Origin of the sequence: Streptomyces sp. AF1A (assembly GCF_047340315.1) — a bacterium.
Taxonomy (GTDB): Bacteria; Actinomycetota; Actinomycetes; order Streptomycetales; family Streptomycetaceae; genus Streptomyces.
In genome coordinates, this window is the sequence record NZ_JBLEBI010000010.1 from 54,473 (window position 1) to 96,875 (window position 42,403).

General features: G+C 70.6%; 43 protein-coding genes. 25 read left to right on the forward strand and 18 right to left on the reverse strand.

Going from position 1 to position 42,403, the window contains the following annotated elements:
* The first annotated feature begins 148 nt into the window (after positions 1 to 148).
* On the forward strand, positions 149 to 631 hold the full coding sequence (locus ACLU3S_RS05490; RefSeq protein WP_413950582.1) for a DUF5994 family protein: 483 nt from the start codon (positions 149 to 151) through the stop codon (positions 629 to 631).
* Positions 632 to 722: 91 nt separating this feature from the next.
* On the opposite strand, the gene ACLU3S_RS05495 is transcribed toward ACLU3S_RS05490, so the two are convergent.
* The 8 genes from ACLU3S_RS05495 to ACLU3S_RS05530 all read right to left on the reverse strand — a co-directional run bounded on the left by ACLU3S_RS05495 (position 723) and on the right by ACLU3S_RS05530 (position 8,736).
* On the reverse strand, positions 723 to 1,070 hold the full coding sequence (locus ACLU3S_RS05495; protein WP_190018954.1) for an STAS domain-containing protein: 348 nt from the start codon (positions 1,068 to 1,070) through the stop codon (positions 723 to 725).
* 307 nt (positions 1,071 to 1,377) lie between these two features.
* Complete coding sequence (locus ACLU3S_RS05500; RefSeq protein WP_413950583.1) at positions 1,378 to 2,082, reverse strand: DUF5994 family protein; 705 nt, start codon at positions 2,080 to 2,082, stop codon at positions 1,378 to 1,380.
* A gap of 94 nt (positions 2,083 to 2,176) precedes the next feature.
* Positions 2,177 to 3,370 (reverse strand): PP2C family protein-serine/threonine phosphatase, encoded by a 1,194-nt coding sequence (locus tag ACLU3S_RS05505; RefSeq protein WP_413950584.1) that lies wholly within the window; start codon positions 3,368 to 3,370, stop codon positions 2,177 to 2,179.
* Positions 3,371 to 3,504: 134 nt separating this feature from the next.
* A complete protein-coding gene (locus tag ACLU3S_RS05510) occupies positions 3,505 to 4,017 on the reverse strand; it encodes a DUF5994 family protein (RefSeq protein WP_413950585.1) in 513 nt (170 codons plus the stop codon).
* A gap of 159 nt (positions 4,018 to 4,176) precedes the next feature.
* Positions 4,177 to 5,151 carry an STAS domain-containing protein gene (locus ACLU3S_RS05515; protein WP_413950586.1) on the reverse strand — a complete coding sequence of 325 codons (975 nt, stop codon included), beginning with the start codon at positions 5,149 to 5,151 and terminating at the stop codon, positions 4,177 to 4,179.
* Positions 5,152 to 5,684: 533 nt separating this feature from the next.
* Positions 5,685 to 6,728 (reverse strand): serine hydrolase domain-containing protein, encoded by a 1,044-nt coding sequence (locus ACLU3S_RS05520; protein WP_413950616.1) that lies wholly within the window; start codon positions 6,726 to 6,728, stop codon positions 5,685 to 5,687.
* A 117-nt stretch (positions 6,729 to 6,845) separates the two neighbouring features.
* Positions 6,846 to 7,379 (reverse strand): NUDIX domain-containing protein, encoded by a 534-nt coding sequence (locus ACLU3S_RS05525; RefSeq protein WP_413950587.1) that lies wholly within the window; start codon positions 7,377 to 7,379, stop codon positions 6,846 to 6,848.
* Position 7,380: 1 nt separating this feature from the next.
* Positions 7,381 to 8,736, reverse strand: a complete 1,356-nt coding sequence (locus ACLU3S_RS05530) for a tetratricopeptide repeat protein (RefSeq protein ID WP_413950588.1) — start codon at positions 8,734 to 8,736, stop codon at positions 7,381 to 7,383.
* Positions 8,737 to 8,958: 222 nt separating this feature from the next.
* Here ACLU3S_RS05530 and ACLU3S_RS05535 point away from each other — a divergent pair, with 222 nt between their 5' ends.
* The 4 genes from ACLU3S_RS05535 (at position 8,959) to ACLU3S_RS05550 (ending at position 11,995) form a co-directional block, all read left to right on the forward strand.
* Entirely contained in the window at positions 8,959 to 9,708 is a 750-nt protein-coding gene (locus ACLU3S_RS05535; protein ID WP_365169380.1) for a hypothetical protein, read from the forward strand.
* Between the two features lie 77 nt (positions 9,709 to 9,785).
* A complete protein-coding gene (locus tag ACLU3S_RS05540) occupies positions 9,786 to 10,697 on the forward strand; it encodes a phosphotransferase family protein (RefSeq protein WP_413950589.1) in 912 nt (303 codons plus the stop codon).
* The gene (locus tag ACLU3S_RS05545; RefSeq protein ID WP_413950590.1) at positions 10,698 to 11,390 is read left to right on the forward strand and encodes a class I SAM-dependent methyltransferase; all 693 of its coding nucleotides are present in this window, start codon (positions 10,698 to 10,700) and stop codon (positions 11,388 to 11,390) included.
* A gap of 29 nt (positions 11,391 to 11,419) precedes the next feature.
* Complete coding sequence (locus ACLU3S_RS05550) at positions 11,420 to 11,995, forward strand: hypothetical protein (protein ID WP_413950591.1); 576 nt, start codon at positions 11,420 to 11,422, stop codon at positions 11,993 to 11,995.
* A gap of 75 nt (positions 11,996 to 12,070) precedes the next feature.
* Here ACLU3S_RS05550 and ACLU3S_RS05555 read toward each other — a convergent pair whose 3' ends face one another.
* The 5 genes from ACLU3S_RS05555 to ACLU3S_RS05575 all read right to left on the reverse strand — a co-directional run bounded on the left by ACLU3S_RS05555 (position 12,071) and on the right by ACLU3S_RS05575 (position 17,022).
* Positions 12,071 to 13,741: a relaxase/mobilization nuclease domain-containing protein gene (locus ACLU3S_RS05555; protein ID WP_413950592.1), complete on the reverse strand. Its 1,671-nt coding sequence runs from the start codon at positions 13,739 to 13,741 to the stop codon at positions 12,071 to 12,073.
* Positions 13,741 to 14,379, reverse strand: a complete 639-nt coding sequence (gene mobC, locus ACLU3S_RS05560) for a plasmid mobilization relaxosome protein MobC (protein ID WP_413950593.1) — start codon at positions 14,377 to 14,379, stop codon at positions 13,741 to 13,743. Before mobC ends, ACLU3S_RS05555 begins: the two co-directional genes overlap by 1 nt.
* Before the next feature lie 58 nt (positions 14,380 to 14,437).
* Entirely contained in the window at positions 14,438 to 15,274 is an 837-nt protein-coding gene (locus ACLU3S_RS05565; protein ID WP_413950594.1) for a DUF2637 domain-containing protein, read from the reverse strand.
* A 213-nt stretch (positions 15,275 to 15,487) separates the two neighbouring features.
* Positions 15,488 to 16,693: a DUF3631 domain-containing protein gene (locus ACLU3S_RS05570; protein ID WP_190018968.1), complete on the reverse strand. Its 1,206-nt coding sequence runs from the start codon at positions 16,691 to 16,693 to the stop codon at positions 15,488 to 15,490.
* A gap of 86 nt (positions 16,694 to 16,779) precedes the next feature.
* Positions 16,780 to 17,022 carry a helix-turn-helix transcriptional regulator gene (locus ACLU3S_RS05575; RefSeq protein WP_079173374.1) on the reverse strand — a complete coding sequence of 81 codons (243 nt, stop codon included), beginning with the start codon at positions 17,020 to 17,022 and terminating at the stop codon, positions 16,780 to 16,782.
* Positions 17,023 to 17,502: 480 nt separating this feature from the next.
* On the opposite strand from ACLU3S_RS05575, the gene ACLU3S_RS05580 reads away from it, so the two are divergent.
* Both ACLU3S_RS05580 and ACLU3S_RS05585 read left to right on the forward strand, forming a co-directional pair.
* On the forward strand, positions 17,503 to 17,799 hold the full coding sequence (locus tag ACLU3S_RS05580) for a helix-turn-helix domain-containing protein (RefSeq protein WP_190018969.1): 297 nt from the start codon (positions 17,503 to 17,505) through the stop codon (positions 17,797 to 17,799).
* A gap of 1 nt (position 17,800) precedes the next feature.
* Positions 17,801 to 19,114 carry a tyrosine-type recombinase/integrase gene (locus ACLU3S_RS05585; protein WP_413950617.1) on the forward strand — a complete coding sequence of 438 codons (1,314 nt, stop codon included), beginning with the start codon at positions 17,801 to 17,803 and terminating at the stop codon, positions 19,112 to 19,114.
* 67 nt (positions 19,115 to 19,181) lie between these two features.
* Here the strand turns inward: ACLU3S_RS05585 and ACLU3S_RS05590 are convergent, their stop codons facing one another.
* The gene (locus ACLU3S_RS05590; RefSeq protein ID WP_413950595.1) at positions 19,182 to 19,832 is read right to left on the reverse strand and encodes a hypothetical protein; all 651 of its coding nucleotides are present in this window, start codon (positions 19,830 to 19,832) and stop codon (positions 19,182 to 19,184) included.
* Positions 19,833 to 20,139: 307 nt separating this feature from the next.
* Between ACLU3S_RS05590 and hemL the strand changes: the two genes are divergently transcribed.
* The 8 genes from hemL (at position 20,140) to ACLU3S_RS05630 (ending at position 28,335) form a co-directional block, all read left to right on the forward strand.
* On the forward strand, positions 20,140 to 21,456 hold the full coding sequence (gene hemL / locus ACLU3S_RS05595) for a glutamate-1-semialdehyde 2,1-aminomutase (protein ID WP_413950618.1): 1,317 nt from the start codon (positions 20,140 to 20,142) through the stop codon (positions 21,454 to 21,456).
* A gap of 35 nt (positions 21,457 to 21,491) precedes the next feature.
* Complete coding sequence (locus ACLU3S_RS05600; RefSeq protein ID WP_413950619.1) at positions 21,492 to 22,151, forward strand: histidine phosphatase family protein; 660 nt, start codon at positions 21,492 to 21,494, stop codon at positions 22,149 to 22,151.
* Positions 22,152 to 22,310: 159 nt separating this feature from the next.
* Entirely contained in the window at positions 22,311 to 23,576 is a 1,266-nt protein-coding gene (locus ACLU3S_RS05605) for a polysaccharide deacetylase family protein (protein ID WP_413950620.1), read from the forward strand.
* Positions 23,577 to 23,696: 120 nt separating this feature from the next.
* Positions 23,697 to 24,287: a TlpA family protein disulfide reductase gene (locus tag ACLU3S_RS05610; protein WP_413950596.1), complete on the forward strand. Its 591-nt coding sequence runs from the start codon at positions 23,697 to 23,699 to the stop codon at positions 24,285 to 24,287.
* A gap of 1 nt (position 24,288) precedes the next feature.
* Entirely contained in the window at positions 24,289 to 25,059 is a 771-nt protein-coding gene (locus ACLU3S_RS05615; RefSeq protein ID WP_413950597.1) for a cytochrome c biogenesis CcdA family protein, read from the forward strand.
* A 3-nt stretch (positions 25,060 to 25,062) separates the two neighbouring features.
* The gene (locus tag ACLU3S_RS05620) at positions 25,063 to 26,763 is read left to right on the forward strand and encodes a cytochrome c biogenesis protein ResB (RefSeq protein ID WP_413950598.1); all 1,701 of its coding nucleotides are present in this window, start codon (positions 25,063 to 25,065) and stop codon (positions 26,761 to 26,763) included.
* Complete coding sequence (ccsB, locus tag ACLU3S_RS05625) at positions 26,760 to 27,842, forward strand: c-type cytochrome biogenesis protein CcsB (RefSeq protein WP_413950599.1); 1,083 nt, start codon at positions 26,760 to 26,762, stop codon at positions 27,840 to 27,842. The genes ACLU3S_RS05620 and ccsB overlap by 4 nt, the downstream gene beginning before the upstream one ends.
* A gap of 25 nt (positions 27,843 to 27,867) precedes the next feature.
* Positions 27,868 to 28,335 (forward strand): SRPBCC family protein, encoded by a 468-nt coding sequence (locus ACLU3S_RS05630; protein WP_413950600.1) that lies wholly within the window; start codon positions 27,868 to 27,870, stop codon positions 28,333 to 28,335.
* A gap of 37 nt (positions 28,336 to 28,372) precedes the next feature.
* Here ACLU3S_RS05630 and ACLU3S_RS05635 read toward each other — a convergent pair whose 3' ends face one another.
* Both ACLU3S_RS05635 and ACLU3S_RS05640 read right to left on the reverse strand, forming a co-directional pair.
* Positions 28,373 to 29,350 carry an isopenicillin N synthase family dioxygenase gene (locus ACLU3S_RS05635; RefSeq protein WP_413950601.1) on the reverse strand — a complete coding sequence of 326 codons (978 nt, stop codon included), beginning with the start codon at positions 29,348 to 29,350 and terminating at the stop codon, positions 28,373 to 28,375.
* A 165-nt stretch (positions 29,351 to 29,515) separates the two neighbouring features.
* On the reverse strand, positions 29,516 to 29,824 hold the full coding sequence (locus ACLU3S_RS05640) for a PLD nuclease N-terminal domain-containing protein (protein ID WP_413950602.1): 309 nt from the start codon (positions 29,822 to 29,824) through the stop codon (positions 29,516 to 29,518).
* A gap of 76 nt (positions 29,825 to 29,900) precedes the next feature.
* Between ACLU3S_RS05640 and ACLU3S_RS05645 the strand changes: the two genes are divergently transcribed.
* From ACLU3S_RS05645 to ACLU3S_RS05680, 8 genes are all read left to right on the forward strand, one after another.
* Positions 29,901 to 31,352, forward strand: a complete 1,452-nt coding sequence (locus ACLU3S_RS05645) for a menaquinone biosynthesis decarboxylase (RefSeq protein ID WP_413950603.1) — start codon at positions 29,901 to 29,903, stop codon at positions 31,350 to 31,352.
* Positions 31,349 to 32,251, forward strand: coding sequence for a menaquinone biosynthesis prenyltransferase MqnP (gene mqnP / locus ACLU3S_RS05650; protein WP_413950604.1), 903 nt, complete (start codon positions 31,349 to 31,351; stop codon positions 32,249 to 32,251). The genes ACLU3S_RS05645 and mqnP overlap by 4 nt, the downstream gene beginning before the upstream one ends.
* Before the next feature lie 140 nt (positions 32,252 to 32,391).
* Positions 32,392 to 33,066, forward strand: a complete 675-nt coding sequence (locus tag ACLU3S_RS05655) for a UbiX family flavin prenyltransferase (protein WP_413950605.1) — start codon at positions 32,392 to 32,394, stop codon at positions 33,064 to 33,066.
* Between the two features lie 63 nt (positions 33,067 to 33,129).
* Positions 33,130 to 33,585: an Lrp/AsnC family transcriptional regulator gene (locus tag ACLU3S_RS05660; RefSeq protein ID WP_413950606.1), complete on the forward strand. Its 456-nt coding sequence runs from the start codon at positions 33,130 to 33,132 to the stop codon at positions 33,583 to 33,585.
* A 38-nt stretch (positions 33,586 to 33,623) separates the two neighbouring features.
* The gene (gene mqnE / locus ACLU3S_RS05665; protein ID WP_413950607.1) at positions 33,624 to 34,787 is read left to right on the forward strand and encodes an aminofutalosine synthase MqnE; all 1,164 of its coding nucleotides are present in this window, start codon (positions 33,624 to 33,626) and stop codon (positions 34,785 to 34,787) included.
* A 225-nt stretch (positions 34,788 to 35,012) separates the two neighbouring features.
* The gene (locus ACLU3S_RS05670; RefSeq protein ID WP_413950608.1) at positions 35,013 to 35,537 is read left to right on the forward strand and encodes an N-acetyltransferase family protein; all 525 of its coding nucleotides are present in this window, start codon (positions 35,013 to 35,015) and stop codon (positions 35,535 to 35,537) included.
* Positions 35,538 to 35,612: 75 nt separating this feature from the next.
* A complete protein-coding gene (locus ACLU3S_RS05675) occupies positions 35,613 to 35,912 on the forward strand; it encodes a DUF4229 domain-containing protein (protein ID WP_413950609.1) in 300 nt (99 codons plus the stop codon).
* 26 nt (positions 35,913 to 35,938) lie between these two features.
* A complete protein-coding gene (locus ACLU3S_RS05680; RefSeq protein ID WP_413950610.1) occupies positions 35,939 to 36,589 on the forward strand; it encodes a TetR/AcrR family transcriptional regulator in 651 nt (216 codons plus the stop codon).
* Between the two features lie 31 nt (positions 36,590 to 36,620).
* On the opposite strand, the gene ACLU3S_RS05685 is transcribed toward ACLU3S_RS05680, so the two are convergent.
* Positions 36,621 to 37,466, reverse strand: a complete 846-nt coding sequence (locus tag ACLU3S_RS05685) for a MaoC family dehydratase (protein WP_413950611.1) — start codon at positions 37,464 to 37,466, stop codon at positions 36,621 to 36,623.
* The gene (locus tag ACLU3S_RS05690; protein ID WP_413950612.1) at positions 37,466 to 38,767 is read right to left on the reverse strand and encodes a 3-oxoacyl-ACP reductase; all 1,302 of its coding nucleotides are present in this window, start codon (positions 38,765 to 38,767) and stop codon (positions 37,466 to 37,468) included. The genes ACLU3S_RS05685 and ACLU3S_RS05690 overlap by 1 nt, the downstream gene beginning before the upstream one ends.
* Before the next feature lie 91 nt (positions 38,768 to 38,858).
* On the opposite strand from ACLU3S_RS05690, the gene ACLU3S_RS05695 reads away from it, so the two are divergent.
* Positions 38,859 to 40,145, forward strand: coding sequence for an acetyl-CoA C-acetyltransferase (locus ACLU3S_RS05695; protein ID WP_413950613.1), 1,287 nt, complete (start codon positions 38,859 to 38,861; stop codon positions 40,143 to 40,145).
* Positions 40,146 to 40,456: 311 nt separating this feature from the next.
* Positions 40,457 to 42,319: an AMP-dependent synthetase/ligase gene (locus ACLU3S_RS05700; RefSeq protein WP_413950621.1), complete on the forward strand. Its 1,863-nt coding sequence runs from the start codon at positions 40,457 to 40,459 to the stop codon at positions 42,317 to 42,319.
* Positions 42,320 to 42,403 lie beyond the last annotated feature (84 nt).

Below are 42,403 nucleotides of genomic sequence, written 5' to 3' on the forward strand. Positions count from 1 at the left end.
TGCGGCGGACCTTCTGTGTGCTGCATCCGTTCCCTCCAGGGCCGGACGGGGGGCTTGGGAGATGCCGTCGCGCGTGACACCAGGAGTAGCGTGGGACCTGCGGAACGGAGTCCCGTCGTCGCACCGGCCCTACAGACGGGTGGTCATCATGACCAGCTCGGACACACCACCTGTTCCCCGGCGTCTGCCCAGTGGCGTCCACGAGGCCGTGCGACCGGGATCTGCGCTTCTCCGGCTGGAGACGACCGAATCACGCAAGGGCGTCCTCGACGGCGCGTGGTGGCCGCGCTCGCGCGACATCGGCGCCGAGCTGCCCGCCCTGTTGAGTGCCCTCGTCGCCCACCTCGGCCCCGTGTCCCGTGTGGGGCTGGATGCCACCGCCTGGGCGGGTCTCCCGACGCGTATCGTCGTGGACGACCACGTGGTGCACATCGACTCCTTCCCGGTCGGTGACAACACGGTCCTGATCACCCGGGGCGACCGGGACATCTTCTCGCTGCTGGTCGTCCCGCCCGACGCGGCACCGGATGCCGCCCGTGCCGCGATGGCCCAGGCGGTCCGGGTGGACAACGTCAGCGACGCGGAACAGATCCTCATCGACACCGGGAGCGGGCGTGGTCCTGTGGGCTGACGGGGCGGCGCGTGGCGCGACCGGCACGACTTGACCGGCGCACCGGCGCTCTCCGTCAGGCGGCCCGTTCCCTGGGGCGCTTCTGCCGACGTCAGGTCCGCTGAGGGCGCGCCCCTCCCGGCCTCATCGGGTAGAGCAGACCGTCGGAGCCCGTGTCCAGGAGCAGTCGTTCGGTCTGCGGGGAGGGGTGGTGCAGCAGCAGGAACGCCTGGGCCTCGGCGGCATGCTCCGACACGTCGAGGAAGACGCGCAGGCCGCTGTCGTCACAGCGGTCGACGGTGGTCAGATCGACGTCGATGAGGGTGATCCCGTCCCGCAGACACTGCTCCAGAGCGGCGCGCACCCGGGGCGCGGTGACGGGGTCGATCACACCGGCCAGAGTGACCAGGGCCCGCGCGCCCCGGTCGTGCCGGTAGATGTTCAGCCGTGGAAGAGTCATGACGCCTCGGTTCGGATGCTCGGAACCTCGGGTGCTCCAGAGCCTGCGTCCACGCCCCGGGCTCGCGTCGCCACGGGCCGGGTGGGCGGTGGGGCCGGGCGGCCGGTCGGACTCCCGGATGCCGACCCATGGTGCGGGGTGCGGCTGGGGCGCGCCACGGCCACGGCGACCGGGCCGGGGAGTGCTGTACCGGTACGCCGCGATCCTGTCGGCGTGCTGGAGCCCGGGCCGGTGGATCACGTACGCCGCCACTGCGACGAGGACCAGGAAAGCGATGGCCGTCAGGAAGGCGTTCATGGCGGCCGCCTCACATACCGATGATCAGCCGGCTGGCCGGCCCTGGCGGACCGGTCTGTCCGGTGATGGCCGCGGACACCGCCGAGGCACCGCCCTCGTACTCCCATGCCTTGTCCTGGCCCAGGGTCTGGTCGGTGGGGGAGACAGCGTGCCGGGCCGCTTCCGCGGCGATGAGCGCGCTCGCGGTCAGGAGCGGGCCGTCGTGGTCGGATACGGCTGCCATCAGACGGGCCGCCGACTGCGCCCCGGTCTCGGGCGGAACGACAAGGAGATCCCAGCGGCTGGTGCCGTATGAGAGCAGCAGCAGCTTGTGCGGGTCGATCTCCGACGTGAACCAGCCGACCTTGACGATGTGCCCGCTCACGGGGATCTTGCGGGGGATGACCGGCCAGTGTTCCGGGTTGACGGCGATACGGGTGATGCGGTCCCACAGTGGGTCCAACAGGTCGGTGAGCGCCGGCAGTTCACTCAGCAGGTCCCGGGACCGCGGCCACCAGGCTCCGTCCAGCAGCCCGCGGGATGCGCCGTCGGTCTTCAGCGCGAGACGCGCGGCCGGGGCTGCGACGGGCTCGCGGTGCGGCAGGGTGGGGTACAAGGTCGCCGACATGGTGCGGACCTGTCTCCGGGCCACCTGCGCCGCGGCCCGGGTGTCATCCTTCGCCGGGGACGACCCGGCGTGGAAGCCGGTGTGCGAGATGCCCTCGGTACTGCCCACACTACTCCGCGTTCACCGGCGGCGAGGAGCGGTGGGCGTACGGATGTGCGGTACCTGCCGCCGTGCAACGGTGACGGACGGCGGGGACAGGAGGTCAGCCGCGCCACTCCACCATGAGCAGCGTCGCGTCGTCGCTGGTCTGTCCGCCGCGCGCCTGCTTGAGCGTGTGGGACAGGGAGCGCGTCACCGCCCTGATGCCGCGGCCGGTCCTCTCCAGCTGGTTCACACAGTCGATCAGCTGGTCCTCGCCGAACTCCTCCCCGCCGCTCTTGTGTTCCTCGACCACTCCGTCGGTGAAGCAGAGGACTCGGTCCCCGGGCACCAGCCCCAGTTCGCTCACCCGAGGCTCCGAACCGCCCAGGCCGACGGGAAGGGTCGTCGGGGCGACCAGACGCTGCGCGACGCGGTGGTCGCGGACGAGGATCGGCGGCGGGTGCCCGGCGTTGACCCACTGCACCCGCCCCGTGGTGGTGTCCAGCTGCAGCATCTGCGCGGTGACGAAGTGCTCGGGACCGAACTGCTCGGCCACGGCGCGGTCCATGAACTCGTAGATCTCCGACAGTCCGATGCCGGAGCGGCGGGCGTGGCGGTAGGCGCCGATGGCCACGGTGGCCATCGTGGCCGCGTCCAGTCCGTGGCCCATCGCGTCGATCATGACCACGTGGAGGACATCACCGTTCAGCGCGTAGTCGAAGCTGTCGCCGGCCACGTGGTAGGCGGGTTCCAGGATCCCGGCCACGGCGACCCGGGGCATGATCATGGCCAGCGGTGGCAGCAGCGACCACTGGATCTCCGCGGCAACGCTCATCCCCTCATCGCGTCGGACGCCGAAGAACAGGTCGGAGTAGCCGTGCTTGGTCACCAGAAGGTCGGCCACCAGGCCGGAGATTCTGAGCAGCAGGCGGCGGTCGTCATCGTCGACACTGTCCAGCGTCACCGCCATGACTCCCACCTGGTCACCGCCGTCCAGCAGGGGTAGATGGACCCGGACGCCGTCTTCCTGAGGCACCTCCACGGGAACGGCGTCGAGAAAGCAGCGGCCCGCCTCGGAGCCGTCGATCACCTGCGGTTCCCCGCCGGTGAGGCCCTCCCCGGGCAGCGGTACGAGCACCAACTGGCCGTAGTCCTGCAACAGCACCTGCGGACGGCGGCCACCGAGCCGCTCCATCACGTCGGCGACCAGGGGCCCGATGAGATGGGGTGGGAGTTCGTGCGCGCTGTCCAGGATCTTCCCGAGGAGCGCTTCCCCGAAGCTCTCGGACCGGTCCGGGCGCCGTCCTGCTGTCATCCCCTCACCTTTCGCGGTCACGCTTCGGGCGGGGGCGGGCCCGGATGACAAAGGATGTGTCGGTGCCATGGCTCCATCATGCGGTCGTGGACGCCCGGCCCGCCGGTCACGGGGAGTCGGTCGGGTCGTGCTGCTCATCTCGGTCCGGCTCCGCCTTCCGACTCCCAAGTGTCCTGTCCGTCGAGGCCGCTCTCGGCGAGTGCCAGCAGGCGCGGAGCCGACAGTGGGTTCGCGGGGTCGGCAGCAGCGGTCAGCAGCCGGGCGGCCACTCGGGCCGGCTCGTCCGGGGGGATCACCAGCAGTTCCCAGCTCCCTACGGTGCCGCAGTCCACGGTGATGGCATGCGCCTCGGCGGCGGAATCGGTCAGCACCACCTCGATCACGTGGCCGGGCGCCATCACCTCCTGCGGGGCATCGGGCCAGGCGGCCGTTTCCACGGTCACGCGGGTGACGGTGCCGATGCCCGGATCCAAGGAGCCGACCAGCGCGGGCAGCTCCAGTTCCAGTGCGTCGCAGCGCGGCCACCATGCGCCGTCCAGCGGGCCATGGCTGACATCTGGCATGAGGCGCAGCCGGGGCATGGGCATCCGGTAGGAGTGTCCGTCACCTGGCACCGCACCTTCGGCGGGCTCTGTGGTGATGTTCATCGTGCGATTCCGTTCCGGGCCGTGCGGTTTCCGGCTGCCCGTGTCTGTCGCTCGCCGGGAACGGCGCCGCCGTCATCGTGCGCCCGGAAGTTCTCGGTATGTCTCAGATTACTCCCGGCTCTGGCAGGCGGCGTGGCGGGCGGCCATCGCACTGCCACATCATCGGCGTGCCCAGGGCTGTCCTTCGGCGTACAAGGTCAGCACGCAGGGGGCGACGGGCCCGGGCAGGCCGACGACCTCACCCATGATCTGCCAGCCCCAGGACGAGAAGGCGGCTCGTGCTCCCCGGTCGGCAGGATGAAGCAGGGTGACCCCGAGGGAGGAGTGCAGGTCTGTGAGGAGACGCTGTTGCAGGCGGTGGGCGATGTCACGGTGCTGTGCGTGCGGATGGGCCACGACCTGGGTCAGGACGACGAACCGCGCGCAGGAGGTGAGCCGCTGGATGATCTCCTGGAGCGTTCCGCCGCCCTGCCGGCCGTCGGAGCCGTCGGAGCCCACCGGAAAACCGAAGGCGCAACCGACCAGCACCGTCGTCTCGGCGACCAGCAGGGCGAAGCCGCGGCGGTGGGCGGTGACCGCCAAGCGGTGCAGGAAGTCTCCGCGGTCGTGGTACGCCTCTCCGACGGTGCCCGCGACGGACTCCGCAGCCAGGTCGGCGATGTCCTCGCGCATGTCTTCTGCCTGCCGGCGGGTCAGCCGGCGAAGGCGGATACCGTCCCTGAGGACCGGCTGGTCCGGCCGACGAGCGCGGTCCTCGGGCCCCCGCGTCGCGGTACTCATGTGGTCGCTGGATGCGGTGGGCGGCACGGGACTCACGGGGGCCGTAAGGAGCAGCGAAGTCGATCCGGTGGCGTCGAGGAGCCGGGCGATCTGAGCGCACGGATGGTGCAGCCGCAGGCGGGCGTGGACCCGGCCGGCGCGCCATGCTGCCGACAGGAGGACGTCCAAGCCCCGGGCGTCGCAGGAGCCGACCGTGGTCAGGTCGATGTCGATCTCGGTGACGCCGTCCAGCAGACACTGCTCCACCGCGGCCCGCAGCAGCGGCGTCGTGGCCGGCCCGATGTCGCCGGCCAGCGTGACGAGCGTTCGCTCTCCTCGGTTCCGCCGATGGATGTCCAGCCGGGAAAGGGCCATCACGTCTCTCCTCGGCGGGATTGCGGACCTGCGCGGGCGCTCGGCGCGGTTCCTGCCGTGACGAGCTTGCGCTGAGTTGCTTCGACCGCGGCGGACATGGTGCCGACCCGTCTCCGCGCCGACCACGGGGGCGGCCCGGATTCACTCGTCTCTCGCCGAGGACGACCCGGCGTGGGGCCGGAGTACGTGATGCCCTCGGTACTTCAACCGTACGTCGGCCGCAACCGGAAGCGGCTGCGTCGAAGGACGCGCACCTCACAGCCGAGGGCCGGCGGGGTAAGGGCGGGGCGCCAGCCCGCCCCTGCCCTGTCGCGGCAGGTGCGCAGGATGCGCCCCGGCTCTGGACCAGAACCGGGCGCCGCGCAGCCCCCTGAACACAGCACAGCGCTGCCGCCCGTGATCAAAACCGGACGGCAGTGCGGGCGGACGAATTGAATGCCAGCTCACTTCCGAACCCGCACGCGACGCGACCTCCGTCCACCGGGTCTCCGAACCAATCCGAGCGAAACGTCCCACGCCAGGGGGACCGGTTCCTAGGTGAAAGCCAGCTTTCGGAAGGCGTTGCGGACACCGTTCAGCAGTTCGCGGTCGCGGGAGTAGTACAGCTTGTTGGTCAAAAGCACCGCCCACCGGCCGTCGATGGGGGAGATCCACATGCCTGTGCCGGTGAAGCCGTAGTGGACCCAGACCTCCTCCTCGGCAGTGGTGCCGGGAGCCGGATGCCAGAACAGGCCGCGAGCCGGCTGGAGATCACCCGTCTGCTTGGTCAGGGAGCAGGTGGCCCACTTGCTACCGAAACCGGCCCGCCAAGAGGACGTGGCAGGGGCGAGCATGTAGCGGAGGAAGGCGGCGAGGTCATCGACGACGGTGAAGACCCCGGCGATGCCGCACACGCCGCCGAGGAGGCGGGCCGAGAAGTCGTGGGCGACTCCCTTGAGGTGGGTGTCGGTGTCCTGGTCGAGTTCGGTCGGTGCGCAGCGGGCGGCGAGGTCGGCGGGCAGGGGGCCGAAGCGGGTGGAGGCCATGCCCAGTGGGTGCCAGGCGCGGGTGGTGGCCAGTTGGTCCAGGGGCTGGCCGGAGAGGTGTTCGGCGAGGTAGCCCAGGATGAGGGCGGCCCGGTCGGTGTACTCGACAGCTTCTCCGGGTGCCCGATGGAGTTGTTCTCGGAGGACGCCTCGGCGGATATCCTCGGGCTTGGTGCCATAGAGGTTCTTCAGCTGTGCCCGCAGGGGAACGCCGGCGGTGTGCGTCAGCAACTGCTGGGCGGTTACGGCGGCGAGTGGATGGCCGGCGACCTCGGACCAGAACGCGCCAAGCGGCTGATCGAGGTCGAGGGTTCCGTCTTCCCACAGGGCGCCGATGGAGGACCAGACGGCGAGGATCTTTGTGAGGCTCGCGGCGTCGAAGACGGTGTCGGTGCGCATCGGCACGTCCGGCTCGTCGGGGTCGAGGACGCCGGTGGCGCCCTGGGCGAGGACGCCGGTGGCGTCGCCGACGGCCCAGACGGCGCCCGGGTACACCTTGTCGCGGACTCCCTCGTCGAGTAGGGCTTCGATGCGCTCGCGGTCGTACGTCATGGTCTCCCTCTTCGCCGACGTGTCCTGCCGGGCGTTCACCGAGGAAACTTGGGAACGCTGAACGCGGTCACTCATCCCGCCGTGGGGCGAGACTTCATCCCCAGAAGAGGCGCTCAGTTATTTCCAGCCGTCCAGCGACACCTGGGGCCCGCCGCTGAGGTAGCGGTGGAGGGCACTGGCGGTGGTCTCGACGAATTCGTCGGGGATGGCGTTGGCGTCGACCCAGCGGACTTGGGCGTGCTTGCGAGGTTCGCGGTTTTCGGGCTCGCCGGACCATTCGTGGGCGACGAAGACGACGGTGAGGAAGCCGTTGGGGGCTTCCACGCCCCACGCGCCGTGGATGATGTGGGCGACCTTGAGCGCTTCTGGCCTGACGGTCAGACCGGTCTCCTCGTGCAGCTCGCGGACTGCCGTCGCGGTGATCGGCTCGCCGGGCTCGCTCTTGCCGACCGGAAGGTCCCACATGCCCTTGGCGAATTTGGCCTGGTCGCCGCGCTGGAGGAGGACCACGCGGTTGGTGGCCTTGTCGTGGACGATGACGGCGGCGACCAGCAGGGTCATGGATTCCACGGCGGGCTTGAGCGCTTGGGGCTGGTCATCGGTTGTCGGCTGAGCCACGGGGGTCCCTTCGTCGGCCGGGTTGGTGAGCATGTTAGGCGAGCGCCTCTCGGGCGCGACGGGCGAGTTCGGCGGCGCCGGGGACTTTGCGCCGCTGGTAGACCGCCAGCGTCGAGCGAATGGAGGTGATCGCCTTGCGGGTGCGGTCGGAGGTCATGCCGTCCATCAGCGTGAGGGCCTGGTTCCAGGCGGCGACCGCCTCATCGGCGCGGGCCTGGGCGGCGAGGCTGTCGCCGAGGTCCGCGTAGGTGAGGGCGTGGACGCGCTTGTACTTCTCAGGATCCCAGCGGACGAGCGCGTCGCGGTGCTGTTGCTCGGTTCCGACGTGATCGGCGAGGTCGGTGAGGGTGCGGGCCGTGTGGCTGGCGACGGTGCCGGCGGCGGGGCCGCTGACGAGGGAGAAGCTGGCCTGGGGGCCGTCGTCGCGGAGCAGAGCGTCTTCGGCGGCGAGCAGGGCGCGGGCCGCTGCGGGTTTTTCGTGGACTGCGGCGAAGGCGCGGGCGTGGGTGATGTGGAGTAGTGCCTCGGTCTGGCCGTCCACGTGGCCGAGTCCACGGCTGAGGGCGCCTTCGACGAGGTCGACGCAATGGTGGGGCTCTTTGAGGCTGAGGGCCTGGTGGGCGAGGGCGCGCATCATCCATGCGGCGTGACCGTGCGGGTCGGCTTCGCAGGCGAGCTGGTAGCCGACTTGGTAGTAGCGCTGGGCGGCGCCCTCCTGACCGAGGTCGTGGTGTTTCCAGCCCGCGAGGTAGGCCAGCTCGGCGACGGCGCCGAAGGCGGCCCGGCGCAAGGCTTCTGAGGCGAAGCGGGCGCGGAGCATCGGGGCGGCGGTATCGGCAAGGTAGGCGGTGACGGTGGTCAGCCCGTGGCCGCCGCCCAGGCGTTCGTCAGCTGCGCTGAACGCGGCAGTGATCTGGCGGATCACGTCGACGTCCTCGGCTCCTACCAGGGTCCGGCCCGTGCGTGCGCGGAGCATGCGGGACGCAGCCTCATGGTCGTAGGCCAGGGGCATGACCACGCCTGCGGTGGTGAAGGCGGCCACAGCCAGGAAGCGGCGTCGTTCGACGTCGGCGCGGCCCAGGTCGGTGGCTGTGACGACGGGATCGGGGTCGTCAGGAAGGGGCGCCTCGGGGTCGCGCAGGCCAATCTCGGTCAGGGTGACGGTGCGACCGGCCCTGCGGGAGAGAGCTTCCGCGAGGTAGTGGCCGGTCTGCCCTGTCGGTTGCCGAGTGCCGTTGACCCAGTGGGAGATCGCCGACTTGTTGGTGCTGATGATCTCGCCGTTCTCCGCGGCGATCCGGCGCACGTCCCTGGCCAGCGCGTCGTACGTGCAGCCGATCGCGTCGATGGCCTCGCGTAAACGTATGTTGGGCCTGTTGGGTGCCGCCATGACCTCCTCCGTCCTGGGGCTGTAAACCGCGTATACCGCTTGGCCTTGCCCACTCCGTACCCACTGTGCGTGACGGACTGTTCACTTAATCACAGCCGCCCGGAACTGCCCGACCGCAGTCCTGGCTCCCCCCTTCGGCCGGGCGGCCCTCGAAGTTCCGTACACCCTCTCCGGGTTCGGGCACTCCTGTGCCCGAACCCGCCGATCAGAGACGGAGACACGGTGACCACCATCGACACCAAGGCCATCACGGTCGAACTGCCGCAGGCGTTCGACGAGCGCTGGAGCCGCCTGCCGGGCATCCAGGTCGACGGCCGGCGCATCACGATCGACCCGGCCGAGTACTTCTTCCGCTTCGAGTCCAACACCTGGCTCGTCGCCGACTGGGAGCTGGTCAAGTCCCAGCTCCTGGACGTGCAGGAGACCACTGAGAGCGCGGTGGAGCAGCTCGCGCTGGACTTCATCAAGGCCCATGGCGAGTCCACCTCGGACGCCGCCCGGGTGCTGTCCACCGCCTACGAGGTGTACGCCTACCTGTTCCGCGACGAACACCTCGACGGGCTCGGACTGCCGCAGATCACCGCCGACCACCTGCGGATGCTGCGCGAGGCGGCCACGCTCATGGCACTCAACAAGGTCGAGCTCGACGGGCACATCTCCAACGTCGGCCCGTGCTGGTTCTTCCCCGCCGCCACCTCGGTCGTCTTCGACCTGGACGACGAGATGGGCGGGATGCTCGACGAGGTCTACCACGGCGGCTGGTTCAACGAGCACCGCCGCATCGAGTCCATCAAGGCCCACGCCGCCCTCGGCGGACGTCTGGTGCACGGCTGCCAGTCCGTGCCGGACCAGTCCGGCGGCGTCGTCGCGCCCTACGGTGCCTCGATGGCCAACTTCCGCGATGACCTGGCCGCCTTCAAGACCGGCTGGATCGAGCAGGTCTACGCCCACCGCGTGACTCCCGCCGCGTAACACCCAGCAGCAAGGCTCCGGGGCGGGCAGGTCCGCTCGCCCGCCCCGGATGCCGCCACGACCGTAATGGAGCCCCCGTGAACGACAACCTCACCACCGATCTCCTCGCCAACCTGTGCATCGTCGCGAACCAGACCGCCGCCAAGCGCGAGGAGGTGAGGGTGTGGTCGATGTCCGGCGTCGAACGCGTGACCTTCCCCGACGGCTGCACGCGGATCTTCAAGTACGCCAAGAGGCCCTTCGACAGCGAGGACCAGGCCCTACGGCTGGCCGGAACCCTCGGCATCCCGGCCCCGAAGGTCTATCACTCGGTCCGGATCGAGGGCTGGCTCGGCATGCTCCTGGAGGACCTCGGCACCCCCGTCCGGGAAGCGGACGACCTCGACGGTGCCGCAGCAGCCGTGGTCCTCCACCGCACGCGCACCGCTGGCGCGCTGCCCGTACTGCACGAGGAAAGGCTGCGGGCTCTGCCCAGCCGCGCCCTGGACCACCTCGACCGGCTCCGCAAGGCCGACCGCTGGCCGGACACCGGCGACATCGAGGAGGCCCTCGACCAGATCGCCCGGGCCGCCGACGCCCGCGCGCAGGGAACCACCCTGGCTCCCTTCGGCTGGGTGCACTCCGAGTTCCACCCCACCAGCCTCCACATCGGCCGACGCGGCTGGCGCCTGCTCGACTTCGCTCGCGCCTTCACCGGACCCGGACTGCTCGACCTCGCCAGCTGGCACGGCACCCTCGACGACCCCGACCCCGTGCGCCTCCGCGTCTTCCTGGAGTCCTACGTCACCGAAGGCGGCACCCCGGACGTACTCGCCGAGCGGGGCGGCCTGCCCGCGGAGAAGTGGGCGCTGGGCTGGCACCGCATGTGGGCCGTCGAGTGGTTCATGGAGCAGTCCATCCGCTGGATCAACGACCCCGCCACCGATCCCACCTACATCAAGGTCGTCCGCAGGCACCTCTCCGACGTCCTCCAGCTCCTGGAGGTGTAGGTGCTCGCGCAAGCCTCCCCCTGGTACGCCCACGCCCTCCAGCGCACGGCCGCCGGCCCGGCCGAACCACTCGCCCCACCCGCCCGGATGGAGTGGACTACACGGCCAGGCATCGGACCCGGCGCCGAGATCCTCGGCCCTGACCTGCGCCGGAAGCGTGTGGTCGAACTTGGCTGCGGACCCGGCCACAACGCAGCATGCCTCGCCACCCGGCACGCGGCCCACGTCACCGGCGTCGACCTGGTCGGCCTGCAAGTCCGCAGGGCCCGCTCACATTACGGACGGCTGAACAACCTCACCTTCGTCGCCGGACACGCCCTGCACTACCTGCAGGCCGCCGACGAGCAGTTCGACGCGGTCTACTCCATCTTCGGCGCCATCGGCCTCGTCGCCCCCGAACTCCTGCTCCCCGCCATCGCCAACCGCCTCAAGCCCGGCTGCAGCCTGGCCTTCTCCGTCCCCCACCCACAGCGCGGCGGCCGGGTCCCCGCTGTCGACGACCGACCCCGCCGCGACTACGTCACGCTGCCGGACCGCAGCCGCCTGCCCGTCGCTCGCTGGGACTTCGATGCCTGCCGCTGGGAGAAACACCTCGACCGCGCGGGCCTGTGGCTCGCCTCCGCCCAGGACTTCCACGACCCCCGAATGGGCCGCTGGCCCGCCACCCTGCTGATCACCGCACGCAAGCTCTGACACCCGCCCCGGCTTCCGCGGAGGAACCGATGCGTCCCTACCTGCTCATCGACATCGACGGCGTCCTCATACCCTTTCCCGACGCGGACGGCACCACCCCCGTCACCCATGCCCGCCACGAGGTCGTACCCACAGGCCGCAGTGCCGACGACCCGGTCACCATCTGGCTCAACCCCGCACACGGTCCCGCGCTCATGGACCTGATCCGTACCGGCCTCCTCACACCCGTCTGGTGCACCAGTTGGCGCCAGGACGCGACGACCCTGATCGGCCCCCTTCTCGGCCTCCCGCCACTACCGCACGTCGACTTGCCACGCCCCGACATCACCACCAGCCACCCCCACGGCTACCTGTGGAAGCGCGACCACGTCGACGCCTGGCTGGGCGACGCGCCCGCTGTGTGGATCGACGACGACTTCACCAGCCTCGACCACGAATGGTCTGCGGAGCGTGTCGCCCGCGGGTTGCCGACTCTCCTGATCCAACCCAATCCCCGAGAGGGTGTTCGACCGGAGCACTTTGCGGAGGTCTCGGCATGGGCTACGGGGGTGTCCACGCTCCGGGGAAGCGAGTCCTCGCCTCTGCGTGAGGCTGAAGCTGCATAGGCAGAGGCCGCTGCAGCGGATCTACGCTTCCTGCTGGTATCGCCATGAGGGATGTGTCGTGGGCCAGCGCCGGAATCACCGGTGTCGAGCGGATGCCGTCAGACCAGGCCGGGCTGCAACGCTCGTGCTGGTTTGGGCGGCTCGTGCTTGGTCGCTATGGAGCTGCCGGGCGGCGAGGCGTTGGATTCGCCAGGTGAGGGTCCTGGCGGTGGAGCGGGCGTCGTCCAGGGTGCGCAGCCGTGCGGCGTGCTGGAGAAGCTGCTCGGGGTCGTGACCCGCGTTCTCCGCTTCGGTCAGGGCGGCGGCCAGTGCCGGCCAGGCGGGGTCGTCGAGGACCTGTTGGGCGTGGTCGGGCAGGATCACGAGGATCCGCTGGGCGTGCCGTTCCATGCTGCGGCCCGGTGGCTGACGCTGGGCCAGGGCGGTCAGCGGTCCGGCGGCGGCTTGATGGTAGGCGGCCTGCAGGTGGACCAGAGCTTGGTGAGCTGCGGCGACTTGCTGGTCGTGCCGGTGGACCTGGTGCCAGCGGGCCGCGGCGAGGACGACGAGGACGGCGATGTCGAGGAACATCGCCAGCCCGGACCCGTCACCGGTGACCGGCGCGGTGCGCAGGGCTCGTATGGCGCCCCGGAGGGCGCGGGCGTGGTCCTGCTGGGCGCGGATGCGGGAGCGGGTGGCACGTTCGAACGCTGTGGCGGCCTTCTGCAGCTGTGGCCTCAGGTGGCTGGGGACGAGCAGCGGAAGGACGTCGATGGCCTCACCGAGAGCCGCGATGTGGGCCTGGGCGACTTCGTCGTCGCCGTGGTCGAGGTGGTGGGGGATGCGCTCGGCCGCGGCGGTGGCCTGGTGCCAGGGGTTGGGTCTGCGTCGACTGCCCGGCTCGGTGGCCGGCGCGGTGTCGATGGCGGTGAGGCGCTCCGCGATCTTGGGAAAGGACAGGTCGGGGGCGAGTTTGGCGCCGGAGAACCAGATCGGCTCGTCGGCGGCGTTGGTGTCGCCTTCCAGGGCGACCTTGTAGCCGCGCACGTCGCCGGAGGGGAAGTGCTGGACGTCGATGAGCACGCCCTCAACGCCGTCGAGCAGATGAAGGAAGTCCTCGGGGCTGGTGGCGATGGACACCAGCTGCCGGATGGTGGTGCGCAGGTGCTCGCGGGAGGTCTTGGCCTTGCCGGCGCGGCGGGCCTTCTCCTGCTCGGCGCGGGTGGGGCGCTTGGCGGCGGTGCGGTCTCCGCGCACGACCTGGTGAAGGCCGTACTCCTTCTCGATCTTGGCGAGTTCGCGGTCGGCGGTGAGGTAGTCGTTCCAGTGGCGTGCGGTACTCAGGTCGCCTCGGACCTTGGTGGCGGCGATGTGGATGTGGTCGTGCGCGTGGCGGACGGCGACCCAGCGGCAGCCGTCCGGGTCGTCTTGTGGCGCGATGCCGGTGGCCGCCACAACGCGGCGGGCGATGTGGGCCCACTCCTCGTCGCTGAGGTGGCGGTCGGTTGTGGCGGCTCGGATGGAGCAGTGCCAGACATGCTGTTCTGGAGCACGTCCCAGTCGGCGGGCTTGCTTGACGCGCAGGTCGAGGTCGGCCACCAGGAGCTTCTTTGTGGCGGCGAAGTCGTCGCTTCGGCCGGGGTCGGGGGCAAAACCGTCCCAGGAGGCGACGAGGTGAGGGTCGGTGTGGTCCGTGGCCCTCTTGGTGTCGAAGAGGTAGCGGATCAGGCCGGCTGTGTCCTTGCCGCTGCTGATCTTGGCGATCATCAGGCCGCCTTCTTGCTGACGGCCTGGTTAGCGGCTGCAGCGATCTCAACGACGGCGGCACGGACCGCCGTAAGGGTGCGCTCGGCATGGGTCAGAGCAGCGTTGTCCTCAGGGTGTGGATGGCCGCCCGCGTTGAGCTTCCGGGCGATCTGGTTGACGTTGTTGCCGATCTTGGCGACCTGCTCGCGCAGGGCGGTCAGCTCGTCGATGTAGTCGTCGAGCGGGGTGCGCTGGCCGGGCAGGGCGAGGTCGCCATGGATGTGCGCCATGACGACAGCGCCGACGTAGTGGGCTCCGGCGATGTTCAGTGACCGGGCTTTGCGGAGGATCGCGGCCTTCTCCTCGATGCTGTAGCGCACGTCGACGCGTTCCTTGCGCTGGGTGTCCTTGCGCTTGCGGCGACGGGCGATGCGGTGCAGGGCGGCTGCTTCAGCGGCGCGCGGGAGCACGCCGTTCCCTGCGTCGGCGTGTTCCTCCTCCTCGGGCGCCCCCTGGTGCCCGATGGCCTTCGCCACCCCTGGGGCGGAGGCATCCCTGTTGGAACGGCCCTTGGACGGTCCAACGGCATACCTTGCTGGCTGGTTGGCGCTGGTGGTCATCTCGGGCTGCCGAGCCGGGAGTTCATGGTCGTCATGCATCGGGCGGTTTCTCCAAGCACCGTTGCGGGTGTTGTGGGGACGGAAGCGTCCGTGGCCGTCAGAGGACACCGGCGGGTTCCTTGCCGGGCTCGGCATGACGGGCTGACTCGTCGAGTTCGGCCTGCACCCGGTCCTTGATCTGCGTCAGACGGTCCTTGCCGATGCGGTGCCTGGCGGCTCGAATGGCCGTCTCGATGTTGCGGCGTGAGGCGCGACCTCCGCGTCCCAACGGTGCGGTGCGCGCGACGACGAGCAGTTCTTCGAAGGTTGTGTCGTGCTCGTGGGCATCCGTGTTGGCGTGTGCCTTCTGCGGCACATCGACCGCTTCCTCTGCCGTGTTCGGGGGTTCGGCCACATCGGGCAACCTTTCGGCCTGCGCCGGCAGACCGGCGTCGTCCTCCGCAGGGGCGGGCGGTTCGATGGTGTTGTGGCCGGGGTCGGGGACGTTGTGGCTCTTTGTGGCGGCGGCTTCGTCGGCCTGGGGTGCGGGGTGGCGGCGGATCACAAGGTCGAGGTGGACGGCGCCGGCGAGCGCGAGTGGGGCGATGGCGGACAGGGCGCCAACGGTGACGTTGTCGAGGTGGAGTCCGGCGGTGTGTGCCTGCTGGTTGAGACGGACGGCGTGGAGGGCGTTCGCCCATATGCTGGTGACGGTCGCGAGGCCGACGAGTGCCCAGACGTACAGACGAGAACGCCATGGTGCGGCACGAAGGATGAGCAGGGCGGCGACGCCGATGGCGATGAACCCGTCGATCACGAGCGGGAAGGCGTAGGTCAGCACTCCGCGGATGTGGATGGCGACGGCCATCTGCCGCAGGGCGTCGTAGGAGAGGGCGAAGCCGATCGTGCCGACCAGGGCGACCCCGAGGCGGATCGCGGCGGTCAAGACCGGCACGGGGGACGTGGTGGTGCGTGAAGGCAAGCGGCGTACTCCAGGCGGTGGCGGGTGCCATGGGCACAAGGGGCTGGCGGGAAGGGCAGTGACTCGTCGCACCCGTCGCATGCCTGGTCAGGCAGGTACGGATGGCCGCCGTGGTACGGGTGGACTCGTCACAGCGAGGACACCCGTCGCGGGGCTGACCTGCGATGCGACGAGTGCGACGAGTCTTTACGGGTGCGGGCTCGGGACGTGGGCGTCGTTCTCGTCGCCGCTGTCGGCCGTCGGCTCTTCGGGGCAGTAGCGGGCCCACGCGTCGATGAAGCGGAGGCGGGCGAAGCCCTTGGCCTGCCGTCCGCCTTCGAAGCGGTGGGTGGCGGCCTTGATGTCGAAGTCCTTCAGGAGGATCCCCAGGTGGCGCGGGCTCAGGCCGGCGGTGCCGTACTCAGCCCAAGGCGCCTCCTGATCCTTGAGGAGTTCGTCCAGGAGGTCACGGGTGCGCATGATGTCGGGATCTCCGCAGCGTGCGAAGGCACGGCGGATGTCCTGCAGCAGGCGCGTCTTCAGGTTGGACTCGTCGTCTTTGCCCGCCTCGGCCGCGCACATGGCCGCACACGCGATACGGGCCTGCTCGGGCCAGGTGCCGCCGGCGAGTTCGGCGACGATCACCAGTGGCTCCCAGGTGTCCGCCGCACGGTCCTGCACCGGCATCGGCGGTACCAGATCCGCTGCGGTGTCCATCAGGGGCCGGAGCCAGGCGGTCAGCCGGTCGCGCAGACCGTGGAGGGCAGGGATGTCACGGCGGGAGCGGAACTGATCCACCCGCTCACCGTCCTTGCGGCGCTGCATGCGGATCACCACTGCCCGGTCCATGACCGTGTCCGGCAGGTCCCCAATGCCGGCGAGTGCGGCCATCGCGAAGGTGGGGAACGCCTGCGGCTTGTGCTCCGGGCCGGAGATGCGCAGGGCGGGTCGGTTGCGCTGGTGGCCGGCGTTGAGCAGGCCGCGCAGCTCCTCGTTCTTCTCGGCGGCCTTGATGCTGCCGAAGATGGTGTCGGCCTCGTCCACCAACAGGGTGGGCGGGTCGTCGCCGATGGCGCGGAAGACGACCGCCGGACTGGTGTTGACCGTGATCAGCGGTTCGCGCACGGTCTCCGTGATCACGTCCAGCAGGCGGGACTTGCCGCACCGCTTCGCCGGCCCGACCACCGCGAGACGGGGCGCGTGCTGGAGCGCGGGCTGGATGTGGGTGGCGGCCACCCACAGCGTCACAGTGGTCAGCGCCTCGCCGCTCGGCAGGATCACGTACCGCGCGATGGCTGCCCGCAACTCGTCCAGTAGCAGGGCCCCTTCATCGGGTCGCGCCGGCTCCTCGTCGGTGGCTGAGGTCGGGGGAGCGGGGGCGGTGGCGGAAGACGTAGGTTCGTCCACAGGCATTCCTCCCTGGTGGGCCGGACGGGCAAGGCCCGGCCCACCGGTTCGATCGTTCAAGGGCGACGGAGCAGGGGCTTGGACCGGCGGCTTCAGGACGCGAGGTCGTACGCGGACTGGCTGGTCACCCAGGCGTCCACCTCGTGCCAGCGGTAGCGCAGGTGGCGGCCGACCTTGTGCACGTTGGGGCCGATGGCCCGGTACTTCCACTGGTAGAGGGTCTTCACCGGCACGCCGAGGTAGGCAGCGACTTCCGCCGGGGTGGCCAGCGGACCACGCCTGGCAGCGTCGGCGGTGGAAGAGGCGTTGGCGTTGCGGGCAGCGGTATTCGGCATACGGCTCCTTTTCGGTCATGGACAGCGTGCCTGGACAACACAGCCACACCGCGAGCGAAGAAGTCCAGCGTTGGTTCTAAAACTCTCCACTAATTCCCTCGGCGTGGCTGGGAGGGGGAATAACCGTAGAGGCGGATCGGCCGTTGACCAAAAAGTCGGCGGCTACGTCCTCGTCCTTGAGCCCACGGGGGGTCCCCCTCAGGGTCGGTGCCGGCCGTTGTCGCAGGCCAAAGGGTGACTAGGTAGGTGCGCAAATGAGCTGGAGCGGGCGGTGAGCACATCGGTAGATACCTGCTCAAAACACCCAAACTTTCCGCGCGACGGCAAGTTAGCACAGCGACCTGCGGGAATTGCCCGTCCGCGCCTCGTGAATAGGAGAGATAAACGCCACGCCGCCCACGGTCACCTGGCGGCGAGTTCTGTAGAGTTTTAGAGCCAACTCTTGCCATAAAGGTCAGCTGCAAGTTACAGCTACCTGTCATGGCAACTCGACCCGTCGAAATAGGCCCCGCCGGCCTCCACGTCGCCCGCGCCATAGAGCGAATACGCATCGCGCGCGGCCTGACGCAGCACCAGTTGGCTGTTCGATGCACCACGCTGGGACGCCCGATGTCCAACACCGCCCTCAGCCGCACCGAGCGTGCCCACCGCCGCTGCGACGTCGACGACCTCATCGCGATCGCTGCCGCCCTCGGCGTTTCGCCTGCAGCCCTGCTGCCTCTGGAGACCTCTCCGATCCAGACCTGGGAGCGCATTGAGGGGGTCCTTCTTGGCTGACGTGTACGACCGCTGGCACAAGTCCCACCCCAAGCCCACCGAGGCCGAGTGTGGTGAACACAAGAGCCGTACGCGGCAGATGGTCCCCACCGTCGATCACGGCGTCGGCAAGCGTTGGCAGGTCCGCTACCGCGATTTGGACGGCCGTCAGCGCAAGGAGAACTTCGACACGAAGGCCGAGGCGGACAACCGGGCCGCTGAGGTCGACGTCGAGATCAGGCGCGGCTCCTACGTCGTACCAGCCGAGACGAAGCAGACGCTCGGCGTCTACGCGCAGAAGTGGCTGGACGCGAACTCCGTCGGTCCGACGACAGCCCTCCGCTATGAGGCGACGGTCCGCAACCACATCGTCGAGCACCTCGGGCGACGCGAGCTGCGTTCCCTCAACCAGCCCTCGGTCATCCAGGGCTGGATCCGCACTCTTCAGGACGCCGGCCTGGAGGTGTCGACGATCGAGGGCATCTTCGACATCCTCTCCAGCATCCTCGGCGCGGCCGTGGAGGACGGGCTGCTGCCGAAGAACCCCTGCAAGGCGAAGTCCGTCAAGCTGCCGACCGCGACCAAGAAGAAGATCATCCCTTGGCCGCTGGAGCGCGTCCGCGCAGTCATCGCCGGCCTGCCCAAGCGGTTCCAGGCCGGAGGCAAGCTCGCCTTCGGCTGCGGCCTGCGCCAAGGCGAGGTCTTCGGCTTCGCCGTCGAGGACATCGACTTCAAGACCGGTTGGATCCACGTCAACCGCCAGGTGCGGCTCGTCGGCACGAAGCCCGTCTTCGCGCTGCCCAAGGGGAACAAGATCCGGTCCGTGCCTCTACCGGCCCAGCTTGCCGCTGTCCTCAAGGCGCACATGAAGGAGTTCCCGCCGGTCGAGGTCACCCTGCCCTGGGCCAAGCCGGACGGCGAGCCGAAGACCTTCCGCCTTCTCTTCGTCGACCAGAAGGGGCGGGCGTACAACCGCAGCGTCTTCAACATGGGCGACTGGAAGCGCGCCCTGGCCGCCGCCGGCGTGATCCCTCCCCGCGAGCGCGGTGCGAGGTACCTCCAGGCGGCCCGGGAGGACGGGATGCACGCCCTCCGGCACGCCTACGCCTCCGTGCTCCTGGATGCGGGGGAGAGCATCAAGGCGCTCTCCGAGTACCTCGGCCACTCGGACCCGGGCTTCACGCTGCGGACGTACACGCATCTGCTGCCGTCCAGCGAGACGCGGACCCGCAAGGCCATCGACGACGCCTTCACGGAGCAGCCGGCACGAGAAGCCCAGGGCACATCAGTGCCCCCGGCGAAACCAATGTGCCCTCAATGTGCCCTGGCCGCCTGAAGGCCCCTTCCGGCACATGACGAGGGCGGGGTCCGAAAACCCCGCCCGCTACCCGAGAAACCCCAGCTCAGGGCCAGACGAGGCAGTACGGCTGATGCCCCGCGTCATGCAGCCGCTTCGAGAAGTCCTGCCACTCGTGGAGCAGCTGGTACACGTTGAAGGCGTCGCGCGGGCCGCCCCGGTCCGGGACCGTGGACCAGATGAAGGCCGCCGCGCCGACCGCTTCCTCGCCGATGCCGCGCAGGGGGTCGACGACCGTCATGGGGAGCTTGACCACCGCGTAGTCGGGGTGCAGGACGACCAGTTCCAGGGGCGGGACCTTGTGCAGGGGGACGCCCTCGATGCCGGTCAGCACCATGGCGGCCATGGTCTCCGGCTTGATCTTGGTGAACATCCCGTTCATGCCCAGCTCGTCGCCGCCGAGTTCCTCGGGACGCATCGAGATGGGGACGCGGGCCGCGGTCGCGCCGTCCGGCGCGCCGAAGTACTTGTACGTCACCCCCACTCGACCACCATTCCTGCTCCCCGCCCTCAGGCGGTCCACCCGGTGGTCGAACCGGCGGTCCAGCTGCCGGTCGTACCGCTCGGGCTCACTCGGTACACCCTGTGTCTGTCGTGCTTCGGTCGCTTCCTCCGCCTCGCGCCGGTGCCTTCCCCGCCGGGCACGCCGAGGACCCAGGTCATCGGTCCCCTCGCCCAGTCCGCCACCGCGATGCATATCTCCACCCGACTGCTTTTCTAGGACGCGTGGCCCCCGCCACGCAACCCGATCATCGTGTCAGTGACCTCCCCCACGCCCGCCCGCCGAAACGTGCGGCGGAACAACAGTCCAGGGGATCTCTTCCCGACCTCTGATCATTACGTGCGTACGAGCTGTGTGTATCAGTTGTCAGTCTCGCAGATGCCGGATGGCGGTGGCGCGGACCGGAGGCGAGCCGCTGTGCGGCCCGGCGGCGGCCTACCCTGAGGAGGTCACCCCGCAACCGGAGCCCGAGAAGCCGGAGAAGCCGCACGTCATGAGCGCCCTGAGCGAAACGCCCTATCCGTACGAAGCGCCCGCCTCGCAGGCGCTCTTCGACCGCGCCGGCGTCGTCACGCCCGGTGGTGTGAACTCCCCGGTGCGCGCCTTCCGTGCCGTCGGTGGCACGCCCCGGTTCATGGTGTCGGGGAAGGGGGCCTACCTCACCGACGCCGACGGGCGCGAGTACGTCGACCTGGTGTGTTCCTGGGGGCCCATGATCCTCGGGCACGCGCACCCCGAGGTTCTCGCCGCCGTCCAGGAGGCGGTCGCCCACGGTACGTCCTTCGGCACGCCCGGTGAGGGCGAGGTCGCGCTCGCCGAGGAGATCGTCGCCCGGGTCGCCCCCGTGGAGCAGGTCCGGCTGGTCAGCAGCGGGACCGAGGCGACCATGTCCGCCATCCGGCTCGCGCGGGGCTTCACCCAGCGGTCCAAGGTGATCAAGTTCGCCGGCTGCTACCACGGCCACGTGGACTCGCTGCTCGCCGCGGCCGGCAGCGGCGTCGCCACCTTCGCGCTGCCCGACACGCCCGGCGTCACCGGTGCGCAGGCCGGGGACACGATCGTGCTGCCGTACAACGACCTGGAGGCCGTGCAGGAGGCCTTCCACCGGCACCCGGGCGAGATCGCCTGTGTGATCACGGAGGCCTCGCCCGGCAACATGGGCGTCGTGCCGCCGGACCCCGGGTTCAACGAGGGGCTCCGCGACGCCTGCCACAAGAACGGCGCGCTCTACATCTCCGACGAGGTCATGACCGGTTTCCGCACCAGCCGCGCCGGCTGGTACGGCGTCGACGGGGTCGAGCCGGACCTGATGACGTTCGGGAAGGTGATGGGCGGCGGCTTCCCCGCCGCCGCGTTCGGCGGGCGGGCCGACGTCATGGCGCACCTCGCGCCGGCCGGCCCCGTCTACCAGGCGGGCACGCTCTCCGGCAACCCGGTCGCCACCGCGGCCGGACTCGCCCAGCTGCGGCTCCTGGACGACGCGGCCTACGAGAAGGTGAACGCCGTCTCGGCGCAGATCCAGGCCCTTGTCACCGAGGCGCTGAGCAAGGAGGGCGTCGCGCACCGGGTGCAGACCGCGTCCAACATGTTCTCGGTGTTCTTCACCGACCGGCAGGTGCGCACCTACGAGGACGCCAAGCGGCAGGAGTCGTACCGCTTCACCGCGTTCTTCCACTCGCTGCTGTCGAACGGCGTCTACCTGCCGCCGTCGTCCTTCGAGTCCTGGTTCGTGTCCACGGCCCACGACGAGCGGGCCATCCAGAAGATCGCCGACGCCCTTCCGGCGGCGGCCCGGGCGGCTGCGGAGGCCACCGCGTGAGCGACAACAGCAAAGACGTCACCGTCGTCCATCTGATGCGGCACGGGGAGGTCGACAACCCGGACGGGATCCTCTACGGGCGGCTGCCCGGCTACCACCTGTCGGAGCTGGGCCGGCGGATGGCCGACCGGGTCGCCGAGCACCTCGCCCCACGCGACGTCACCTACGTCTGCGCCTCGCCGCTGGAGCGGGCGCAGGAGACGGCCACGCCGATCGCCAAGGCGCACGGTCTCGACCTGGACACGGACGAGCGGCTGATCGAGGCCGAGAACGTCTTCCAGGGCAAGACCTTCGGCGTGGGCGACGGCGCGCTGCAGCGGCCGGAGAACTGGAAGTACCTGGTCAACCCGTTCCGGCCGTCCTGGGGCGAGCCCTACGTCGACCAGGTCGTGCGCATGATGGGCGCGCTGAACGCGGCCAAGGACCGGGCGCGCGGGCACGAGGCGGTGCTGGTCAGCCATCAGCTGCCGATCTGGATCGTGCGGTCGTACGTCGAGCGGCGGCGGCTGTGGCACGACCCGCGCAAGCGGCAGTGCACCCTCGCGTCCCTGACGACTTTCACATATCTCGGCGACAGGATCGTCTCCGTCGGCTACAGCGAGCCCGCCATCGATCTCGTCCCCGCCCATCTGCGGGCCGGAGCCAAGCCGCAGAAGGGCAAGGGCACGGCCCAGGGGAAGGCCTTCGGGGCCTGAACCCCCTCCGCGGGACCGTCGTCTGACGTAGCGTCAGGCCGAACTTAGGGCACTTTTGCCGGGATTATTGCGAAAAACATAAGAATTAGCGGAACCTCCCCGACCGTCGCGCCCTCTCACTGGGTGACCACCAGCAGGCGCGACGAATCGGGGATCTTCATGCGCACCGTCTCCAGGACCTTCTCCCGCAGGGGAATACTCGGCCTCGGCGCGGGTGCGGCGGCCGCCGCCTCGCTCGCCGGCTGCGGCACCCTCACGTCGTCGGACGGCGGCGGGCACCAGGACGGTTCCGGCACGGGGAAGTCCGGCCGGGGCGCCGGGGACGGGGCGCACCCGGCCCGGCTCATCGGCGACGGCTCGACGTCCTTCACCGGCAAGCAGCCGCACCAGCCGCCGGCGCCCGAGCCGCTGGAGCCGGGGCAGACCCCTCCGCAGTTCGTCGTCTTCTCCTGGGACGGCGCCGGCGAGGTCGGCAACGGCCTCTTCCCGCGCTTCCTGGACCTCGCCAAGGAGCACGGCGCGAGCATGACCTTCTTCCTCTCGGGCCTGTATCTGCTGCCCGAGTCGAAGAAGCGGATGTACGAGCCCCCGAACAACCCGCGCGGCGCCTCCGCCATCGGCTACCTCACCGACGACCACATCAAGTCGACGCTTCAGAACGTCCGCCGGGCCTGGCTGGAGGGCCACGAGATAGGCACCCACTTCAACGGGCACTTCTGCGGCGAGACCCACAACTCGGTCAAGTGGTGGACGCCACAGCAGTGGCGCAGCGAGATCGACCAGGCCAAGTCGTTCGTGAAGAACTGGAAGACCAACACCGGCCTGCACGACCTGCCCGCGCTGCCCTTCGACTACGACAAGGAGCTGGTCGGCGGCCGCACGCCCTGCCTGCTCGGCCAGGACAACCTGCTGCCCACCGCCCGGAAGCTGGGCTGGCGCTACGACGCCTCCTCGCCCGGCGGCCTGCAGGTGTGGCCGAGGAAGAAGCAGGGGCTGTGGGACCTGCCGCTGCAGGAAGTGCCCTTCCCGGGGCGGTCGTTCCAGGTCCTCTCGATGGACTACAACATGATGTACAACCAGTCGCAGAACTCCACCAAGGCGCCCTCCTCCCACTACCCCGCCTGGCGCGAGCAGGCCGCGGGTGCCTACATAGCGGGCTTCAAGCGGGCATACGAGACAAACCGGGCGCCGTTCTTCATAGGCAACCACTTCGAGCAGTGGAACGGCGGCATCTACATGGACGCCGTCGAGCAGGCCTTCAAGCACATCGCCCGCGAGAAGGAGAAGGGTGCCGACGTCCGACTGGTCTCCTTCCGGCAGTTCGTGGACTGGGTCGACGCGCAGAAGCCCGAAGTGCTCGCCAAGCTGCGCACGCTGGCGCCCGGGCAGGCCCCGGCCGGCGGCTGGAAGAGCTTCCTCGCCTGAGCCGCGCGGTCGGCTGACCCCCTGTCTGAAATGTCCCGTGTAAATACGCCCTGAAATGCGGTTTTCCGCCCGGCAGGGGGGTGCCACAGATCGCCCGGACGGACATGCGAAACTTTTCACATGAGTACCCGAAGCCGCGCCGTCCTGCTCAGCGCCGTGGCCGCCGTCGCGGCCCTGACCCTGTCCGCGTGCGGTAAGGGCGGCACCTCCGGCGGGGGTGGCAACACCAACTTCGTCACCGGCAACAACGGCATCGACACCGTCCCGGAGGGCAAGCGCACCGCGGCCCCGGACCTGTCCGGCACCACCATCGACGGCAAGCACCTGAACGTCGCCGACTACAAGGGCCAGGTCGTCGTCCTCAACGTCTGGGGCTCATGGTGCAGTCCGTGCCGGGAGGAGGCGCAGTACTTCGCCAAGGTGTCCAAGAGCTACGCCGGCAAGGGCGTGCAGTTCGTCGGCATCAACACCCGGGACACCAGCACCACCCCCGCGGTCGCCTTCGAGAAGGAGCACGGGATCACCTACCCGAGCCTGTACGACCCGACGGGCAAGCTGATGCTCCGCTTCAAGAAGGGCACCCTCAACCCGCAGCTGATCCCCTCCACGCTCGTCATCGACCGGCACGGAAAGGTCGCCGCGCGGGCCCTGGAGGCGCTCGACGACGCGACCCTGCTGAAGATGCTCAAGCCGGTCGTCGCGGAGAAGTGACGTGAGCGCGACTGTGACGCTCGCCGTGGTGGGCCAGAACCAGACCGTGCTCAACGGCGCTCTGCTGGTCGCCCTGCCGGTGGCCCTGCTCGGCGGCCTGGTCTCCTTCTTCTCGCCGTGCGTGCTGCCGCTCGTGCCCGGCTACCTCTCCTATGTCACCGGCGTCGCCGGCACCGACCTGGCCGAGGCCAGGCGGGGGCGGATGGTCGCCGGTGCCTCCCTGTTCGTGCTCGGCTTCAGCGCCGTGTTCGTCTCCGGCGGGGCGCTCTTCGGCTACTTCGGCTCGACCCTGCAGGGATACAAGGACACCCTGTCCACGGTGCTCGGCGTGCTCATGATCCTCATGGGCGTGTTCTTCATGGGGCTGATGCCCTGGCTCACCCAGCGCGAGTTCCGCGTCCACCGGCGGCCGACGACCGGCCTGGTGGGCGCGCCGATACTCGGCGCCCTGTTCGGCGTCGGCTGGACGCCGTGCATCGGCCCGACGCTGGCGTCGGTGAACCTCCTCGCGGCGCGCGAGTCGAGCGCCGGACGCGGCGTCGTACTGATGATCGCCTACTGCGTCGGCCTCGGCGTCCCCTTCGTCCTCACCGCGATCGCCTTCCGCAAGGCGCTCGGCGCCTTCGGCTGGGTCAAGCGCCACTATGTGTGGGTGCTGCGGATCGGCGGCACGATGATGATCGTGACCGGTGTACTGCTGCTGACCGGCGCATGGGACCGTCTGGTGCAGCAGATGCAGACCTGGTCCAACGGCTTCAGTGTGGGGATCTGATCGATGAGCAAGACCGAAACCGACAAGAGCCAGGACCAGGAGGACCTCGGGGCCGCCGGCTCCCAGCTGTCCACCGCCCCGCGCGAGGAAGCCTCCGGGATGCCCGCCTTCGGCGTCCTCGGCTGGGTCCGCTGGTTCTGGCGGCAGCTGACCTCCATGCGGGTCGCGCTGCTGCTGCTCCTGCTCCTCTCGCTCGGCGCGATCCCCGGCTCGCTCATCCCGCAGACCGGCGCCGACCTGAACAAGGTCGACGACTTCCGCAAGGCGCACAGGACGCTCGCGCCCGTCTACGACAAGCTCGGCCTGTTCCACGTCTACAGCTCGGTGTGGTTCTCCGCGATCTACATCCTGCTGTTCGTCTCCCTCATCGGCTGCATCGTCCCGCGCACCTGGCAGTTCGTCGGCCAGCTGCGCGGCCGCCCGCCGGGCGCGCCCAAGCGGCTGACCCGGCTGCCCGCGTACACGACGTGGCGCACCGACGCGGACCCCGAGCAGGTCCGCGAGGCCGCGCTCGCGCTGCTGAAGAGGCGCCGCTTCCGCGCCCACCTCGCCGGCGACGCCGTCGCCGCCGAGAAGGGCTATCTGCGCGAGGTCGGCAACCTGGTCTTCCACATCGCCCTGATCGTGCTGCTGGTCGCCTTCGCCTGGGGCCAGATGTACAAGTCCGACGGAACCAAGCTGATGGTCGAGGGCGACGGCTTCTCCAACGCGCTGCCCATGTACGACGACTTCAAGTCCGGCAGCCTGTTCCAGCCCGACGACCTGGTGCCGTTCAGCTTCGACCTGAAGAACTTCACGGGCACTTACGAGGTCACCGGCCCCAACAAGGGCACCCCCCGCACCTACCAGGCGACGATCGACTACAGCCAGGGCGCGTACGGCAAGCGGAAGTCGACCACCATCAAGGTCAACGAGCCGCTGCACATCGGCGACGCCAAGGTCTACCTCGTCAGCCACGGATACGCCCCCGTCATCACCGTCCGCGACGGCAAGGGCCATGTCGTCTACCACGACGCCGTGCCGCTGCTGCCGATCGACGGCAACGTCAGCTCCAACGGCGTGGTGAAGGTGATGGACGGCTACCGCAACGCGCAGGGCCAGAAGGAACAGCTGGGCTTCCAGGCCTTCTTCGTGCCGACCTTCGACCCCAAGAGCGGCACGATGCTCTCCCAGTTCCCGGCGCTGCTGAACCCGCTGCTCGCGGTGAACGCCTACCACGGCGACCTCGGCGTGAACGCGGGCATCCCGCAGAGCGTCTACCAGCTCGACAAGACCCACATGAAGGCGTTCAAGGACGCCAAGGGCCAGCTGCTGAAGAAGCTGCTCCAGCCGGGTGACACCATGACGCTGCCGAACGGCGCCGGCTCCATCACCTTCGAGAAGGACATCAAGGAGTGGGCCGGCTTCGAGATCGTCCAGGAGCCCGGCAGCGGCTGGGCGCTGGGCGGCGCCCTCGCCGCGATCTTCGGTCTGGCCGGCTCCCTGTTCATCCAGCGCCGCCGCGTGTGGGTGCGGGCGGTGCGCGGCGCCGACGGCGTCACCGTCGTCGAGATGGCCGGGCTCGGCCGCAGCGAGTCCGCCAAGGTGCCCGAGGAACTGGGCGACCTCGCAGGAACCCTCTACGACCAGGCGCCGGGGGCAAGCGAACCCGACGACGACTCCACAGAATCTCCCGCTGTACCTGCCGAAGGGGCTGAGAAGTGACTCTCGCCGCCGCAACCAACGAACACCTGGCGAGCATCAGCAACACGCTGATCTACTCGTCGATGGCCGTCTACACCCTGGCCTTCTTCGCGTACATCGCCGAATGGCTCTTCGGCAGTCGCAGCAGGGTGGCCCGCACCGCCGCCGCGCTCACCGCCGAGGGCGGACAGAAGGCGGGTGCACCCGCCGTCACCGTGAAGCAGGCCGGGGGCACCGCCGTGCTGGAGCGGCCCAAGGTGGTGGTGCGGTCCGCGCCCGGCGCCCGGGACGTGCCGGACGGGCCCGGGGCGCACGGCGGAGACGTGCAGGGCGACCTCTACGGCCGCGTCGCCGTCTCGCTCACCGTGCTCGCCTTCCTCGTGGAGCTGAGCGGCGTCGTCGCCCGCGCGGCCTCCGTGCAGCGGGCGCCGTGGGGCAACATGTACGAGTTCAACATCACCTTCTCGACGGTCGCCGTCGCCGTGTACCTCGGGCTGCTGGCGCTGAAGAAGAACGTGCGCTGGCTCGGGCTGTTCCTGATCACCTCGGTCCTCCTCGACCTCGGCCTCGCCGTCACCGTCCTGTACACCGCGAGCGACCAGCTGGTTCCCGCGCTGCACTCCTACTGGCTGTACATCCACGTCTCCACCGCCATCTTCTGCGGCGCGGTGTTCTACGTCGGCGCGGTCGCCACGATCCTGTACCTGTTCAAGGACTCGTACGAGAACAAGCTGCAGACCGGCGGCAAGCCGGGCGCGTTCGCGGCCTCGGTGCTGGAGCGGCTGCCCGCCTCCGCCTCCCTGGACAAGTTCGCCTACCGGGTGAACGCGGCCGTCTTCCCGCTGTGGACCTTCACGATCATCGCGGGCGCGATCTGGGCGGGCGACGCCTGGGGCCGCTACTGGAACTGGGACCCGAAGGAGACCTGGTCCTTCATCACCTGGGTCGGCTACGCCTGCTACCTGCACGCCCGTGCCACGGCCGGCTGGAAGGGCCGCAAGGCCGCCTACCTGGCGATGATCGCCTTCGGTTGCTGGCTGTTCAACTACTACGGCGTCAACATCTTCGTCACCGGCAAGCACTCCTACGCGGGCGTGTGAGCGCCGCGTCGGTGACACTGGTGTCATGAGCGGTTCCATCGCACAGGGCACCAGCCAGACCCACGGGAACACGCACATACTGCACTTCATGGTGCGGATCCCGAGGCCGATGGAGGACGTCTGGGCGGCGGTGGCCACCCCCGCAGGGCTCGGGGCCTGGTGCACCGCCGTCGACGTGCTGGAGCCCCGCCTCGACGGCGCGGTCACCCTGCGTGACCTGGGCTCCGGCCGGGTCACCGCCTGGGACGTGGACCGGGTCGCGGAGTACACCGTCGAGGGCGGCGGCCGGATCCGGTTCCATCTGGAGCGGGACGGGGAGGCGGGGACCACGCTGCGCTTCACCCACGAGTTCCAGGGCGAGCAGGCGTCCGAGACCGGCTGGCGCGCCCGGTTCGAACGGCTGATCGCGAGGGTGGAGTCCCTGCCCAGGACGCGCCCGCAGTCCCCGCCGGAGCCCGCCGGCCAGGAGCCCCTTCCCGGCCAGCTCACCTAGGCGGCACCGCCGGAAGGCTCCGCGGGCCACCGGCCGATCACCGGACGGTGATCGCGTCGAGCTTCTCGCGCAGGTACACGTGCGAGTCGACCGGCGGGTACGCCACCCGCCCCAGCGGCGCCGGCAGGGACTCCACCAGCGTCCCCGGGGTGCACTCGCCGAAGTACACGAGCGAGATCAGCTCCTCCGCGGGCGCGTCGGCCGGCGGCGGCAGCACCCGGTGCCGGCCCGACCGCCACCGGTCGCCGGTCCAGCGGGACATCAGGTCACCGATGTTGATGGTGAACGCCGCGGGGTCGTACGGCGCGTCCTCCCAGCCGCCCGCGTCGGTGTACACCTGGAGCCCGCCCCGGCCGGCCTGCCGGTCCAGGATGGTGACGGTCCCGAAGTCGGTGTGCGGCCCGATCCGGAACTGACCCGGCCGCGGCTCGCCGACGACCTCGGTGCCCGGATACCAGTTGATGTTGAAGCCGTACGTCGGGTGGTCCAGGTGCCGGCAGAAGAAGTCGGCCCCGAGGTCGAGGGCGCACCCCAGCAGCGACAGCAACTCCCGTTGCAGCGCGGCCATCTGCGCCAGGTACCGCTCGCACAGCGTGCGCAGCTCGGGCAGCTCGGCCGGCCACACGTTGGGCGCGTACCACTCCGCGTCGACGACCGGGTCGTCGAACGGCTCGGCCGTCGCGAAGGTCAGCGACTCCTTCAGGTCGGGCGGCGTCGCGGTGCCCTCCGCGTACCCGTTGGCCTCCGCGCCGGGCCCCAGCCAGCCGCGCCCGCCGACCTTCGCCTCGTACCGCCGCTTGATCTCGGCGGGCATCCGGAAGAACTCCCGGGCGGCCGCCCGGATCCCGGCCGGCAGCTTTGGGTCCACGCCGTGCCCGGTGACCAGCAGGAAGCCGGCGGTCTGCAGGGCCCGGTCGACGGTGGCGGCGAGAGCCGCGCGCGTCGCGGCGTCCCCGCCGGTCCAGGGCCGCAGGTCGATGGTGGGGATGCGGGGCTCACTCACCGATGTCCTCATTCCACGGAGCGGGGTTCTTCTCGCCGGGCCTCCTCGACGGCGGTGGCGAGCCAGGGGCGGGCCTGTCGTTCGTCCATGCCTTCACTCTGCGGTGCCGGGCGGACCGGGGCAACGCACCCGGCCGAGGGCGGGCCGCAGTTCGGTCCGGCTTTTCGGCCCTGCCTTTCAGTCCTGCTTCGGGTCGTCCTTCTCCAGGGACTTGAGGAACTCGGGGTTGTCGTCCGGGGCGACCCACCCCGCGCCCGCGTCACGGTGCCACGGCGACGGAGCGGGACCGCCGGCCGGCCCGTGCCGCACCCTGCCGCTGATCAGCCAGGCGACCGGACCGACCAGCACCTCGCCGAAGAGCAGGATGACGAGCACCCACACCACCTTCGGCAGGTGGCGCACCTCTTCCTCCGGGGTGTTCAGGCAGTCCACGAAGGCGTAGATCCACAGCGCCAGGACCAGCAGGAACGGCAGATACCTGAGCATGGTCGGTCGATCCCCCGGGGAGGTGAGACGGGGCCGGTGACCGGGCCAGGTTAGCGGGTGGCAGATACTGGGACGCATGGCTTACGACGATCTTCGCTCCCTGCTGCGGGCACTGGAGCGCGAGGGAGACCTCAAGCGCATCAAGGCCGAGGTCGACCCGTACCTGGAAGTCGGGGAGATCGTCGACCGGGTGCAGAAGTCCGGCGGCCCGGCGCTGCTGTTCGAGAACGTGCGCGGCTCGGACCTGCCGCTCGCCATGAACGTCTTCGGCACCGACCGGCGGCTGCTGAAGGCGCTGGGCCTGAAGTCGTACGGCGAGATCTCCGAGAAGATCGGCGGGCTGCTGCGCCCCGAACTGCCGCACGGCTTCGTCGGCGTGCGCGAGGCGTTCGGCAAGCTCGGCGCCATGGCGCACGTGCCGCCGAAGAAGGTCAAGGAGGCTCCGGTGCAGGAGGTCGTCCTGCACGGCGAGGACGTCGACCTGGAGCGGCTGCCCGCCCTGTTCACCTGGCCCAAGGACGGCGGCTCCTTCTTCAACCTGGGGCTCACCCACACGAAGGACCCGGAGACGGGCGTCCGCAACCTCGGGCTCTACCGGCTCCAGCGCCACGACAAGCGCACCATCGGCATGCACTGGCAGATCCACAAGGACAGCCGCAACCACTACCAGGTGGCGGCGAAAAAGGGCGAACGGCTTCCGGTGGCCATCGCCTTCGGGTGCCCGCCCGCCGTGACGTACGCCTCCACCGCCCCGCTCCCCGGCGACATCGACGAGTACCTCTTCGCCGGGTTCGTCGCGGGCAAGCGGATCGAGATGGTGGACTGCAAGACGGTGCCGCTCCAGGTGCCGGCCAACGCCGAAGTGGTCCTGGAGGGCTGGCTGGAGCCCGGCGAGATGCTGCCCGAGGGCCCGTTCGGCGACCACACCGGCTTCTACACGCCGCAGGAGCCCTTCCCGGCACTGCGGATCGACTGCGTGACGATGCGCCGGCGCCCGCTGCTGCAGTCGATCGTCGTCGGCCGCCCGCCCACGGAGGACGGCCCGCTCGGCCGCGCCACGGAACGCTTCTTCCTGCCCCTGCTGAAGATCATCGTCCCGGACATCGTGGACTACCACCTGCCCGAGGCCGGCGGCTTCCACAACTGCGCGATCGTCTCGATCGACAAGAAGTACCCCAAGCACGCGCAGAAGGTGATGCACGCGGTCTGGGGGGCGCACATGATGTCCCTGACCAAGCTGATCGTGGTCGTCGACGCCGACTGCGACGTCCACGACCTGCACGAGGTCGCCTGGCGCGCCCTCGGCAACACGGACTACGCCCGTGACCTCACGGTCGTCGAAGGCCCTGTCGACCACCTGGACCACGCCTCCTACCAGCAGTTCTGGGGTGGCAAGGCGGGGATCGACGCCACCAGGAAGTGGCCGGAGGAGGGCTACACCCGTGACGGCGGGTGGCCGGACATGGTTCTTTCGGACCCGGATACGGCGGCTTTGGTCGACCGCCGCTGGAAGGAGTACGGCCTGTGAGCTCAGCGTCCGCCGCCATCCCGCAGCCGGGACGCACCAAGGCGTTCCTGCGCCTGGTGATGATCGAGCACTCGGTCTTCGCGCTCCCCTTCGCCTACATCGCCTCCCTGACGGCCATGCACCAGTGGGACAGGAACGTCCACTGGGGCCGGCTGCTGCTGGTCACCGTCTGCATGGTCGGCCTGCGCACCTTCGCGATGGCGGTCAACCGGATCATCGACCGCGAGATCGACGCCCGTAACCCCCGTACGGCCCACCGTGAACTGGTGACCGGCGCGATGAGCGTCCGCCATGCCTGGACGGGCGCGCTGATCGCCCTGGTGATCTTCCTGGGAGCGGCGGCTCTGCTGAACCCGCTGTGCCTGGCGCTGGCGCCGATCGCGGTGATCCCGATGGTGGTCTACCCCTACGGCAAGCGCTTCACGAACTTCCCGCAGGCCATCCTGGGCCTCGCCCAGTCCATGGGCCCCATCGGCGGCTGGCTCGCCATCTCCGGCTCCTGGTCCTGGGACGCGGTGATCCTCGGCCTCGCCGTGGGCGTCTGGATCGGCGGCTTCGACCTGATCTACGCCTGCCAGGACGTCGAGACCGACCGCGAGATCGGCGTCATGTCGGTTCCGGCCCGGTTCGGCATCCCGGCGGCGATCTGGGGCGCCCGGGCCTGCCACACGGTCACCACGGCCCTGTTCGTCTGGTACGGGGTGGCCACGGGCGCCGGCGCGTTCTTCTGGCTGGGCCTGCTGATCGTCGCGGGCGCGTTCGTCTACGAGCACACGATCGTCCGCCCGCACGACCTCTCGCGCCTGAACAGGGCGTTCTTCTCCACGAACGGCTTCATCGGGATCTCCTTGTTCGTGTGCGCCCTGGTCGACCTGCTGCTGAGGGGTCTCTCGCTGTAGTCCTTTCGGGTGATGGCGGGGCGCGCGGCGCGGCGGCTTCGGGGCTCGCCGGGGCGCCCCGGGCAGCGGCCGGCCCGCCCGCTGCGGGCCCGCCCCGAGCCCGTCCTGAACCGGCTCGGCCCCACCGGTACGCTCATGGTGTGAACGCAGGAGAAACGCAGCGCGCGCCTTGGATCGTGGGGGTTTCCGGAGCGTCCGGGACGCCATATGCGGCCGCCGTGCTGCGGGCGCTGCTGGCGGCGGGGGAGGCGGTGGACCTGGTGGTCAGCCGGGCCTCGCGGCTGACGCTGCTGGACGAGACGGGGATCTCGTTCCGCGACGCCCACTGGGAGGACGACCTGCGGGAATGGCTGGCCCGGGGCGCCGACGGCAAGCCCGGGACCTTCGACGTGGACGTCCGCGGGGTGCGGTACTGGAACGCGGGCGACCTCGCCGCAGGGCCGTCGTCGGGGTCGTACCCGGCGAAGGGGATGCTCATCGTCCCGGCCTCCACCGCGTGCGTGTCCGGCGTCGCCCTCGGCCTGTCCAAGGATCTGCTCCAGCGCGCGGCGAGCGTCACACTGAAGGAACGCCGGACGCTGGTCGTCGCCGTACGGGAGACCCCCCTGAACGGTCAGACGCTGCGGCACCTCGTCGCGCTGGACGACGCCGGCGCCTCGGTGGTGCCGGCCTCGCCCGCCTTCTACGCGGGGGCCACCCACATCCAGGACCTGGTGGACTTCGTCGCCGGGCGGGTGCTGGACGCGGCGGGCGTCGGGCACGACCTGTACCGGCGCTGGCACGGCGAACTGGGCGGCGGCAGGCCGGACCGGTAGGCAGCGCAGTACCTCTCATCACTTCGGGATCTTCGGAACTTTTCAGGGGAAGGCTTCGATCGCATGGACGCGGTGGACAGGCAGCTCATCCAGGCCCTGAGGGAGAACGGCCGGGCCTCCTATGCGGAGCTGGGACGCCTCGTCGGCCTGTCGGGACCCAGCGTCACCGACCGCATCAACCGGCTGGAGGCGGCCGGTGTCATCACCGGCTACCGCGCCACGGTCAACGCGGCCTCCCTCGGTCTCGGCGTCACCGCCCTGATCGGCATCTCGCTGTCCGACGCCGCCGACCACGAGGACGTGGCGCAGCGGCTGCGGGACCTGCCGGAGATCGAGGACTGCTGGTTCATCGCCGGCGACGACTCCTTCATGCTCAAGGCGCGGGCGGCCGACGTGGACGGCCTGGAGAAGATCATCCGCAGGCTCAGCGGGACCAAGGGCGTCTCCCGGACGCGTACCACCATCGTGCTCTCCACCAAGTGGGAGAACCGGGTCGGGGAACTCCCCGAAGAGGTCTAGGCATAGGGTTGGCCGAGCTGTCGTAGAAAGGTGTTGGCATGGACGTCGGGCTCAAGCGCGAGCTGGAGGAGAAGGTCCGCTCCGGTGAGCGGCTGACCCGCGAGGACGGCATCGCGCTGTACGAGTCGGACGACCTGGCGTGGCTCGGCGGCCTGGCGCACGAAGTGCGGACCCGCAAGAACGGTGACGTGGTGCACTTCAACGTCAACCGGCACCTCAACATGACCAATGTGTGCACGGCCTCCTGCGCCTACTGCTCCTTCCAGCGCAAGCCCGGCGAGAAGGACGCCTACACGATGCGCATCGAGGAGGCAGTGAAGCTCGCCAAGGCGATGGAGTCGGACAACCTCACCGAGCTGCACATCGTCAACGGGCTGCACCCGAACCTGCCGTGGCGCTACTACCCGCGCTCGCTGCGGGAGCTGAAGGCCGCCCTGCCGGGCGTCTCGCTGAAGGCGTTCACCGCGACGGAGATCCACCACTTCGAGACGATCTCGGGGCTGAGCGCGAGCGAGATCCTCGACGAGCTGATCGACGCCGGCCTGGAGTCCCTCACCGGCGGCGGCGCCGAGATCTTCGACTGGGAGGTCCGGCAGCACATCGTGGACCACCGCACCCACTGGGAGGACTGGTCCCGCATCCACCGGCTGGCGCACGAGAAGGGTCTGAAGACCCCGTGCACCATGCTCTACGGCCACATCGAGGAGCCCCGCCACCGCGTCGACCACGTGCTGCGGCTGCGCGAACTGCAGGACGAGACCGGCGGCTTCCAGGTCTTCATCCCGCTGCGCTACCAGCACGACTTCGTCGACATGAAGGACGGCAAGATCCGCAACCGGCTCCAGGCGCGGACGCAGATGGCGACCGGCGCGGAGGCGCTGAAGACCTTCGCCGTCTCCCGGCTGCTGTTCGACAACGTCCCGCACGTGAAGGTGTTCTGGGTCATGCACGGCGTGCAGACCGCCCAGCTCGCCCTCCAGCACGGCGCCGACGACATGGACGGTTCGGTCGTCGAGTACAAGATCACGCACGACGCGGACAACTTCGGCACGCCGAACAAGCTGACCCGCGAGGATCTGCTGGAGCTGATCCGGGACGCCGGTTTCCGCCCGGTGGAGCGCAACACGCGCTACGAGATCATCCGCGAGTACGACGGCCCGGACCCGGCGCGTCGCGAGTCACCCCAGCCTATGCGGGTGTGAGGGGCGCCGCCCCAGCGGCCCTCACACCCCCGCCTCGCCCGACCGTCGCCCGGCCCGGTCGGTGACGCGGGTACGGCACCGGGTGCTCGTCCCCCGTGGCACCCCGCACGGCTGCCCCCGAGGACCCGTACCCGGCGGAGCCCTTCGTGCCCGAGGGCGCGCATCTCGCCGCCCTGCGCCGGGTCGCCGCGCAACGCCCCCTCGGGTAATAGGTACCATCCGGGCATGCCTCTTACGTTCACGCTGGATCCCGCCGTCACCCCGGCCCTGCGCGACGGCATCCTCGGCCTGTGGGCGGACGTCAGCGAGGCGGGCGGGGCCGTGGGCTTCGTCCCGCCGGTGACCCGCGAGGAGATCCGGCCGGAACTGGTGCGGCACTTCGTGCAGATGGCCGAGGGCCGCACCCGGCTGCTCGTCGGGCACGACGAGCACGGCGAGGTGGCCGCCACCGCCTTCCTCACCCGCAACACGCACCGGCTGATGACCCACTGGCTGTGGCTGTACACGGTGATGGTCCACCCGAAGCACCAGGGCAGGGGCTACGGCCGCGACCTGCTGGCCGCCGCGGCCGACGCGGCCCGCGGGATCGACGGCACAGAGGCGATACGGCTGACCTGCCGCGGCGGGCTCGGCCTGGAGCGGTTCTACGGCTCCTGCGGCTACAAGGAGGTCGGCCGGGTGCCCGGCGCGATCCGGGTCGCCCCCGGCGACGACCGCGACGACGTGGTCATGCTGCTGCCGCTCGGCTGACCCCGCTGCAAGATCGCCTGTCAGGCGTGCTTCACTGGGCGATGACCCTTTTCGGAATCGGACGAGTGGATTGAGATGCTCCGCTACACGCTGATGCGCCTCGGTATCTTCGCGGGCTGCCTCGTGGTCGTCTGGGGAGCCGTCTACTCCGGCATCTTCCCGCGCGGCTTCGGCGACTCCAACGGCCTGTGGATCCTGCTGCTCGCCCTGGTCCTGTCGGCGCCGATCAGCTGGGTGGCGCTGCGCAAGGAGCGGGACCGTGCCTCGGTGAAGATCGTGACCCGGGTCGACCGGATGAAGGCGAACCTGGACGCCAACCGCAGCCAGGAGGACATCGCCGACGACACCGCGCGGGCGCAGGGCCAGCCTTCCTGACCGAGGGCCCAACTAGTCTTGCCCTCATGGGTGCCGTGAAGACCAAACGGATGCCGAGGGCGGTGCGGGAGCAGCAGATGCTCGACGCCGCCGTGCGGATCTTCGGCCGACGCGGCTACATGGCCGCCTCCATGGACGAGATAGCCGAACTCGCGGGCGTCTCCAAGCCGTTGGTCTATCTGTACCTCAACTCCAAGGAAGACCTCTTCACCGCCTGCATCCGCCGCGAGGCCGCCGCCCTGACGGAGGCCGTCCGCGGCGCGGTGGGTCCCGGGCTGCCCGCCGACCGGCAACTGTGGGACGGACTCCAGGCGTTCTTCGCGCACACCGCCGAGCACCCCGACGGCTGGTCGGTGCTGCATCTGCAGGCCCGCACCCACGGTGAGCCGTTCGCGGCCGAAGTCGCCGCGATGCGCGCGGACATCGTCGCCTTCGTGACCCGCCTGGTCGCGGTCGCGGCGCGCGAGGCGCACCGGGACCCCGATCTGCCCGAGCGCGAGGTCGCCGGGCTCGCCGAGGCCCTCGTCGGTGCCGCCGAGTCGCTCGCCGCCTGGGCCAACGCCACGCCCGGGGTCACCGCCCGGCAGGCGGCGGCCACCTTGATGAACTTCGCCTGGTCGGGCCTGGGCAACCTGATGGAGGGCCGCGTGTGGACTCCCCCGGCCGAGCAGGGTTAACGCCGACGGTGAGTCTCGCCGTGGGCCTCGCTCACCCGGTGAGCGGCCGTACCTCTCCGGTCAGGTGCCGTCGGCCCTGCGCGCCCCGCAGTTCGAAGCGGCCCGTGCCGTCCGCCCCGTAGGTCACCGTTCCCGGCAGGAGCACGGGCGCCCGGAACTCGGCCCGTACCACGGCGGAGCCGGGCGTGCCGTGGGCTGCCAGGCAGCGGGCCACGGTCCACATGCCGTGCGCGACGGCACGCGGAAAACCGAAGAGGCGGGCGGTGAGCGGGTGCAGGTGGATGGGGTTGCGGTCGCCGGAGGCCGCGCCGTACCGGCGGCCCACGTCGGCGGCGGGCCGCCACTCGGCGACGACGGGCAGCGCGGGAGGCGGTTCCTTTCGGGGCTCGGCCGCCTCGCCGGTGCGATGCCGGGCGAGGTAGGTGCTGCGCGACTCCCAGACCAGGTCGCCGTCGAGCCGGGCCTCGGTGACGACGGTCGCCTCCGTTCCGCGCCGGTGCGGCGCCAACCCGGCGATGTGCACGGCGAGTTCGTAGGCACCGGTGGCGGGCAGCGCGGTGTGGCGCACGATACCGACCGAGGTGTGGACCAGGCCCAGCAGCGGGAGCGGGAAGTCCCGGCCGCTCATCAGCCGCATCGCCAGCGGAAAGCCGAGGACGTGCGGGTAGGTCACCGGGAGGGCGTCCTCGCCGGTGGGGAACCCGCACACGCGCTCGTACGCGACCAGTCGCGCCAGGTCGACGCGCACGCCCGGCAGCACGAGGCGCGTGCGCGGAAAGTCCGCGTCCGGGGCGGGGCGCTTGAAGAGGGAGCGCAGGGCGCCCCGGGCCAGCAGCGGGGACAGCGCGGGGGCGGCGGTCAGCGTGACGTCGGCCATCAGGCCCCCAGCAGGCTCTGGCCGCAGACGCGGACGACCTGGCCGCCCACCGTGCCGGAGGCCGGGTGGGCGAGCCAGGCGGTGGTCTCGGCGACGTCGACGGGCTGCCCGCCCTGCGCGAGGGAGTTCATGCGGCGGCCGGCCTCCCGGATGAACAGCGGGATCGCGGCCGTCATCCTCGTCTCGACGAAGCCGGGCGCGACCGCGTTGACCGTCACCCCGTGCTCGGCGAGCGCGCGCGGCGCGAGGGAGCGTACGAGGCCCACGACCCCCGCCTTGCTCGCGCCGTAGTTGGTCTGGCCCGCGTTGCCCGCGAGCCCGGCGATGGAGGAGATGGCCACGATCCGGCCGCCGGAGCGCAGGGCCCCCTTGGCGAGCAGTGCGTCGGTGGTGCGCAGCACGCTGCCCAGGTTGACCTCCAGGACCTGGCTCCAGCGCTCGGCGGGCATGTTGGCCAGCCGCCGGTCCCGGGTGACGCCCGCGTTGTGGATCAGCACGTCCAGGCCGTCGGGAAGGGCGGCGGCGATGCGCTCACCGGCGTCTGCGGCGGTGATGTCGAGGGCGAGCGCGGTGCCGCCGAGCCGTTCGGCGACCCGGTGGGCGTCCGCCTCGGCGGCGGGCACGTCGAGGACCACGACATGGGCGCCGTCCCGGGCGAGGACCCCGGCGACGGCCTCGCCGATCCCGCGTGCGGCCCCGGTGACCAGCGCGGTGCGCCCGGCCAGGGGCCGGTCCCAGTCGGCGGGCGCGGCGACCTCGCCCGCGCCGACCTCGACGACCTGGCCGCTGACGTAGGCGGACTTGGGGGAGAGCAGGAAGCGCAGGGTGGACTCGGCGGCGGCCGCGTCGGTCAGCCGGACCAGGTTGACGGTCCGGCCCCGGCCGATCTCCTTGCCGAGGGAGCGCGTGAAGCCGTCCAGCGCCTGCTGGGCGGCCGACTGGTGGTGGTCGGCGGGGTCGAGGGGGGCGCCCAGCACCAGCACCCGCCCGCTCGTGGCGACGGACCGCACGACCGGGCGGAGGGCCGCGTGCACCTCGGCGAGCGTGTCGAGGTCCCGCACGCCGGTGGCGTCCAGGACGACGGCGGCGGGGTCCGCGCCGCCCGGCCGCAGGCCCGTGCGGGTGAGGACGGGGGCGAGGTCGAGGGCGGACGACCCGGCGGTCAGGTGCAGCAGCGCGCCGTCCAGCGCGGGCCGCTCGGGCGACCAGCGGCGCAGCTCGGCCGGCTGGGGCAGGCCCAGCCGCCGGGTGAGGAAACGGCCGGGTGCCGTGGCGGTGAAGTTCAGGTAGCGGTCGGCCATGCGCAACTCCCGCTGGGCTGGGTCGAAGGAGCTTACTCTGGAGTAAGGTTACTGGAGGTAAGCCTATGTCGCGGGTGAGGAGCAGGTCGAGATGAGTCCCCTTGAACCACCCCGCGCACGCCGGGTCGCGGTGATCGGCGGCGCACGCATCCCGTTCGCCCGCTCCGACGGCCCCTATGCCACCGCCTCCAACCAGGAGATGCTGACGGCGGCCCTGAACGCGCTGACCGAGCGTCACGGCCTGCACCGCCCCGGTGCCGTCGGGGAGTTCGTCGCCGGAGCCGTCCTCAAGCACAGCCGGGACTTCAACCTCGCCCGGGAGACGGTCCTCTGCTCACAGCTGGACCCGCGCACCCCCGCCTACGACATCCAGCAGGCCTGCGGCACCGGGCTGCAGGCCGTCGTCGCCGCCGCCAACAAGATCGCCCTCGGCCACACCGAGTCGGCGGTCGCGGGCGGCGCCGACACCACGAGCGACGCACCCCTCGGCGTCAACGACCAGTTGCGCCGCATCCTGCTGGAGGCCCGCCGGGCCCGGTCGGCGGGCGCCCGGCTGAGGGCCCTCGCACGGATCCGCCCCGGCCATCTGGTCCCGGACATCCCGCGCAACGCCGAGCCGCGCACCGGGCTGTCCATGGGCGAGCACGCGGCCGTGACCGCCCGCGCCTGGAGCATCACCCGGCAGGCGCAGGACGAACTGGCGGCGACCAGCCACCAGCGGCTCGCGGCCGCCTACGAACGCGGCTTCTTCCAGGACCTGGTGGTCCCCTTCCGAGGGCTGGAGCGGGACCAGAACCTGCGCCCGGACTCCACCGCGGAGAAACTCGCCGCGCTGAAACCGGTGTTCGGGCTCGACGCACCCGACCCGACCATGACGGCGGGCAATTCGACGCCGCTGACCGACGGAGCCGCCCTCGTCCTGCTGGCGAGCGAGGAGTGGGCCGAGGCCCGCGGGCTGGAACCCCTGGCGTATCTCACGGCGTACGGGACGGCCGCCGTGGACTTCGTGCACGGGGACGTCGCGGGCGGCGAGGACGGCCTGCTGATGGCCCCGGCGTACGCGGTCCCGCGCATGCTGGAGCGGACCGGCCTGGGCCTCGGAGACTTCGACCTGGTCGAGATCCACGAGGCCTTCGCCTCCCAGGTGCTGGCCACCCTCGCCGCCTGGGAGAAGCGCGGGCTGCCGCCGGTGGACCGCTCCCGGCTGAACGTGGCCGGATCCTCCCTGGCCACGGGGCATCCGTTCGCCGCGACCGGCGCCCGGATCGTGGCGACCCTGGCGAAGCTCCTGTCCGAGCGCAAGGGGCCGGGCAAGGGCCTGATCTCCGTCTGCGCGGCGGGCGGTCAGGGTGTGACGGCGGTCCTGGAGCGGCCGTGATCCAGACGACATGAGGCCCTGTCACATACCCCCCGAGTACCCCCCGAGGCTGCACATCCCCGGCCCCGGACCATCCCCGAACCCGCACGATCCCCCCACAGCAGACACGTACGATCACCTGCCCGACCCGCGGTAACCCCTGTCTGCGGACCGCCGTCGGTGAACGCCTCGCCGTTCGAGGCACGTACGTCATGCAGCAAGCAGTGCACCGCTGCACGCGCGAGGAGCCGCCCGTGTCCACCCCCCACCCCAACGCCCCCGTCTCCTCCGGCACCCATGTCTCCGCCACCGACTACGACGGCCGCCCGGTCCTGATCCAGCCCGAGGTCCGGCGGCTGGACGGAGCCGTGCGCGAGGCGTTCGTCCCGCCGTTCGCCCCGCCGGTCACCCACGGGTCGCTGGCCGACCTGCCGTTCGAGAACGCCGAGCGGGAGCCTGGGGCCGTCGTGCTCAGCCGTCGGCTGCCGGACGGCGGGTGGGCGGACGTGACGGCCGCCGAGTTCGCCGGGCAGGTGCAGGCCGTGGCCAAGGGGCTCATCGCCGAGGGCCTGGTGCCGGGCGACCGGATCGCCGTCATGGCCCGTACGACGTACGAGTGGACCCTGATCGACTTCGCCGCCTGGGCGGCCGGCCTGGTCACGGTGCCGGTCTACCCGACGTCCTCGGTGTTCCAGACCCGCTGGATCCTGCACGACTCCGGCGCGGTCGCCCTGGTCACCGAGACCGCCGCGCAGGCCGCCGCCATCGGCCCCGAGCTGCAGCACCTGCCCGGGCTGCGGCACCTGTGGGTGATGGCCAGGGGGCACGTGGACCGTCTGGCCGAGACGGGCGCGCCGGTGCCGGACGGCGAGGTCGGCGTGCGCCGGGGCATGCTCGGCCCGGACACCCTCGCCACCCTCATCTACACCTCCGGCACCACCGGCCGCCCCAAGGGCTGCGCCCTGTCGCACGGCAACTTCTTCGCCGAGGTCGACAACGCCGTCGAACTGCTCCACCCCGTCTTCAAGGCCCGGCACGAGGTGCCGTCGGTGCTGCTGTTCCTGCCCATGTCGCACGTCTTCGGCCGGATGGTGGCGATCGCGTGCGTGCGCGCCCGGGTGCGGCTCGGGCACGCGCCGAGCCTGAAGGCGGAGGATCTGCTGCCGGACCTGGCCGCGTTCCGTCCGACCTGCCTGCTGACCATCCCGTACATGCTGGAGAAGATCTACAACTCCGCACGGGCCAACGCGGAGGCGGGCGGCCGGGCGTCGGTCTTCGACCGGGCCGCGGAGGTCGCCCGGCGCTACGGCGAGGCGCTGGAGGCCCGGCAGACCGGCACCGGAAGCGGCCCGGGACGCGCCCTGAGGACCGCCCGCGGCTTCTACGACCCGCTCGTCTACCGCCGTATCCGGTCCGCGATGGGCGGCCGGGTCCGGTACGTCATCTGCGGCGGCTCCCCGCTCGGCAGGCGCCTCGCCGCGTTCTACGCCGGCGCCGGCATCGACATCTTCGAGGGGTACGGCCTGACGGAGACCACCGGCGCCTCGACCGTCACCCCGCCGCTCAAGCCCCGGCTGGGCACGGTCGGCTGGCCGCTGCCCGGGACGCGGGTGCGGATCGCGGCGGACGGGGAGATCCTCGTCGGCGGCGACCACGTGCTGCGCGGCTACTGGGATCCGGGGGCCGGCGGCGTCGTGCCCGCGACCCGGGACGGCTGGCTGGCCACCGGTGACATCGGGGAGCTGGACGACGAGGGCTATCTGACCATCACCGGCCGCAAGAAGGAGCTGCTGATCACGTCGGGCGGCAAGTCCGTGGCCCCGGCCCCGCTGGAGAACTGGCTGCGCCAGCATCCGCTGATCTCCCAGGTGATGCTGGTCGGCGACGACCGCCCGTACATCGCGGCCCTGATCACCTTGGACGCCGACGGCATCACCCACTGGCGCCAGATGATCGGCAAGCACCCGGTGCCGCCGGAACTCCTCACCGGCGACCCGGAGCTGACGGCCGTGCTGCAGCGGGCTGTGGACGAGGCGAACAAGCTGGTGTCGCGGCCGGAGTCCATCCGGCGGTTCGCCGTGCTGCCCGTGGGCTTCACCGAGGAGGCCGGCCATCTCACCCCCTCCATGAAGCTGCGGCGCGAGCAGATCATGCGGGACTTCGCCGGCGAGGTGGAGGCCCTGTACGAGCGCTGAGCCGCCGCCCTCGGCGACATCCCGCCGATCCGGCTGCCGCCGCACTCCGCGTCCGCCGCCCACCTGGACGCCGCCCGCGCCGAG

Bases quoted from the DNA above. Each gene is read 5' to 3' on its own strand.
- ACLU3S_RS05490 (WP_413950582.1), top strand. From the start codon at position 149: ATGACCAGCTCGGACACACCACCTGTTCCCCGGCGTCTGCCCAGTGGC.
- ACLU3S_RS05495 (WP_190018954.1), bottom strand. From the start codon at position 1,070: ATGACTCTTCCACGGCTGAACATCTACCGGCACGACCGGGGCGCGCGG.
- ACLU3S_RS05505 (WP_413950584.1), bottom strand. From the start codon at position 3,370: ATGACAGCAGGACGGCGCCCGGACCGGTCCGAGAGCTTCGGGGAAGCG.
- ACLU3S_RS05510 (WP_413950585.1), bottom strand. From the start codon at position 4,017: ATGAACATCACCACAGAGCCCGCCGAAGGTGCGGTGCCAGGTGACGGA.
- ACLU3S_RS05515 (WP_413950586.1), bottom strand. From the start codon at position 5,151: ATGGCCCTTTCCCGGCTGGACATCCATCGGCGGAACCGAGGAGAGCGA.
- ACLU3S_RS05520 (WP_413950616.1), bottom strand. From the start codon at position 6,728: ATGACGTACGACCGCGAGCGCATCGAAGCCCTACTCGACGAGGGAGTC.
- ACLU3S_RS05525 (WP_413950587.1), bottom strand. From the start codon at position 7,379: ATGCTCACCAACCCGGCCGACGAAGGGACCCCCGTGGCTCAGCCGACA.
- ACLU3S_RS05530 (WP_413950588.1), bottom strand. From the start codon at position 8,736: ATGGCGGCACCCAACAGGCCCAACATACGTTTACGCGAGGCCATCGAC.
- ACLU3S_RS05550 (WP_413950591.1), top strand. From the start codon at position 11,420: ATGCGTCCCTACCTGCTCATCGACATCGACGGCGTCCTCATACCCTTT.
- ACLU3S_RS05555 (WP_413950592.1), bottom strand. From the start codon at position 13,741: ATGATCGCCAAGATCAGCAGCGGCAAGGACACAGCCGGCCTGATCCGC.
- mobC (WP_413950593.1), bottom strand. From the start codon at position 14,379: ATGCATGACGACCATGAACTCCCGGCTCGGCAGCCCGAGATGACCACC.
- ACLU3S_RS05570 (WP_190018968.1), bottom strand. From the start codon at position 16,693: ATGCCTGTGGACGAACCTACGTCTTCCGCCACCGCCCCCGCTCCCCCG.
- ACLU3S_RS05575 (WP_079173374.1), bottom strand. From the start codon at position 17,022: ATGCCGAATACCGCTGCCCGCAACGCCAACGCCTCTTCCACCGCCGAC.
- ACLU3S_RS05580 (WP_190018969.1), top strand. From the start codon at position 17,503: ATGGCAACTCGACCCGTCGAAATAGGCCCCGCCGGCCTCCACGTCGCC.
- ACLU3S_RS05590 (WP_413950595.1), bottom strand. From the start codon at position 19,832: ATGCATCGCGGTGGCGGACTGGGCGAGGGGACCGATGACCTGGGTCCT.
- ACLU3S_RS05600 (WP_413950619.1), top strand. From the start codon at position 21,492: ATGCGGCACGGGGAGGTCGACAACCCGGACGGGATCCTCTACGGGCGG.
- ACLU3S_RS05605 (WP_413950620.1), top strand. From the start codon at position 22,311: ATGCGCACCGTCTCCAGGACCTTCTCCCGCAGGGGAATACTCGGCCTC.
- ACLU3S_RS05610 (WP_413950596.1), top strand. From the start codon at position 23,697: ATGAGTACCCGAAGCCGCGCCGTCCTGCTCAGCGCCGTGGCCGCCGTC.
- ACLU3S_RS05620 (WP_413950598.1), top strand. From the start codon at position 25,063: ATGAGCAAGACCGAAACCGACAAGAGCCAGGACCAGGAGGACCTCGGG.
- ACLU3S_RS05630 (WP_413950600.1), top strand. From the start codon at position 27,868: ATGAGCGGTTCCATCGCACAGGGCACCAGCCAGACCCACGGGAACACG.
- ACLU3S_RS05635 (WP_413950601.1), bottom strand. From the start codon at position 29,350: ATGAGGACATCGGTGAGTGAGCCCCGCATCCCCACCATCGACCTGCGG.
- ACLU3S_RS05640 (WP_413950602.1), bottom strand. From the start codon at position 29,824: ATGCTCAGGTATCTGCCGTTCCTGCTGGTCCTGGCGCTGTGGATCTAC.
- ACLU3S_RS05645 (WP_413950603.1), top strand. From the start codon at position 29,901: ATGGCTTACGACGATCTTCGCTCCCTGCTGCGGGCACTGGAGCGCGAG.
- ACLU3S_RS05660 (WP_413950606.1), top strand. From the start codon at position 33,130: ATGGACGCGGTGGACAGGCAGCTCATCCAGGCCCTGAGGGAGAACGGC.
- mqnE (WP_413950607.1), top strand. From the start codon at position 33,624: ATGGACGTCGGGCTCAAGCGCGAGCTGGAGGAGAAGGTCCGCTCCGGT.
- ACLU3S_RS05670 (WP_413950608.1), top strand. From the start codon at position 35,013: ATGCCTCTTACGTTCACGCTGGATCCCGCCGTCACCCCGGCCCTGCGC.
- ACLU3S_RS05675 (WP_413950609.1), top strand. From the start codon at position 35,613: ATGCTCCGCTACACGCTGATGCGCCTCGGTATCTTCGCGGGCTGCCTC.
- ACLU3S_RS05680 (WP_413950610.1), top strand. From the start codon at position 35,939: ATGGGTGCCGTGAAGACCAAACGGATGCCGAGGGCGGTGCGGGAGCAG.
- ACLU3S_RS05685 (WP_413950611.1), bottom strand. From the start codon at position 37,466: ATGGCCGACGTCACGCTGACCGCCGCCCCCGCGCTGTCCCCGCTGCTG.
- ACLU3S_RS05690 (WP_413950612.1), bottom strand. From the start codon at position 38,767: ATGGCCGACCGCTACCTGAACTTCACCGCCACGGCACCCGGCCGTTTC.
- ACLU3S_RS05695 (WP_413950613.1), top strand. From the start codon at position 38,859: ATGAGTCCCCTTGAACCACCCCGCGCACGCCGGGTCGCGGTGATCGGC.